This is a genomic window from Legionella pneumophila subsp. pneumophila str. Philadelphia 1, assembly GCF_000008485.1.
Lineage (GTDB): Bacteria > Pseudomonadota > Gammaproteobacteria > Legionellales > Legionellaceae > Legionella > Legionella pneumophila.
Window position 1 is genome coordinate 2,282,474 of sequence record NC_002942.5, and the last position, 57,671, is coordinate 2,340,144.

A 57,671-nucleotide genomic window follows, 5' to 3' on the forward strand; every position below is an offset into this window, starting at 1 on the left:
TTACCCTATGCTGGAAAAAACATTCTAAAGAGATGAGTTCAAGCTTTCAGCATTATTAATGTTTAAGTTGGGGTGATGTTGAGTGCTGAATAAAACTTGGCATCAGCTCTAATTTAAATCAAAGGTAATATAAATAAAATACAATTTAAAATCATCAGTTCGATAAAAAATTTAATACTATATACCCTGAACACATATTGCTCCTCGTGGTAATAAGATACTACAATAGTAATTAGATACATTCTTCAATAGAAAACTCTATGCGCCCCATATTCATTATCTTAATTGTTGCTTTAGTTGCTTTACAACATAAGCTATGGCTAGGTGATGGAAATATCATCCAATGGATTAAACTCGAAAAAAAATTGGAGGCTCATAAAAGTCAAAACGATAAATTAGCTGCCAGAAATAAAGCGTTGGAAGCAGATATCAAAGAGTTAAAAAGTGGTGATCAGGCTCTTGAAGAACAAGCTCGATATGAACTCGGCATGATTAAGCAAAATGAAGTATATTATCAATTTGTCGATTAGGCTTGAAAGGAGCTAGACCGGAATCAACTCTGTATGGGATGAGGGAATTTTATCCCAAAGGCTTAATACAAACCCTCCACCACCTGAACCGGTTGGCTTAACTGCAATTGCACCATCAGCAAACAAATGATTCATATGTTGTTGCAAGCCCTCACTAACCAAACCCCATTGTAAAAAACAATCTGCGGCTTTATTTATCGCTTTTGCCAAACGGTTTAAAGCATTACTCCCCCCTTCTTCCAAAACAGCTTTTGCTTCCTGAACAGCCTCTACCATTTGCTTATCTACTTGGTGAGCAAGTTCTGGATTTTTATTCCATAAATATTCAACTTGCTGTATACAATGAGAAGTAATGCCGATTTGATTGCAGGAGGATAAATACCAATAGGGATAAATGGTTTGCTTTACTGGGGTACAAAGCCCGGATTTAAAATATACACCAGTATCTGACGCTACACCAGCTACATCCAAGCCACTACTTTTACCATGAAACAGATGTTCTAATTGTTTGGCAAATTCATTGCATTGATTATCTTGTATCATTTGCTGCGCACAGTACCACCGACTCATGGCAACACAAAGCGCTGCCGAAGCACCCATGCCAACCCCAACAGGAATATTGGTTTCCAAATAAAAGTGACCTCCTAATTCATTCAGTGAACGTCCCAACAAGTGCATGCCGCGCTCTAATACGCTCCAAAATAATAAATGCATATCAGAACCATTAATGCCTTGAAATTCTGCGCTCAAGGACGGTGAGGAAGGGTTATATTTCAAAGTTAATTGCCTTTCCTTGATAGGAAATACTAAAGCTTCATGTCCCCTTACTACCGCGTGTTCACCTGCTAAAATCCACTTGCCAAAAGTGGTGGTTTCAAAATCATAAAACATCATAGTTTCCTACCAAATGATCCGATTTAAATTGTCGTGCGAGATCTGTTTGATCTGATCTATAAAGCAAATGAACATTGGGACCAGCATCCATAGTAACTACGGGGCCATCACCTTTCTCGTTCCAAAATTTTTCAATAACGCTCAATATATGCAAAGTATTATCTGTAATGTAAGAAAATGGTTTTTCACAGGTTTTAAATAATTGATGCATGTCAAGAAATTCATGCCAGCAAATTTGGTATATACTCGTCCAATCTTTGTTTTCAAAAGCGTTCAGTAACAACTTCAAATTTGCCTCTGCCCTTTCGCTTCGCGTTTCATAAAAAGGACTTGTTTTAACCAGCTTATGCGCTACCCTTGATGGTATTTCTTTTTCCTGACTGCTAATTACTATGACTTGGTGTAATAGATCTTTATAAGGCAAATCGATTGCAGAGACTTTATCGCCCGTCCATAACGCCCATGGTGCATAAAAAGAACGGCATGATGAGCCTGAACCTAATCGACTCAATTGTGCTTGCTCATCAATAGAAGGCAAAGGTTTTTGAGTGAGTTCACTTAATGCAATTGATGCACACTTTGTCAAGGCAGCAAAGCTGGAGGCAGAACTCGCTAAACCACTGCTATGAGGGAAATTATTACTGGATTGAATTAAAAACCCACCGACATATCCAAAATACTCTTTCAATCGTACTAAATGATCAATAAACCGTTTTTGCGCTTCAACTGACAGGTTAAATTCTGGTGCTCCAGGAATAGTAAGTGGCTCCCAAATGTCTTTTTTAGTCGGCAACTTCTCTAATTTCACGGAACTTAATAAATTACTCAAGGTGTAAGATAGAGAAGAATTATCAGGTAAATTGGAATTTTCATCCTTTTTACCCATATATTTGATCAAAGCAATATTAGCTGGTGCCTGAGCAAACCAATGCATAGTTAGTCTCCTTGAGGTCAATGACCAGGTGCATCATTCCATAAAATTTTATGTAATTGTAGTTGAAAACGAACTGGTAATTTATCCTGAATTATCCAATTTGCAAGATTAGTAGGATTTAGCTGATTCCAACTCGGAGAAAATAAGAGTTGTACCCGTTCAGCCAACTGATATTCACTCAGCATACTACATGCCCATTCATAATCAGTTCGGCTGCATAGCACAAACTTAATCTGATCAGTGGGCTTCAGAAAACTCAAATTGGACAGCAAGTTTTTATCTGCTTCCCTGGAATCAGGAGTTTTTAAGTCCATAACGATCATAACTCGTTGATCTACAGAGGCTATATCTCTGGCGCCACTGGTTTCCAAAGAGACAGAGTACCCTGCATCACAAAGTTTGCTTAATAAAAGAATACAGCCAGGTTGAGCAAGTGGTTCTCCACCAGTAACACAAACATGCTGACATTGATATGAAGCTACTTTATTCAAAATATCATCTATTTCAACAACTTCACCACCTGAAAAAGCATAAGCCGTATCACAATACTGACATCGCAATGGGCAGCCTGTCAGGCGAACAAATACAGTAGGCAAACCTACAGTTACTGATTCTCCTTGCAATGAATGAAAAATCTCCGTAATTCTTAATTGTTCATTAAATCGTTTCATAAAGCATTAATTGCTTCCAATTTAGAGCTGGCCAGTTGCGCTGTTGGTGTATCAGGATATGTTTTAACAACTTGTTGAAAACGCTTTTTAGCTTCTTGCTTGTCACCTTTCTCGGCATAAGCATAACCAGATTTTAACAAACTGGCTGCAGCCTTGCTGGATGAAGGATATTGCTGTAAAACAATCTCGAAATGTTCTATTGCTTTAGAATAGTCTTTTTTAACAAGATATAATTCACCTAGCCAGTACTCTGCATTCGCGGTGTAACCACCTCTGGGATATTTTTGCACAAAAGTCTGCATAGACTTAATCGCTTCATCATAGCGTTTATTTTTAACTAACTCGTATGCAGCCAGGTAGCTTATCTGTTCATCAGCAGGATTAGCCCTGGAAACAGCGACAACAGGCTGAGGTTTACCATTAGATGATCCTGCTTTGATTTGAGGAGAAGCCACTTTTAAAGTCTCTGGCGAATTAGATCCCAATGAAATATCTGTTGCTGGTTTATCATTTTGAACAGTTTTTGCTGAAGTTGAAGAATTGGATAATCGAGAATCCAGATCCTTGTAGAAAGCGACTTGCTGCTGCTGTAATAATTTCAAATCGTGTGCCTGTACTTCAAGCTGGCCACGTAACTCTTGTATTTCCTTTTGAAGCTGCTGAATTTTATCAATTAACTTTGCATTGTCACTGATAGTACTTCGGTCTTCTTTGACAAGTGCGGGTTCATCATAGGATTGAGAGGTATCGGTTGAGTAGTTATCATTTTGAGACCCATCCAACTCAGCATTCTCAATTTGAGGATTATCGTACTTGGGATTGACAAGAGGAGCTTCATACTCCTCTTGTCTGTCAATCATTGCAAAATTTTCACTATCATCTATTACTGGCGCTTCTGCCCATGAGGCGAAAGGAAGCATCAGTACAAAACATAGGGTGATAATGGATTTTTTGCAATTAATCATCTTGTTGCCTCATAAATAAACTCTACGCGTCGATTCTGCGCATGCGACGCTTCATCATGACCATAATTAGCCGGGCGCTCTTTGCCGTAGCTAACTACTCGAATTTGTTGTCTGCTAACACCTGCCATACGCAGAATTTCAGCTACAGTATCAGCACGGCGTTCACCAAGAGCAACGTTATATTCACGGCTACCACGCTCATCAGTATGTCCAGCTATCATCACTCGAGCACCTGGGTGAGTCTTTAAATATTCTGCCTGCGCGTTAACAGAAGGTAAATATTTTGATGCCAAAGTGCTGTCATCATACGCAAACAAATACAATTGATTATGCGGTGCCTGCGTTGTATAGGACTCACCAGGCTCTTGTCCAGCAAAGTGAGTCATTTGCCCCAAACCTTGGGCAGTAGCATCACCATCACCTACCGCAGCCCCACCATCCGCACTGCCTGGGGTTTTAGAACAGGCTGCAACCAATACAGCGCTTGCTACAAGCAGTCCCAGTTTATAAAACGATCCGGCTTTCATTCCACAATCTCCTTAAACTCTTCTTATTATTTTTTAGAAACTACACATGATAATCATGGAGAGCCATTGTACAATTCTTTTTATTTTTTGGCTATTCCTAATCACGTTTAATATGCGATACAACAAAGTCTGTTGCCGTTGCAGTAAATCGAAACGTAGCCTGATTCGCCGCAATAACTCCGCCATAAGGAGTATCTTGTGAACAAGGTATTTGTAAACTAACAATTCGCGAGCCTATAATTTGATTATCACTAATATGGGTTAGTACTATTTTTGCTGAAAATTCAAGAACACTAGGTTTCTTGATAAAATTTTGCTCTAATTTCAATAGTTGAGTATCCAATCGATAATCTGCTTCTTCACTATACGGACTTGATGTAACGGCATAAAAATACCCTGAACTCTGCAAGCTTTGTACTAATAAAGGAAAGAGCATATCCGCGGGAGGTGAGGTCCAGGCGTTTTTTACAAATGGTTCCAATTTAAACGGTTTCTTCATGTAAAGCATTTCTTCGGTCTGATATCCTGCTACCGCTTCAGGGACTGTAACTTGTATTGTTATGGGCCTGGGCTTCCTGGTCAATTGTTTGGTACTGTATGCTGTTAATTGATATTCGTTGGTCACTGGGACTTTAACAGGTGAACAACTCATCAGTGTTAATATTCCAAGTATAAAACAAACACTACTGAGAACTCTCATATTTTATTCCCCTGGCCCAAGTTTAGGTGCTTTCGTACCTCGAATAATCACAGAAGGGTTTTGCCTCATTTCATTGCTGACTTTTTCAAGGTTCGCTGAAATGGCATTCAAGCGTCGCAATAAAATGACTGCTGGAGGTATAGCCTGTTGGGAAATTTGATCGATAGTATTCTTGCCCGCTATCATCGTTTTTGAAACATCCTTACCCGCAGCACTCATATTGTCAGCTAAAGATTTGAATTTTGAAATACCTGTTTTTAAATCTTTTATCAACTGAGGAAATTGTTTGCTTGCATTCGCCATATTGGCTACAAACACGTCAAGATTATTTAAAGAACTATCAATTGTTTGACCTTTATCAGCGATTATTTCTGTAATACGCTCTAAATTAGCCAATGATTTTCTTACATTATCAGCGTTTTCTTCATTAAAGATAAGTTGAGCCTTTTCACTCACCGCACCTACATTCTCAGCAACCTCCTTTAAAACAGCATCCAACTGATTCAGAAGAGATGGTTTGGAAGGAATTACAGGATAGGGCTCCCCCGGCATTTTTCGTAAAGGAGTCAGCTCGGAAGATCCAGCAGATAACCCAACATAAGTAACTCCTGTAATACCCTGTGTAATTAAGGTTGCGGAAGTACTGGTTGTTATTGGCGTACTCTTTTCGATATTTAACAATAATTCCACTTGCCTGGGATCATTTTTATTTAATTTAATTTCCTTGACATAACCAACCTGCACACCATTGAATTTAACAGGCGATTCGACACTGAGACCAGAAACAGACTCCTTGAGATAAACAGTATAAGAAGTATACTCTTTCTGGTTAAACCCGACCGAGAGCCATAAACCCGCAGACAATAGGCCAGCTGTCAGAATAAGTACGATGAGGCCTACTATGGTGTAGTTGGTTTTAGATTCCAAGTAAGTTGTCCCCTCTGTTATAGTGTTTCTTAGAATTTGCTAAAGTATTCAGCGATTAGCGGGTTTTTATTTTTCATCAATTCATTAATGGGTTCAACACTAAGAATTTTCCCATCACCTACAAATGCAACACGATCTGTTGTCCTTTTTAAAGACTCTATATCATGACTAACCATGACTATGGTTAAATTTAACGCATCTCTTAAAAAAACAACCAAATCATCAAAAAGCCTGGCTCCCCTGGGATCCAATCCTGTTGTAGGTTCGTCCAGAAATAATAGCTCTGGATCCATTGCAATTGCCCTTGCCGCGGCAGCTCTTCTTTGCATTCCCCCACTTAACTCGGAAGGATATTTCACAGCTGCTTCTTTAGATAAGCCTACCAAAGTTATTTTTAAAAGTGCCAGTTCTTTCATAAAATCCTGATCTAAAGTAGTGAATTCCCTCATTGGGAACATCACATTCTCCAGAACGGTCATAGCTGAAAATAAAGCACTGTGCTGAAATAACATGCCCCATCGACGCCTAAGCCTGAAAGCTTGCTCCGTATCAAGATTATAAATTTCTTCACCGAATACTTTAATACTACCCGCAGAAGGTTTCAATAACATCAGCAAACTGCGTAATATGGTGGTTTTGCCACTTCCAGAGCCCCCTATAATAGCCAGGATTTCTCCCCTTTCTACGGTGAGATTAACATCGGTGTGCACCCATTGACCGCCAAGACAATTTTTCATTCCCTTGATTTCAATGACTGGTTCACTCATTTATAAACCCATCCAGCTATACGCTATGGAGAAAGCAGCGTCAGCAATAATAATTAAGAATAAAGCTTGCACAACACTTTTGGTTGTTTGGCTTCCTATACTATCAGCACTTGATTCTACTCTAAACCCCTGAAAACACCCCACTAAAGCAATTAATATTGAGAAGGCAGGAGCTTTATACAAACCCAGCATCATTTGGTTAAGTCCTACGGAATCTCTTAAGCGGCTTAAAAAATCTTCAAAACCGATGTTTAACATATTTTTGGACATGATCATTGCCCCCCAAATGCTAAAGACATCTGCCCAAAAAATTAATAAAGGAAACACTATTAATAAACCCAAGACTTTGGGTAAAACTAATAATTCAGTGGGAGAAAGCCCCATGGTCAAGATGGCATCTACCTCTTCATTAATCTTCATGCTGCCAATTTGAGCTGTGAATGATGAGCTGGTGCGCCCCGCTACAATGATTGCTGTAATTAAAGGTCCAAATTCCCGAAAAATTGCCATGCCAGATAAATAGGCAATAAAAATATTGGCACCATAAGTTTCTAATTGCAAACCCATTTGATAAGCTAAAACGACCCCTATCAAAAAAGACAATAAGCCAATGATGGGTAACGCTTTTAGCCCGGCAGAATCTATAACAGAAACAATGCTGGGCAAATGAAATCGCCGCCAATATGCAAACGCTTCGAAAAGCCTTGTGCTTAAATCTCCTATCAAAATAATCAAACCATCAACCTGATGCAATTTATTTTCTGACTCTTTACCAATCTGATAAAGAACACCTTCTTTGGAAACAGCAGGTAATTGATAGGAAAGAATATCTTGTTTGGACTCTATGAGCTCCAGCATTTGCTGTTGGCTATCAGAAAAATTGACTAATTCAATCTGGTTATTTCTTTTTTTAAGCTCATCTATGCATTTCTTTAATGCCAGAGCTCCAGCACTATCAAAAGCACTGATTTTTTCACCGTTTATGGTTATTTGTTGTGAATCAGGTAATGGGCTTGTACTAAATTTTTTAGGTAATCCATCAAGGGTTAAAACAGACCAGGAACCACAACACTGGTATGTTGCATTCTTTTGTTCGAAAACAATCTGTGCGCTAGTCTGTTCCATATTTATTTCTTTTTATTGAATTTTCCTAGAATAATACAAAATACCACAAGACCGCAAAAACTTACGATTCATGGTATCATAATAATATAGATAGTGCTCTTTTATATCCAGGTTATCTTCATGAATGAAAAGTTAATTGAAACCCAATCTAACCTCATCAAACAGGCGGAAACAGAACTCATTCAATCTAACCAGCTGCTGGAGTCTTTACAACAAGAAAAAGGACTACAGGAAGAATCCGACTTGGATGAATTGGACTCACTCAAATCCCTTATTCTGGTTTTGCAATACAGACTGGATACACAAAATGCCTTAAGCCAGTTAGGTCATTTACAACAATACCTGCTTCAGTTATTGGGGGTAGAAGCCAAACATTCTTTTGAATTCAATATTGAGCGATTGGCCTTTGCTCTGGGAACAGATGAATTAAAACAAATTCTGGCTATGCTTAATCATTTGGTAGATTCGTTGTTACGTGTTATTGCCCAAAAGCAACTTAAAGAGTCTCAGGACAAAAAGAAATCACTTCAACAAACCAAGCAATTCAAACCGATAGATACCCTGGTTAATGTTTTGAATAAACAAAAATTATTTATGGCAAAACTTGATGAATTAAAGCTGGCTCTTGAAAACATTGGCGGAGCTCCACAACCAGGCATAGTTTATGACCATATTGCTGCGTTACAAGGGCCCATATCCCGTTTCTACCAGGCACTACAACATGGTTTAGGCTTAAGTAACTCTCTTTATCAACAGTTACAGAAAAAAAATCAATTGAGTTATCAATTACCTGATACCTTGCTTAAACCAGAACACGTTATTCGTAATATGAACTTTCATCCCGAATCGCAGCGACTATTCAAAACAACCTTGGAACGCAATAAGATCGAGAACCTTGAAGAACGAGCTGCGGCCAAAAGGCTCGGGCATTTTTTTAATCATTAACCCTAATAAACCACTTACTGCCTCAATAAAATTTAAACTCATGCCCAGTAATGATTGTGTACAAAATTTAATCAAATAATCCCGTGTAGTCTATACTTAAATAAAATACGCTTTAAGGAGTAAAAAATGGGACGTTTTATCTTTAAAGGGACCTCTTTAATAAAACTGATGCTAGCTTTTACCCTTCTGATTGGAGCTTTGATTTTAGTAACGCCTGCAAATGCCAAAGCAGTTAACAGAGATATCAATCCGATAATTAATAAATCCAATCCGACTCAAATGGCTTACTGGGTACGCTATAGATATTGGGGCCCATATTACTATCGCGGATACTACTATAGACCGTATTACTATCGCTGGGGTTATCCATATTACAGACCTTACTACAGGCCCTACTACAGACCTTATTACTATTATCGCTGGTAGGCGATAAGACGCTGCTGGCCTATGTATAGAATATAGCTATGGTGATATAGCCTAAGAAGGCTTTGCCAAGAAGAGGATATTATACTTATAACACAGCAGCACGCTTTGATCCCTTCATGGTAGAAACAGGTTCTGGTTTAAAATGGGATATACAGCTTTTTAGGTGAGTTTTGAGATTTGAGTAGAGTGAGTTCAGCTATTTTCTCATTCAGACAATTGATATAAAGATCAAGTCTGTAACTAATGTGGCCTTGTTTTAATTTAATATGATTACCAATAACAGAAGCAGCTCTACAATCAACTAAAGCACCAGAAAAATTAGATAGATTAACTGAACTAATGATCTTCTCATCAAGTTTAGTAAAGCCCCATTGCCCATTATACAAACATCCATAAACAAAATAATAATCCAACTTATTTTGCTGGCAATTCTTGACTCTTACCAAGGTAGGTTTTTTTTGCGATAGTTCTTTTTTTATTTTATCAAGTTTTGATCGTGCTTCATTCTCATTTTCTGCTGGAACATCGATTGATTTCAAAGCAATATAGCCGGGTGGGCAAACATCCGGACTTTTTAGTCCGGTATCGTCGAATAGAGATGCCAGGACAATATTCCAATCATAATCCTGATCATTAGGCTTTAGTTTACCCACTGAATCGAGATCAATTATGTAGGCTCTAAAGGTACCATCTTGCTTTCTTTCTATCAAAAAATTGTCATATTTTAAATCGCAGTGCTTCAATCCAAGCTCAGTAAAGCGCTTAAACTCACAAAATACTGCATGGTTTAGTTGACACCAGGTTAACTGATCTTCTTCCCTACTAGTAAAAGAAAATAGCGTTTTACCGGGTAAATAAGGGAGAACCAATCGAATTCCTTTATCTGTAAACAAATAGGCTTTATTATCTGGATAAACCAAATTCCATATATCCAGTTCATGCTGATAGCGTGCTCTGTTCCATTCATTATTAAGCTTTTTATCTCTAAGATCTGAAGAGGAACGGACTTTATCTGGTCTAGGTTGTTTAACAACATATTTAGGAGGCTGGTTTTGATGGCCAAAAAATCTAGTCCACGCAGTCCATCCATGTGCTGGTGAACCATTTGGAGTAAATTCATTTCCATCAACATCTTCAATACAGGATTCATCGCCATCCGCGTTTGCAGAGAAATGGTATTCAAGTTTGGATTTCATGATAATTACCTTAATTTGTTACCAAGAAGCTAGCTAAACGAAAAAAATAGTTAACTCATGGTTAAATTAATGATACCAAATAAATCACTGTGTTGAATAGAAATGCAATGGTCTATTTCATGATTTTATGCTAAAATTGACGCTATTTTTCAAAAGTAAATTCAGGCATGCAAAACGAATACAGCCAATTTGAACAGCGTAAGCGCGATCACATAGAACTGGCCTTAATGCCAGCCAATCAAAGCAGCGAATTAAATCCCTTTGATCATTTTTCTTTGGTGCATGAAGCCTTACCTGACCTTGATTTTAAAGACATTTCCATACAAAGCATCCGGTTTAAAAAACCGGTTGAAAAACCATTTATTATCAGTTCAATGACAGCAGGCCATTCCAATGCTCTAGAAATTAACTATCGATTAATGGAAGCGTGCTCAAAAACAAAATGGGCAATGGGCGTTGGCTCACAACGCAGAGAATTAACCGATAAACAAGCCGCATTTGAGTGGACGCCACTCCGTCGTGATTTCCCCATGGTCAGCCTGTTCAGTAATCTGGGAATCGCTCAGTTAATTGACACTCCAATTTCTGCAATCCAGCGCTTAATTGATACATTGCAAGCTGAAGCATTGATTATTCATTGCAATCCATTACAAGAGTGTATTCAACCTGAAGGGACAACTAATTTTCAAGGGTGCTGGACAGCATTGGAAGCGTTAGTCAAAAAGATTGCTTCTCCAGTTATAATAAAAGAAACTGGTTGTGGTTTTTCAAAAAATACGCTGCTCCGGTTAAATAATATAGGTGTTGCCGCTGTTGAAATCAGTGGTGTGGGGGGTACGCATTGGGGGCGAATTGAAGGACATCGGGCAAACAAGGATCCGATAAGACAACGAACTGCTGATACTTTTCGAAATTGGGGCATTGATACTTTACAAAGCACTCGTAACGCCATTAGCCTTAATCCCTCTTTCGAAATTTGGGGTTCTGGCGGCGTAAGAAATGGTTTGGATGCTGCAAAACTGTTTGCGCTCGGTGCTACCACAGTCGGCTTCGCGAAACCCATGCTTGAAGCGGCTTTGGGCTCAACCGGGCAAGTACTGACCCAAATGAATACAATTGAATATGAATTGAAAACTGCTATGTTTTGTACTGGCAGCCGAGTTCTTGATGATTTAAAGGAGAAGGCATGTCCATAGCTGCTAATGCCGGTGAATTATTTCGCGGATTCTCAAAGTTATCACGTGAAGAGCGCTTTCAAAGGTTATGCGCTTTAGGTGCCTTGACTCATGAAGACATAACATTTCTTAAACAAGGTGGTATTAAAGATTTAAACTTGGCCGACAAATTGATTGAAAATGTGATTGGATATTTTCAGCTTCCATTGGGTGTGGCTACTAATTTTAATATTGATGGACGTGATTATGTAATACCTTTGGCAGTGGAAGAAACCTCTATTATTGCTGCTCTTTCCAAATCAGCGAAATGGATTAGGCAGCATGGTGAAATCAATACCTGGGTTCACGGAGAATGTATTCTTGGGCAAATTCAACTGGCAAAAATAAAGGACTTTCAAAGATTCTCTGACCTCTTTAATAAAAATCGTCAATATTTTATAGAAATAGCGAATAAAGACGTTGCCGCCAATATGGTCAAACGAGGCGGCGGTGTTACGGATTTGCAAGTACGTCATTTAAAGAGAGACGATGGACAAGATATGGCAGTAATTCATTTGACGATGAACAGCTGCGATGCTATGGGTGCCAATATCATCAATCAAGTACTTGAATATTTAAAACAACCCATAGAACAAATAACTGGTGAAGAAGTCACCATGTGTATTTTATCGAACTTAAATGATCAAAAATTAACGACCGCTCAAGTCATCATTCGTAATATTGACCCCATCCTCGGTCAAAAATTGCAAGAGGCCTCACTCTTTGCAGAAATAGATCCCTATCGCGCTGCTACCCATAATAAAGGGGTTATGAATGGAATTGATCCGGTTTTAATTGCTACAGGGAATGATTGGCGAGCTGTGGAAGCTGGAATACACGCCTATGCGGCACGTTCGGGACAATACAAAGCAATTACTCGCTGGCGGTATCAAAATGAAATACTCACAGGAGAGTTAACTGCTCCTATCATAGTAGGTACTGTTGGAGGCGTAACCTCTTTACACCCCACGGCTAAAATGTGTTTACGAATGATGGATATCACTTCTGCCAATCAACTCTCCCAAGTCATCGCAGCAGTTGGACTAGTGCAAAATCTTGGCGCACTCAAAGCTTTATGCACTGACGGGATCATTCAAGGCCATATGAAATTGCATATTGATAATTTGCTATTAGTTGCAGGGGCTAATGAAAATGAAATGCCCGTGCTCAAAGAAAAATTGCAAGAATGGCTTAACCTGAACAAACGAGTCAGCTTGAATAACGCTTATGACCTATTAGCTGAAATCCGACAAGCTCCTGTTGCAGTATGAAATGGCAAATTCCCGCTAAAACATTTTTACTAGGAGAATACGCTGCCATTGCGGGAGAACCAGCTATCCTATTAACGACAAGCCCTTGCTTTACTCTTACATTAACTGAAAATGCAAAATTAGAAGGAATTCATCCGGAGTCACCTGCAGGATTATGGTGGCAAAAAAATCAATGCCATCCCTTTGGCCTATCCTGGCAAGACCCTTATCATGGCCAAGGCGGCCTGGGCGCATCCAGCGCGCAATTTTTAGCCTGTTATTTGGCAACTTGTTCACTGCAAGAGATTACCCCTCAATTAAACCATATGCTTGAGGCCTATTACCAATCGTCCTGGTCGGGGTTGGGGTTAAGACCCAGTGGTTATGATGTGATTGCTCAGTCACAGCAAGGTTGTGTTTACATTGATAAACAAAAAAATCAGGTTAATTCGTTCTCCTGGCCATTCAAAGATTTATCCTTCTTGATCATTCACACCGGCAACAAATTGGCGACACATCATCATCTTCAAGAAGTCACCCTACCATCTCAAATAGATTACCTCGCCTCTTTGGTTATCAAAGCAAAAGAAGCTTTTGATTTGGCTCGTAGCCACCATTTAATCCAATGTATTAACTTATATGCTCAAAAATTGACGGAATTAAATCTGGTGAGTCAACATAGTCTGCCTCTTATTCAGTCTATAAAATCTTATCCGGAAACCTTGGCAATAAAAGGCTGTGGTGCTTTAGGAGCTGATACTTTGTTAATTCTTACCGATAAAAGAGACTTACAATCTCTCAAAGATAAAGTTCAAGATCAAAACTGGTTAATTTTAGCTACAGAAGATAATCTAACTGTCAGGAATAATAATTCCTTGTTTGAAAAAAGCATATAAATAACACATCTTGTTTGTTAAACAAAAAATAATCTCTAAAAAGACTTGAAATTCTGCTCTAATCCGGTATGATTTCAGCCTCTTTAGGGCCGTTAGCTCAGGTGGTAGAGCAGGAGGCTTTTAACCTCTGTGTCATAGGTTCGAATCCTATACGGCCCACCAGTTTTTAATAAACCTATACCATCAACTATTGTATTTTGCTGGTTATACCCTGAAAGGGCCGTTAGCTCAGGTGGTAGAGCAGGAGGCTTTTAACCTCTGTGTCATAGGTTCGAATCCTATACGGCCCACCATTCTGGTCTCCCTCCTGCATAAACAGACCAGAAATATATAAAATGTTCATCCACACCCCATTGCGCTCGTAGCTCAGCTGGATAGAGTACTTGGCTTCGAACCAAGGTGTCGGGGGTTCGAGTCCCTCCGAGCGCACCATTTAAACCCTTTAAAATCAGGTAGTTAACGGTTGCCTGGATCGAAACGTGCCGTAAAAACCAAGTTACAGTGACGAAAACGTGCCAGAATTTTTTGTAATTCTTTCCGCTGCCACCTTTAAATGGTCACTTGAAAGATGCGCGTAACGTAACACCATTTCATATTCTGACCATCCACCTAATTGCTGTAATTCTTGCAATGAGGTACCATTTTGCACATGCCAACTTGCCCAAGTGTGACGCAAGTCATGCCAGCGAAAATCTTTGATTCCTGCCCGAATCAACGCTTTTTGCCAAGCATGATTATTACATCGCGTAACAGGCTTACCAAAATAGGTAAATACAAATGTGGGATGTAAGCCCACTTGTTTTTCTATAATGACAATTGCCTGAGAGTTTAAAGGAACAGGGATAGCCTTCTTTGTTTTAGATTGATCAGGGTGAATGAGTGCATGTTTTCTAATTAAATCCACTTCACTCCACTGCAATTGAGTAACATTAGATTGGCGTAAACCAGTTGCCAAAGTAAAAGCTGCCATATCTTTCAAATGATTTGGTAGCTCCTGAATCAATTTATTAGCCTGTCCCCTACTCAACCAACGTATACGTTTATTTTCAACTTTTCTCATTCTGAATAATGGCATGGTGTTTATCCACTGCCATTCCTTATGAGCTTTGTTTAAAATAGCACGTATAATTTCCAACATTCGGTTGACCGTCGTTGGAGTAACATTAGTCCGCTCTTTTTCTTGCGCAATAAATTCAATTAATTCGGCGTTAATTTCATCTAACGTTTTCTGGCCAAGATAAGGGTCCAGAAAGGCCAAATGAAATTTATCCGTAACTAAACTTCGTTTATGCGCTGATTCCTCTAACCATCGCACAACAGCATCTACCCACGATTTCTGTTGGGGTAATTTGGTATGCTTGTTACTCCATAGATCTTGTAGAAAATTATCATGGAATTGTTGCGCTTGTTGTTTTACTTTAGTCCTAGTGCTTCTGCGTATACGCTTGTCACCGAAGGTGACGTCGATCCACCAAAACCCATTTTTTTTCGTGAGTGCCATTTATTATCTCCTATATCGACACCCCACGATGCATCGCAAGTAGAGTACTTGTTTCGCATATACATCGCAAGATCTTGTTCTATAAAACGCCAACCTCGCCCTATCTTTACTCCAGGTAGTTCACCTGATGCAGCCATTCGTCGGATAGTTTCCCTGTGGGCGCCTAGAAACTTTGAAGCCTCTTCAATATTAAAAGTATTCATAAGCAACCCCATTTATAACCCTGGTGCACATATTTATTAGTATTGAGTTCAAGAATTAAATGATAAAGCCTCACAAGATCCCGTTCGCAATATAGATTAGTTGGCATTAACTCATCGAAATAAATAGAACGTAATTGTCTTATTGAGCAATTTAGTAAAGCAGCAATGTCTTTTAGAGTATAGTTAGTTGACTCTAATAGATAATTAATGATGTTCTTACAGATTTGTAGCCTAAAGTTATTTTCCACAACGAATACTCCTTTTCAACTTATTCTGTAGATAGCTACAGAAAACGCCTAAACATATTTTTTTATCTAAATCGGTTTGTTTATTTGTTACTGTTCATTCAACTTATGTGTATAATAAACGCTAGGTAAACAATACACACAAATATAAACGATAACGTTTATAATAAACAATTATGTTTATTTTGCAAGGTATTTATATGGATATAAAATTAAAAATAGGGTTAAGAATTAAAGAGTCGCGAAAAAACAAAAAATTCACTGCAGTGCAGTTGGCTGAAGTCACTGGTTTTTCAGCGCAACGAATTAGTAATTGGGAACGAGGAACAAGAACGCCCAGGTTTAAAGATGCAGAAATACTCGGTAGTGCATTGGGTGTTTCTCCAACATGGTTATTATTTTTAGATATTGACCACAAACCTATGAAGGATCATCCCTTCCAAACGATCCCTATAATCAATGCCTCATCTAAAATTGAAGGTTACCTCCCAATACCTTCATCAATTCAAGACAACATAACGCATGATGATTTTGCTTTTATTGTGCACGATAAAAGTATGTCTCCTATTTATAATGCAGGTGACCTAGTTACTTTCTGTAAAGAAAAACAGAACCACTGCGATTTAGTACTGATTCATATTAACGCTACAGAAGAGAACTTATTTAGAAAAATAAGCTCAGAAGACAATACGTTTATATGCTCACCTATCAATCCGGACTGGCCACAAATTCGATTTGAATCAGCATCAATGTTTCAAATAATAGGTTGGGTAAAGAATGGGGCTAAAGTATTTTATTAATTAATGAATAAAGAATTTCCTATCTTTACAATCATTAAGATCTCATCATTTGAAAACCCCTTTTTCAGAACAAGCTTATTTAAAGATATCCCAAATATATCGGATAATGTAACAAGATTGTGTTCTGTACTGCTTAAGATTGTATCAATAACCTGAGTCGCAATACGCTCTCCATTAATAACCTGTTCACTTACAATCTTCATGATTAAAATCCTTATTACGACAACAACAACGTACTTTACTTATTTGACAAGCTTGATTTGATTAGAGCATAATATGTTTGTCATTTATATCACTAAAATCTTTGGCAAATACGCATTTTAATTCAAAATAAAAAGCAAATTAATTAACAAAAAGACTAATATGGAATTTTGTAGGAATTTTACTAGAGTTTGTTGGGATGAAATTAGAGAGGAAGTAAAACGCTCTAATCCTGAGTTTTTTTTCTTAGTTGATGAAATTGCGCCAGGAAAAGATTTCCCACTATATGTTTTTAACTTTGGATATGGTGATTTAATTGGTGATTCTGAAACCTTTTATATTCCGCACCAAGGAAAGCTTCAAACTCTTAATAATTTTTCATCTCAAGAACCAATTACTAAAGACCTCTTTTATGGATTTCACAGTTGTCCATTAGGTCTTGTATTAGATAAGTGCTTTGAATGGTACTTAAGAGGTGATTCAGAAAATGAAACGCATCCTGTTTACATAGATAAGAAAGGGGATTTTTTTAACATTGGACATGTAACCCAGATAAAACCACTTAAACGATACTTGCCTAATGGCATACTGTCTGTAAAAGCTGGGGCACAAACCACTCTTGTAATACAAAATATTGGATGCAAAAGAAGCCATAATCGTCTTATTCGATCTGGAATTGATTGCACCATCCCCAATTCATACCATGATCACAGTGAATTTTTTAAACGAATTTACCAATCTTGCCCTGCTGAAAGTAAATGGAGGGCCTCTATTGTTTACTTCTCTGAAAAATGGATAGATAACATTGTTAATAATCCTGAGTGGATCAATATTAATAAATATTTCTTTAAGTATTATCTACATTATTATGCTTACACCTACTATGGGGACTATTATCAACATATTTTTAGGGTTGCTTTTGATAAGTCAAATTTAGAACGAGATTTTTTTATTCAAGATACCGCTAAATATATCTTTGAAATTCTCATAGGTGAAAAATATGGGTTTTCGTTTACCAATACCGATGAGTTCTTGCCTGCATCATGGATAGGCTACGTTTTAAAAGACATTTATAAGCTAAAAACAGAACCGTCTATATTAATACCTAAAAAACATGTTGAAAAAAATCCAGTATATTTTTCGCTTCAACATCCTATTTTTCGACCATATCAAGGGTTGTCCAGAAAAAGAGCGACTCTAATTTCTGAGCTTGAAAATATGAAAATCGTTACAAATAAATATAAAGAACTATTTTCCTCTAATCATGAAGAATGGGCTGGTACAATTCTTGAAGAAAAAGCCAAAAAAGCTCAATTTGTTTATTACCATGGGTTTGAGAATAAAAAAAATTGGCTTTCGGACATTCATCATTTATTAAAAAATGATTCTGGAGTGCATCATTTAAGCAATGACACTTTTTGTCAAGATGCGCCTTTTTTTAAAGGATGCATCTCAATAAACAGCTTCTAATCGCTGTGCTCTTTTAGAATTAAATACTAAGAAGGCACTCATGAAACAAAGCAAAGAAGATATTGTCCAAGCACTTTGGGCATTGAAATAATACATTGCTACTCCTGATATGAGAGGGCCAATCATCATGCCTAATGCATATGCGCTGCGCCACGCCCCTATACCTAGGCCACTGTGGTTAGAGCTTCCATATTGATGACATAATGCAACGGAGTACGCCATAAACAACATTTCACCAAGAGTAAATACTAAAAGCGAACAAAACATTCCTTGTATTGTAGAAGACAGGCCCATAGCAAACGTTGACACCCCTAATAAAATACAGCCGATACAAGCAACTATATGTTTATTGAATCGCTCAATCCTTTTTGATAATTTTACTTGAAATAATGCGATTAAAATGGGATCAGTTGCGAAAAAAAATCCAATGATTAAAGAATTTCCTATTGTTTCGTTTAAGTGAATGCCTAGTACTGTTTTTTGTATCCCATAAGTTAAACCGATGCAAAATACTGAAAATAACATTGGAATAAGCGAGCTATAGACTGACTCAATTTCTTCTTTATTACTGGGTTTTGCGGCCACATCCTGATTACTGATTTCTAATTTTAGAAAAATAACTATTGAAAACAATATCAAAGTAACGCCGACCAAAGTCATTGCTAATTTAAAATGATTTTGCGCTAAAAGCATTATCAAAACCATTGCCACAATACCACCAGTATTTTCCAGTGCATTTTTATAGGATTGGGCAATCGTTAAACTGTGATTGGTATTTTTTGAAATCTGCAAGAAAGATGAGTTACTGCAAGTGATGAACAAGTTGATCCCAAATCCCATTAACAATACAAAGACAACAGATAAATGAAAAGAACTCACTTTTGCTAGAATAACAAATGCGACGCCCATGAGTAAGAAACTTGCCCCAATTATACCCTTTGCTTGTGCTTTTCCCGTAACGTATCCACCACATATACTGCCCAAAATAGCTCCAATCCCCATTGAAAAGCCTAAGAAGCCTATATTTAATTTATTAAAATTGGTGCTTACACTAAAAAAATACGCAATATGGTAAGATAGGCCGCCTCCAATAGCCTCTATAAAAGAAAGAGCCAATAATAATTTACAAGTGACTGGTAAATCACTAAAAGAGAACCCTACTTTAGAAGAGCTGACTGTTGAGCTCATTGTAATCCCTCACATTAAATAAAAATTAGATACATCCACTAAACTATGCCACTTGATTTAATAACCTTAATGCATCAGAACTCGGCATTCGTTGTATTTTATCGGGAGGAATATACAAAGTAGACAGTGTTGTTAACTCTTGCCTATCAAGTTGCTCTAAATCAAATTCAGATATCTTTGGATGAGTACCAGGATAAAGAGCGGCTTCGTAAATAACCGCTTTTTTTTCTTTTTTATAGAGTTCGATTAATTTTTTTTTAATAAAATTAAGAGCCTCAAAATTGATTTTATTTGTTGGTAAACCCAGATTTCCAACCATACCAATCTGGTAAATTACTACATGAGAAGAAGGATCTACTACTTTATCATATAGAAGATATTCCGTAGCATCAAAGGATTGGATACCTCCAGATGCGGGATCAAACCTAAGATCGGCATATAAACAATCTTGAGTTGAAATACCAGGGCACACCACTGTTTTAATGCTATCATCAAGCATAGACAAAGCGAGCAAGCCAGGAGTAGCAAACACACATGGATGACCATATATAACAACACATAATGATCGTACATCTTCTATCGCGCTATAAATATATTGTGCAATATTATTATAAGCACTTTCTCTTGATTTAGAGTTAAAGTATATTTCATCCAGTGACTCTGATGATTTCGCTAATTTACGAATATAGCGCTCTAGCAAGGGTTCATTAACTAAGTAGATTACCTTATCACAAGTAGAAATATATCCTTTTGCTTCTTCTGTAATATGAGCTATTGTTTTAATTCCAGTACCAACTAACGCTACAACTTTCACTTAAATCCTTATTTGGTCACTGGAAAAACATGGCTCATATCCGGATACGGGATCACATGGCTCATATCCGAAAAATTCTTTTTATCAGTGATTAACTCCCTGATCTTATGTGTATCTGAGTTTTTATATGATTCAACCAAGCTTTTACTTAAAACCCAATCCTCTAAAGCCACTGTATCAAGGAGTGGATTTTTCACCAATGCCTCAACTGCATCTAATAATTCCATAGTCCCTCCAAAATTTGGCAATCAAAATTTTGCACTATTTATTTTATAAAAATTTAAATCATTATCCTATCAAAAATCAATCATTATCAAGAAATCTTTTATTTCAAATAACATGTCCGTGCATAGAATATCATTACGGATTGACTCATATTATTCCACAAATGTATGTTTTTTTGAACACAAATTATTTTGCGCTTGCCTCAATGTCTACGGTTTTTTTACTTCCTAAATTATTTAATGTTATCCTCCTCAATCATATGATAATAATCAATAAGGACTCTATTTGACGAGTTTACAGATAATATCCCATTTTTTTCCATTTTTTTGGCCGAAAAATAATTTTAAAAAAAAGTTTCGGGTCATATTTTCATTATTTTTGGTTTTCACAACACTCGCCTTAAATTTAATTGTACCCATTTTTTTTAAAGATATAGTAACTGCATTATCCGGTACGATAAGGACATCGAGCATGATGATTATCTCGCTGATCTGCTGTTATGGATTACTCTGGATGCTGGCAAGATGCAGTGAAAAAATTCGCGAGATGCTTTCTTTTGTAAACATAAGTACAACAATTGCGGATTATAGTACTCATGTCTTTGCACACCTTCATGCTTTAAATTACAAATTTCATCTGGATAAGGAAACCGGAAAAATAACCAGCGCTATCAGTCGCGCACAGCTTGCAATCGCGATGCTTATCTCGAACATATTGTTTCGGATTGTGCCTGTTTTTTTAGAAATTCTCTTCGCTTTTTTAATCATTTGGCACTTCTATGGCTTAAGCTATGGCCTCTATCTAATTATTATTTTGGGAATCTATCTTGTTTTTAATGGACTCACTCAAAAAAAATCCACAGTCCTGCAAAAAAATTGTAGCATTGCTGAATTAAATGTAAGTTCCGCAATTACCGACAGCCTACTCAACACAGAAACTGTAAAATACTACAACAGTCAAACCGTAGAACATAAAAAAATAGACCAATTTTTACAAGAAAGCGTTCATGCAAATACAGCATTATTTAGTGGAAACGGTACATTTTTGGTGATACAAACACTCATTATTGCGGGGGGTCTTGCCTTTTTGTCCTATAAAGTAGGGTACCAAATTTTAATTGGACAGTTAAAAATTGGTGACTTTGTCCTGATTAATGGCTATTTATTACAGTTATTTGAACCTTTAAGCGAAGCTAGTGTGCGTTGGCGAGATACCAAAAATGATTTATCCAAAATAGAATATTCAGCCTATTTATTAGATCAAACCGATGAAGTTGAACAAGACCATCCTGATGCAAAACCTTTATTCATTACCGGCCCGCATGTTCACTTTAAAAACGTCACTTTCGGTTACCAACCAGAACACCCCATTTTAAAAAATGTAAGCTTCGAAGTTCCACCCGCAAAGATGACAGCTATTGTGGGACCCAGCGGATCGGGTAAATCAACGATTGCACGATTATTGCTGGGATTATTTGAAGTCACTCAGGGACAAATACTCATAGATGACCAGGATATTACTGCTGTGAGCAAGCATTCATTACGCCAACAAATCGGAATTGTTCCACAAGAAGTTCTACTCTTCAACAATACGTTGAGGTTTAATCTCTGCTACGGTGCTCTAAATATCTCCGAGCGTGAAATCAATAACGTAATCCAACTGGCGCACTTGGAAGAGATGGTAAAAAACCTCCCCAAAGGAATTGAAACCAACATCGGTGAAGGGGGTTTTAAATTATCAGGAGGAGAACGCCAGAGGATTGGAATAGCAAGATGTTTATTACGCAACCCGAGTATTTTGTTATTTGATGAAGCAACCGCATCGCTCGACACGCAGACTGAAAAAAATATCCAGGAAAATATTGAGGAAGTTACAAAACATACCACCAGTATAGTCATTGCACATCGTTTGAGTACGATTATTCATGCTGACAACATTCTTGTTTTACAAGACGGAGAAATCGTAGAAGCTGGAACGCATCAAGAATTAATCGAGAAAAAGGGATTATATTACTCCATGTGGAATAGCCAGCAGCAAAAGAGTGCATCATGATGAATGAAAGTTTACCCAGCATTAAAGAAACTATCTACTATCTTTGGCCTTGCGTTTGGACAAAGAACAGCCTAAGAGGAAAAATTCACGTTGTCTTGGCTCTCTTATTTATATTGATTTCCATTGCACTAAATTTGTGTGTCCCCATTTTTTTAAAAGAAGCCATTAATGCACTCTCTGGACATGCCCTATTTTTAAACAGCACCCCTTTAGTCATCATTCTGACTTATGCATCGGTTTGGGGTGCATCCAAAGCTTGTATCACCCTCAGTCAAGTAATAGCTTTTCCTGTAGAATTAGAAGGGGCGAGAAAATTTTGTTTAGAACTTTTTGATCACGTACAAGCGCTTTCCACAAAATTTCATAGAGAACGTAAATCAGGCGAAATTCTTACAATCATAGAACGTTCACACTCGTCTGCTGTTGATCTTATTGGTCGACCTATTGTGATGATATTGCCGGTTCTTATAGAAATAATTTTTGCTATGATTTTTTTGAGCTATTTTTATGATCTTTTTTTTGGATTGGTTCTATTGTTGATGCTGGTTTCTTATATCTTGCTAAGCTATTACACCGCTCAATGGATTGTAAAATGCAGAATGAAGCAAAACAATGAAGATGCATCTGCAAACGCCTATCTGGTGGAAAGCCTGTTGCATGCGGATACCGTGAAATATTTTAATACCCAACAGGATGAAATCAATACAGCTGCTCAAAAATTACAAGAAAAGGCCTGTGCAGATACTCGAGCATTAAATGCCGATGCAAAAATTCATCTTATGCAAAATGTCATTGTCGGTATGTGTGTTATTATTATGCTCTTACTTGCTGGCAGCCGAGTCATTGCAGGGAGCATGAATGTCGGAGATTTTGTACTGGTCCATGGCTATTTATTCATGTTCATGCTGCCATTATCCATGCTAGGCTATCGAATTCGTGTTACCCGAGATGATTTAGCTCGTTTTCAAACCGCGATTCAGTTGCTGAAAATTCCTATCGATATTCAAGACCAACCCAATGCCAGAACACTTAAGTACAAAGAAGGAAAAATCCAATTTGATCACGTCCATTTTACTTATAATGAACATCGAAAAATTCTTGATGACGTTAGCTTTATAGTTGAACCCGGTACCACTACTGCAATCGTTGGATCCTCAGGATCCGGCAAATCCACTCTCGCAAGATTAATCTTTCGGCTTTACGATTTGAATTCGGGGAGTATTCAGATTGATGGGCAAAATATTAGCAATATCCAACATGCATCACTCAGAGCAATACTCGGTATTGTTCCTCAGGAAACTGCTTTATTCAATGATACCTTAAGAAATAACCTGATATATGGAAATCCGCATGTCACTCATGATGAATTGGCGGATGCAATACAAGCAGTACATCTTGACAGGTTCGTGGCAAAACTGCCTGATGGGTTAGAAACCAGAGTTGGTGAGCGCGGATTAAAATTGTCTGGTGGCGAAAAACAGCGAGTGGCCATCGCTAGAATGCTGCTTAAAAAACCTAAAATTTTTATTTTTGATGAAGCAACATCTTCACTGGATATGAAAACAGAGAAAGACATTCAGACCTGTCTCAAACAGATATCGATCAACACAACAACACTTATTATTGCACATAGACTTTCTACAGTAACGCATGCAGATAATATTCTGGTACTCGCTAAAGGTGTGATTATTGAGCAAGGTACCCACAATGAACTACTAAATCAAAATGGTGCCTATGCTCAATTGTGGAAAGCTCAAAGTCAAAATAAAATTGACACAGGGTCTATTAATGGCTTTGTTCCTTAGCTCATTATCCTCCGAAAAATACCTCTATATTTTGAGGAGGATAATGCTTGGTTATGCTGTGACACCAATGGAGGCGGCATTATGAATATAAAACAAAACGACACATCAACCACTCCCCCTATTTTATATGGTACAGCATGGAAAGAAGATGACACAAAACGTTTGGTGCTCCAGGCACTCAACTCAGGATTTCGAGGGATTGATACTGCCAATCAACGTAGGCATTATTTTGAAGAAGCCGTGGGTGATGCAATTGATCAATTTTTAACAACTAGTCAAAAAACACGCAGTGATTTATTTCTACAAACAAAATTTACCTCTGTACATGGCCAAGATCATAGAAAACCTTATGATGAATTTGATTCATTGACCAACCAGGTCAAGCAATCCTTTGCAAGCTCACTAGAACATTTACAGACAGACTACATTGACGCCTATATACTTCATGGCCCTTCACTATCTCATGGAATAATCGATGCAGATTTAGAAATTTGGCAGGCCATGGAAGAGCTGGTGTGTAGTAGAAAGGTAAAGTTTCTCGGCATTTCTAACGTTAATATGGTACAAGTTGAAGAACTATATAGAAAAGTCTCTATAAAGCCGTCGTTTATACAAAATAGATGTTTCGCCATAACACAATGGGATCAAGACGTTAGGACATTTAGTCAAAAAAACAAGATTATCTATCAAGGATTTTCTTTGCTCACTGCGAATCAGCGGTATTTATTAAACCCTCACATGCAATCACTTGCTGTAAAATATGATAAAACCATCCCGCAAATTATATTTCGCTTTGCAAACCAAGTGGGGATATTGCCTTTAACCGGCACTACAAATCAACAACACATGGATAATGATTTAAACATATATGACTTTGAGCTTACACAAGAAGAAATTCAATATATAGAAAATATAGGATTATAAGTGAACCAATATGACCATTAAAATTGAAACACCAAGGATGCTTTTGCGTTTAATTAAGGATGAGGACTTAGATCAAGTTGCTCAGCTTCATGCAGACCGAGAAGTTAGAAAATTCTTTCCTGATGGAACACAAGATCGCGAGCAGACTAAGCGAAGAATAAAACAGATTATGAACCTTTATGGAGATAAAGGATTGCCTGGTTTTGTTATATTCAATAAGGTGACTCATGAATTCATTGGACGATGTGGATTTGGGCCAATTGAAACAGGGGAAATTGAAGTTGGATACCTTATTGTAAGAAAATTTTGGGGTATGGGTTATGCATCTGAAGCACTAGAGGCACTTCTTGAATGGAGTAAAATAAATATCAATTCTGATTATATTATTGCTTTTGCGCCACTCAAACATAGTGCATCACATCGAGTAATGGAGAAGTGTGGTATGGAATATTATAAAGATGAACTTGGTCATGGTGTTGAGTGTAAATTTTATCGTTCCAAAAATAAATAATTTATAAAACAGGTCAATTAGCATGACAAAAATTACAACAGATGAAGCCGCGTTAAAATTAGCTGTACTTATTGATGCTGATAATGCTCGAGCAGTTATTATTGATGGTCTTTTAACTGAGATTGCTGGTTATGGAGATGCTATCGTAAGGAGAATTTATGGCGATTTCACCTTACCATCTAGCGCACAATGGAAAAAGGTATTGCATAAATACGCTATAAAACCAGTACAGCAGTTTGCTTTTACTTCTGGAAAAAATGCAACAGATAGTGCACTTATTATTGATGCTATGGATCTACTTTATACGCATCGTTTTGGTGGTTTTTGTATCGTGTCAAGTGATAGTGATTTTACAAGTCTTGCTAACCGTATTCGTGAAGAAGGGTTGCAAGTTTTTGGATTTGGAGAAAAAAAAACACCAGAGGCATTTCGTAATGCCTGCAATAAATTTATTTTCACTGAAGTACTACGCCCTGTAGCACCACCTGATCAATTAATTAGCCAGTCAAAAAAGAGAAAGCAGCCTGTTAAACAAGCAAAAGCTAATGAACCCTCAGCACAAGAATTTCCAAAAGAATTTATTCTAGAAGCATTAAATAACTCATACGATGATACTGGTTGGGCATACATAGGAACATTTGGTGGCTATTTAACTAAGTTAAAACCAGACTTTGATTCCAGGCTTTATGGTTTCAAAAAGCTGAGTGATTTGGTTAAGGGAAAACCGGAGATTTTTGAAACGGAAGAACGAGTCAATCCTGGATCGAACACAAAAGTTTTATATTTACGTGGTAGACAAGAATAACGTGGAAATAATTAATGAATCTATTAGAAAAAATTGCAGCATTAGAAAATGAAGCTACTGAATTTGGTTTTCAGTGGGAAACGACCGATCAGATTATGACTCAAATCCAAAGTGAGTGTATTGAAGTCGATGAGCATTTAAAAGCAGGAATTAATGATAACTCATCTGCTTTGCAGGAAGAAATAGGTGACCTATTGCATGCCGTGTTTTCACTGTGTGTATTTTGTAAATTAGATCTCAAAGATACACTGCAACAAACCGTGGAAAAATTTGAGCGGCGGCTCCGCGCTGTCAAAATGATTGCTCATGAAATGAAACTCATTAATTTGGAAGGACAAACTTTTGATGAGTTGATGTCTATCTGGAAACAAGCAAAGAGCAGAGTAGGTTAACGCTGGGTGAGCATGACTTGTAAATTGGGTAGCCGAAATGTAGATTCAGCATAAAATCACAAACGCGCAATTGTCCTGCGCTTGATAAAATATTTTCATGCTCGCATAAATTTCCGTACAAAATTAATGAATAAAATCAACCTATAAAAAGAAGACAGGTCGGGTAACAGGATCGAGTTGCCCCGATCCCGTCCCCTAAGAACCTTACTATTACCCATAAGTCTATAAATTATAAGAAAAACTTTTTCTTTAATTTAACTCTCTGTTATAAATAAGGGCAGTATTTTGACTGATAATGAGAGCAAATGATAAAAGGGAATCAAAATAACTCATCTTCTGGATGGGCAGAGAGTGAGTTCGGAATAGTTAATTTTGGTGATAAACGATTAAGTAAAAGACTTCTAAAAATAGCAGATAGCTTTGCCAACTCCCCTGAATGTTCAATAAATCGAGCATGTGACGATTGGCATCAAAGTAAAGCAGCTTATAGATTTTTTCAAAATGATGCTGTATCGGAAAGAAAAATCCTTGATAGTCATATCACTAAAACTATTGAAAGAGCCAAGAACTATCCAACTATTTTAGCCATCCAGGATACGAGTTATATTTCTTATAAAAATCATAAAAAGACTGAAGGATTAGGAATTATAGCAGCTAGAGTTCGCTCTAAAACAACTAATTTTCAAACTCATGGATTGGTAATGCATACCACATTTGCAGTAACTACAGAAGGCCTGCCTATAGGATTACTGGATCAAAAAATTAGTTCTAGACCGCTTTTAGATGAGACAGTAAAGGAGTTGAAAAAAAGAAGTCATAATATCGCTCTTCCTATAGAGGAAAAAGAAAGTATGCGTTGGATCGAGTCTCTCGAACACTCTAATAATTATCCGGATTTAAAAAATGCTAAGGTGGTTACTGTTTGTGATAGAGAGGCAGATATTTATGATTTATTTGAAGTAGCATCGACAAATCAATGTCCTTTTGTAGTGAGGGCACGTCAAGATAGAACAGTAAATAAGACATCAATTTACTCTAAAAAAAGTGGTGAAAAATTATGGGATTTGGTGAGTGGTTCGCCTTGTCGGGGGGAAATTCAAGTCACTATTCCTGCTCGAGATAATAAGCCTAAAAGAACAGCAACATTAGAAGTAAGGTTTGATCATTTTGTGATGAACCCTCCTAAAAATAACGTGAAACGTAAAACCAGAACACTCCCTGATTTAAAACTAAATGCAGTGTATGTCATAGAACAATCTCCTCCTCTGGGCGAAGAGCCTATGAATTGGATGTTGTTGACCAACATAGACATTAATAATTTTGAAGAGGCAGTAGAAAAAATACAATGGTATTGCTTAAGATGGAGGATAGAAATTTTTCACAAAATCTTAAAATCTGGTTTTAAAGTTGAAGAATGCAGGCTCGGTGCAGCCGATAGATTAGTTCGCTTTCTTACAATAATGAGTGTCATTGCATGGCGAATTTTTTTTATCACACTAGTTGCTAGAGAAAGCCCCGATCTTCCTTGTTCGTTCTTATTGGCTAATGAGGAATGGAACGTCTTGTATACCAAAATACATCATACAAAACACTATCCTGAAACACCACCCACAATAAAAGAAGCCGTGAAATGGATAGCTCAGCTAGGCGGCTTTTTAGCCCGTAAAAACGATGGGGAACCTGGTCCTATAACATTGTGGAGAGGATGGAAAAGATTAGTCGACCTTGCGGAAGGTTGGAATCTTGCTCTTTCTTAGTTATGGGTAATAGTAAGCCTAAGAACGCAGCATGCGACTTTCACCGCACTACGCTCAAGCCTTTCTGAAGCTATTCACCCAGCAGGTATTCGCTACCAATAACATTCAATTGTTTGTCCTTTATTCGTTGAACAAAGGAGCAGTCTTTAGCCCATTTTTTTCTATCTTCAAAGTATTTAACATACTCGGGTAGATAGGGGTTGGCGCTCGACCTAATTTTGACGTGTCGTTGTATTTTTATATCCATCATTTTGTTAATACAAACATACTTCTTCGTACCGTCCTTGGCCTTAACCACGTCACTAAAAATCCAGCGCCTTGTAAGGCTACGATTTCGAAAATAACGATCCATTGCTTTATAGCGATTATGACCACTAAACTTCCTCATCGTCCAACGGAATGTTTCTTGATATATGTAATTATCCAGTTCGGAAAATGTTGCTTTTGAGACGACTTTTCGATGATAGTTAGCCCATCCTTTTATGATAGGATTCAGCGCTGAGATAAGCTCCGAGCCTTTCCAACCATATCCTTTCTTGACGGTCTCTTTGATTTTCATTTGTACGGATTTAATGCTGTCTTTTGAGGGCGTAGTTAAGAACTTACCCTTATATTTCCTGACATTAAATCCGAGAAAATCAAAGCCTTCCTCGATATGCACAATTTTGGTTTTTTCCTGTGACAATGAAAGACCTCGTTGTGCAAGAAAGTTTGAAATTATCGGCATCACTTTTTCTTTGAGGATATCAGGACTGTTTGCAGTTACGATGAAATCATCGGCAAAACGAATATAATTTATTTTATTGCCTTGCCCACAGCCGGAGTGAATTTCCCTCTCAAGTCCGTCTAGAACCATATTTGCGAGCAGTGGTGAGGCTGGACCACCTTGCGGAGTACCTCGTGCTGTTTCAAATAATTGATTCTTTTCCATGTAGCCTGCCTGCAACCACTGTGTTAGCACTCGTTGATCTATTATGATATTACTTTTGAGCCATCCATGATCAATTTCATCAAAACAGGCCTTAATGTCGCCTTCTAAAATCCATTGAGCGCAATTTTTCCGTGCCAAGGTTGCATAGCACTGGTATATCGCGTCATGAGTACTTCGCTTTGGTCTAAATCCATAGGAATTTAGATCAGCTGTAGTCTCTCCAACGGGTTCTAATGCTAACAAATAGAGTGCTTGCATTGCCCGATCTTTCAAAGTGGGTATGCTTAGTGGACGCTCTTTTCCATTCTTCTTCGGGATGTAAATCCTTCGAAGCGGAGTTGCCTTATACCCTCTTGCTTTTAGGTTGCGCACCGCCTCGCATTTTTCTTCTGATGTTGTCCAAACAACACCATCAATACCAGGCGTCTTGCTTCCTTTTGCTGTCGTTACTCGTCTCACTGCAAGAAGTTTTGCGCTGATGGAATTAACCAGCAGCCATTGCAATGACTTCACTTTTCCGTGCTGTTTATTACTCACTGCCTTTGCGATACGCACTTGAAGTCTGTATACATTTTTCTCAATACTAGGCCAGTCGAGCTGATCCCACTTTGTATTTAAGATGAATGCGTCAGGCGCACCAGATAATAAATTATCCGTCATTTGCTTTCCTCACTTCTACAAATTCTGCAAATTCTTTCGCAATGAAAGACCAATCGGACGTGGGCTTCTTTTCAGACCGGGTGACATTGAAACCCGTATCCAACTCATTACAAATTGGCCTTCGCTTTTTCCGATATCCCAAGCCTACACTTCCATAGGCAGCCTTTGCAGGCTACTGTCTTCTTACGAAGAGAAATATAGGGTTTCCAAGTTCCGCTGTTCAAGTAATGCCGGGTTAGGTGTCTGCTCTCGGCCGGAAAGTTTCGTAATCGTGTGGGGTTCGTGTGATTTCCCCAGCTACCTTTCGTACCTTTTGGTTCAAGCGATTCAGCCAATTGCGCTTGTTGCGAGTTACGACCTTTATCACAGATTCACTTATGTTCACCATACCAGCTACCTAGTAGCTATCCCGATTTTGGCTATCAGGTAGATTTACTTCCTTTCGGATGTTAACATCTCACTATCAGCCCTTCAGCTGTAGTTTCACTACATTGTCAGGGAGGCTTTATTAACTCCCGTAGGTTCATCTGACGATACAAATGGTTTTCGAAATTCCTTCCGATTAACAACTCAAAACAGCGACTTATCTTGTCGCACCACACCTTTCGCAACTGGTTGCTGTGTGTGTAACTCATTGTATTTATTCAATATAAAATCATATTTGCAAGAATCGGCTACGAAACACTAAATATTTGCTAAATAGCAATCAAAAACCAGTATGCAAATGTGCATCACTTTTAAATATTTTGTCAGATTTATCTGATGCAGATCTGCATACTGACACTCGTAACCAGTTGAAATATATAGCCTAATATGATCTAATTGTAATTAGGGGTGGCGTGCATGGATGCATCAGCCAGACATCCAACACAATCGAAAAAGAGGTTATATTATGGCTAGAATCACCGTGACCTTACCTGACAATCTTCATAAACAAATAATTAAAATAGCCGGTAAGGAGAATGATTCACTCTCTTATACGACAACACGGCTTGTTGAAATTGGACTGATGGTGATGAACAGTAAGTCTGATAATAAAGATGAGCAGAAGACTACAAACATTGAAGAGTATTGCCAAAAACTCATTATTCAAATTAATGGCATCATCAAAGAAATTGCCGTTGATAAATTTAATTTTGATGATGATAAAATCGTTCAAATAACCAAAGATACCTTAAACAAATTTAATAAATTAAAAGGTATTCAACAGGAATCACTATAGCTTTATCTTGCCCTTAGACTTTTAACATACTCCTCATAATCCGTTGGTCCTAGGTTCAAGTCCTAGTGGGCCCACCAATAAAATCAAGTAGTTACGAGTAGTAAAAACTGAAACGGTCTGAGGGGCACTGATGGGGCACTCAGAAATAACAAATAGCAACTCATCCCAATAACATGGGGCATTTAAAATAAATTCCTTTACCTGCTATTTTTATCAATTTCCTCACTTAACAAGTGTATAGCCTCATTAATTTCATAAGTAATTGCCAAAGAATCCTCTTTAATATCAAAATCAATTTTACCACCACCATGGCCAGCATATTTACTTCTTTTAGCTTGCAAGCACCTTAGTGCTTTCATTATCTTATCTGCATTTGGAGAACCCCAGTTTTTCAAAAGTATCTCCAAACACTCAAGGCTCCTCTTATTCTCTTCAGCATTTACTAATCTACGAATGACCTTTTCCTGTAATCCATCAATAACTAAAATAGTCAAATTCAACAAATAATCTAAATACTCTTTTTTGATATCAGTAATAACTGGGTGAATCTGCTTTAATAGCATATCAATATCACCCCCTTTAGGAGCCCATAATACAAATTTTTCCTTATCTAAAGAATAAGGAGGAAAATTGGCTAATTTTTGTTTTATCGCTCTAAGAGAACTTTCTTCTTCATCGAATTCAGCTAAAAAATCCGTGTTATAAGCGACTTTTGAAATCCCCGCTTTTGGCTCTTCATTATACTGCTTCCAATGAAGCTGTTCTTTATGGGGTAATTGCCCTAAACAATAAATATAAGCGTGCACCTGTCCTTCATCATTTATTGAGTAAGACTTCAAACTCCAACTTCCATAGCAATGAATTCCCCGATCTCTGACCTCATATTTCTCATGATTATTTTTATATTTAGACAATACTTCTGGATTAAAAAATGCTGGGCTTGTCTGAAAAGGTTTACCAGTATCTTTATAGTAATTATCAAGCATTTCTGGAGCACAAGACCATTCGACTATTTTACTATTTTTAAAATCAGTAATAATAAAATTCTCGTATTTCTTAGGATCGCCTTTTTCAATCTGCTCAATTGAATAGACTGTTTGGATTACCTCTGCACCTTTAAACCGTGGTATATCTTCATATTCATAAATTCTTCGTTTGATTCTTGAAGTTTGTAAACTACTAATACTCCATTGCAGAGGACTCTCTAATTCTTTTAACTCAAAAAAACGTACTAAAAAATGATTTGCATAACCCAAGTAATAATCTAATGCTTTTCTTTCAAAAAGTATTAAATTAAAATTCTGCTCAACTATTATTAATGCCCTTGGTTCTACATCACCATCCTCGTTTATTAAATTGAAAGTACCCTTTTCATTATCCAAATACAAACCATTAGCATGAACAAAATGTTGTAATAATTCATATTGGGTAATTAATTTCCCATCTTTATAGTTTGCACGACTGAAGAAAAGTGGCCACATTAAGCTATTATCTAAACCAAACTCGTGTGAAACTTCCATTGAACTACTATAACCATCATCTTCGCTATGCTTGAAGCAAGAAATCGAAGACTCTTTTAAAGGAAAATCTAAGGACAAAATCTCATCTGAATCATATAAATCAAAATTTTCTTGCTCAACGGTAAATGAGTTTAGGAAAATATGATCTGTATATAAATAAACCATTACCCAATCTGCTGAAGTAATATTCAATAATTGATCAGCATCATTTTTGGAGATGGCCGCTCTTATTTGCTTCATAATTGGCTGATATTGCATGGAAACTCTCTTATTCAATATTCTCATCTCTATTTAAAAACTGTATTAACCCATTTAACAAAATCGGTCATATCCATTAAGTCTATTTGCCGTTTTGAAGCATTTGACTGGCTTAAATTAAATTTATCACACTCCTCACGTAGCCAATTTACTGCTCCAGTCTTTGAACCACCCCCGTCAAGTAAAATAATAATATGGGGCTCAAACATTTTTTCAGAACAATTCAAAAACAAATAAGGTAGTTTTTCATCAGCACTCCCAGAAACTTGTTGCCATTTACATTCAATTCTTGTATTTAAGTTATATGCCTTAGATATTAAGACAAACTCGGTGGTACTGGCATGTTTATAAATTCCTTCATATGGCACATTTTTTAATAATAGCTCTTCGCCAAAATTCGAAGGGTTTAATTTCCAATCCTTATAACGAGTTACAGTAAAGCCCTTTTTTGTTAGAGCGAACTCTACTAATCCCTCAAGAACCTTTCCGCTACTATTTGCATATGAACCACCCTGCTTCATGGCAACACCCCTAATTAAATAGGGCAAGCATTTCACGTGCTCGTCCCCTTGTGCTCCCGTTACAACTGATATTCCGTTGCACCTCAAAACTGATAATGCTTGATCCTTGATATAAATTCTGAGTAAAAGCCGTATCATGATTAGATAAAATTACAGGAATCCCCTTCGCAGCCAGTTCTTTAGCTAACTCAACTAATCGTCTCTGGTCTTCTTGTCCAAAAGCTGTGGAATGATATTTTGTAAAATTGGCTGATGCAGATAATGGAACATATGGGGGGTCGCAATAAACTACATCTCCTTTAATAGCTTCTCCCATAATTACGCTATAATCAGCACATTTAAATTCTGCTTTTTCCGCTTTTTGAATAAAAACCAACATTTCATTTTCTGGAAAATAAGGTTTTTTATAATCCCCAAAAGCCGTGTTAAACATGCCAGAACTGTTGTACCTCATGAGGCCATTAAAAGCATGACGATTGAGATAAATAAATAGTGCAGCCTTCAAGTGGCTATCTGTAGTTGAATTAAATTCTGTACGCAATGATAGGAAGGTTGATTTTTTATTAAATTCAGCAGTAAAAAATTGCTTACAAAAATGGATAAAATCATGCTTTTCAAACTTCAAATGTTCAAACAAGTTAATTAGATCAGCATTAATATCAGCGAGTATAAACTTGTTATAGTTCGTATTTAAAAAAACTGCTCCTGAACCTACAAACGGTTCAATCAAACGAGCCCCTTTAGGTAGGCTCGCACGAATTTTATTTATTATCTGGAACTTACCGCCGGCCCATTTTAAAAATGGTCTAATGCGGATTATTGATTCCTTTTCACTATTTTTTATCATTATTTATCCTTTTTATCTAATTTTAGCCTAGTTTAGAAAATTAGGACTCATTTATGCTCTATAATTAAACAGTGGCGCTCCGCCTTATGTTATTTCACTTTGAGAAAATTGCTATTGGAACAGGGCAATAAAGCTCAAAACCTAGGATTTACTAGGGAAGTAACTGAAGGAGTACTTGATGCTACATAGCAAAAAAACCGTTTTTGTAAGGCAACATTGGAGAAAGCTATACAGCGATCCCATTTATGTTCGGTCTTACTGGCGGTCACCTCCTAGTAGGTAAACTCTACTAAAGGCATTTGCGCCACCCATTTCGATTCGCTAAAAGTAAAATAATGAGGCAAAAAATCAAACAAATAAGTTTGTTTTTGCTTACAGACAAAAATGCAGTACCCCATAATTGCCCCTGAATATATAATACAAACTCAAATATTGAGTTTTATCATATATATATGAACTCAATTCTTCTGATTAATATTCAAAAGGTTCGCGGTTCGATTCCGCGCAGCGGCACCAGGTATACCAATGGTTATAGGTTGTTTTCAAAATCACCATCCGGATTATGGGACACATATGGGACAGTTGTAGATAACTATTTACCTTTAGTAACTAGCTTAATAGCTTTCCATTGTATTGCTTCATTTGTATTGAAAATAAATAGTTCTCTTTCTCTGCTTGGGTCATTTGTATACGATAATTGTTTTATTCTTTTTTCAAAATCTTTATCTAATTCTTTATAGTACCCAACATAAACCCTTTCAATCACAGATTCTTGAATGCTTTCAATGATGTGTTTGTCCGTTTCATCGTTTATTGAAAAGCCGATTAAAAATAGATCACCCTTTAAAGTAGATAAAGCATTTAGACAACATCGAAGGTATGAGTGTCTATAAATTTTTTTAGCCTTATCTTTATAATTACCCTCTAAAACAATTAATGGTTGCTGGTCATCCTTCAACCATTTATCTATCTGTTCTAAAATGCGCCCGTCTTTGCTATCGTTATTAATCTTAATAAAATTTTCTATAGCATTAATAATGAATAAGCTTCCATGTAAGTAAAAAACATCTTGCGGACCCCTTGAAAGATTATTATTCCATTTTGGAAAATCATTGGTATTCATATCACGCGTAAATCCATCGTCATGTGGTAATGATGAAAAGTCAAAATCATGTAAATTGAACAGGTCTAAATGTTGATTAGTCCTATTCATAATTATCCAATACAGTAAAAGATCATAGTTTGTAGTAAATATTTTGTTAAAGTTTGATAATATTTTTAAACATGCTATGAAAGTACCAGGAGAAATGTCGCTTTGGAATTTGGGATGAACAGAGTTTATTGTATTGTAGAAAGCGGCAATTAGATTATCCTTATCCTTATTGAGAGTTCTGTTGAGTAATTCCGCTTTAGGATAATGTTTTATGGTTTCTATAGTTATATTTAAATGGTCCAACACTTTCTCAAAATCGCAGGTATTGATGTCATCAAATAGATTTTTGATGCTCTTACTTATGGATATCTCCCCTTCATCTGCTAACTTTTGTGCTTGTTTGTATAGATATTTATAATCAAAATTTTCACATAAACTAATACTGAAGCCATTACCCAACAATATGGATCTATTTTTGTTGGTTGAATTCTCTAATGCTTCTTCAAACGAAATTGGATTTAGTTTGGCCATCCTTTGCCCTCTATAAATAAGACCCGATGTGTTTAATTATAGTTCAAACGGGTATTTTTTGAGTCTGAGGCACTGAATTACCGAAGTGGTTATGTCCCTTGATTGTCCCAATATCCTTTGGGGGTTCTCTAAGATTATGTGTTTAAAACAGAAAAATAATATGAACACCTGATTTAGTATCAATGGCAGATATTTTCAGTGTGAGCATACGCTATGCTATGGTTGGTGTATCTAACGATCCATTTCTATTTCACTCCTTGTTTTTGTGGGCAGTGTTTTTTCAGGAGTGAAGGAGCCAGATTTTTCTAATGCTTGTTGACTTTTGTTGTAAGCTGCGACTAATTGATTTAAGTCTCTTTTATTGTCAATGGTTGCAGCATTGTCTCTAATGGAAATGATTTGGCTGCCGCTTAACTTCATGGACTTTATTTGTACAAAATCGGCAATTGTTTTTGGTAGTTCAATTGGCTTATCAACGATTGAGGAAATGGCTCCTATATCCTTTCTCATTAGTTGCTTTTGGATTTCTGCAATCCCTTTGCTTAAATGAATATCGTTCCAGTCTGTTTTTGCTTTTCCCTGCAACCCATCGGGAAATACTGCTCTGGCACTTAAGTTATCTTGTTTAAAGGCATTAATTGTTTTTTCGATGGCTTGTTGTGATTTAGCGAACTCTCCATCATTATCTCCTGCAATAACAACTTCTTTTGAATGGAATTTTTTGATGATTGGGCTTAAGTTCTTCATGTTTGAAACGCCAAAGGAGCATAAAACTGTGGCTTTGCTGTCCGCGAGAGCGATGGAAGCACCTGTTTCAAAACCTTCGGCGATATAAAGGCGGGATCCTTGCATTCCTTTTTGAATAACGCCACAACTGCCGTCTATGATTCCTTTGGATAGCTTTGGGTTGTCCATGAATTTATTTTTACTGGCTGTTTGCTTGTCCAGATAAATTCGTTGAACGCCTGTTAGTTCATTTTTTTCATTTCTTGCAGCAATGATTAATGCTGGGATTTTATTAACTTTATCTTCCAATAATCCTTGTTCATTGCAGTTTTTCCATTGAGATCCAGTGGGCCAGAAACGTATATCCATTTTATCAATGGATTCTATGCCCCGATGTTGTTTTAAATATTTTTCGGCCAATGTTCCCTTTGCAAGAATAGAACCATCCCAGATACTTTTTGCAGAAATTACTTTGTTCTTCTTTTCAAGGTCATTTAATTTTTGTAATTCATTTTTACTGGAAATGGGGGCTTTTATGAATATGGAAAGGTTTTCTAATTGATTTATGCCTACCATGGACGCAGCTTGAGAGAGTGCTTCTTTAAAGGACAGCTTATCTCTAGCAATAATCGCTTGAATCGGCGCGCCTCCTATTCCGTCACTGAAATCATGCCATAAGCCTTTGTCCTTGCCTTTCAAGCTTACAATTAAGCCACCAGAATAACGTAACTCTCTGGAGTTTTGTGTTTTTGGCTCACCCCAGATTGTTTTATAGGTAGTTTCTGGGTCGGCCATCAGAGCTTCATTAATAATTCTGGCATCCAAAAATTGTGCAGATTGTTGGATTTTTTGTAAGACCGGATTGGTTGATTGCAATGATTTTTGGGTGATCGTTTCTGGCTTAAAATCGTAGTTATTTTCTAATTCCTTATTAATTGTATTTACAGATGACACATTCAATGGATATTCTTGCAAAGCTAATTGATAACCGCTGCCCTTTTCAATTTGCTTCATATGACTGGAAAGAGATAACCAGTTCTTTTTCCAGGCTGATATTTCTTTTGCAGAATTAGAGTTTGTGACGCTAGGGAACTGCATTGATAGTGTGTGTACGACTTCATTTAGCTCCTTAATTTCACGCAATTTTATTTGGTGGTTGCTAGCCTGGGCTAACAGCTTTTCTTTGTTGCCTTTTTCATAGGATAAAATTGAATCAAGGTACTTTGAGCCTTTTAATTGATGAGCCAATGCATCACGTTTTGATGACTGACTGATTGCTGCTGATATCAGCTTGTTATTTTGTACATTGCCATCAGCTTTATTAAGGTGCGCCTGCTGCCAAAGCCTGTAAGTTTGCATACTGGCTTTTTTGTAAGTCAGGAAACATTGATAGTCTTTTTTCTCAGGTGAAGAAATATTAGATAATCGTTCCTTTCTGTCGGTAACTCGTAGATATTTACTAAGGGTTTTAGATTCAATATTTGCTTCTTTAATAAAGGGATAATGGCCAGTGATATCATTTTTAATCTCATTAATTACTGCAAGACGTGTTTTGAAATTAGACTTACTTGCCGTAAATTGCTTGATGTTTTCCCGATACTGCTGTTTTTCTGTTTGTACTGCTAACTTTGCCAAATCCAGCTTGAAATAAGAGGCTATTTCAGGCATGGCTTTGTTTTGCATCAATTCGTGAGCTAACTCATTGCGGCGGGTGAGTAACTCAATAGATTTTGGATTACTACTCTTCCCTTCACTGTTTCCCGCTTCTTTTAAACTTGCTGACCAATTTTCTCTAAGCTCAAGCTGTAATGCTTTATAGGCTTTGATGTTATCGAACGCCAATCTTCCCTCAGCACTTAATCCATTTCGAAACAATTTATCGCTATGCAAACGCGCATCTTTATGTATGGATTGCCATAATGATTCAGGCTTTTGATTCAATTCTTTTGCATGGGTTAAAACAAAAGAATGTGATAACTTGGATTCTCTTTTAATTTGGACTGCAAGCCTTTCTTTCTCTTCGCCTTGTGCGTTTAAATAAAGCGAAATATTGGTACGTATTAAGTCCCTTGTTGCCTGCTTGCCAAGTGATTCCAGGCGCATCTGTGCTTTTTTAAATTCCTTGCCATATTCATGCTGTGGCAATCCAATTCGGTTTAGTTCTCCGATGGAAAAATGCTGCAAATAAGGTTTATAACGCTCCAGATCCCTACTAATTACAAAAGCTACTGCATTGCGTTTAGCGGACTGTTGTTGCAGAGCTTGTTTATTCTGATTTGAAATTCCATTATCCAACGATTGGGCATTGATATGCTGACTTCGTTTAAGGATTTGTTGGTTTAAAAACACGTACTGCCTGACAGTAGAAAAATCCTGCCTTTCTGATTTGGGTAGTGAATGTAATAACTTCGAGGTTTGGAAACGCAGGGCTTCACGCCGATAGGTACTAACACCAAAACCCAAGCGTTCTTTGGCAAGGCGATACAATTTGGGATCATTCACAATGGCAAATGCTAATTTTGCCGCTTTTCGATCTTCCCCTTGTTGTTTGCATTGAACATAGGTTTCTACTGTCTGTTCCAAGCCCTTCCAGTCCTGTTCTTTCGATAATTTTTTTTCAATGGCATTTTGTAAGACTATGCTGTTTTTGTGCTCTTTAAAACGTGCTTCATGAGCTTTCAGAGTATCTGAATCAACCATATCCATTGAGGAGTACTTGTCACTGTTATTGGTGGTAATGGCTTTAACCAGATGATCTTTATCGTCCGTGACTACTATCATTTCCCAAATACCACGGGTTGTTTCCACGTAATAGTTTTGGATGGTTGATGCAAATCGGTTTTGGCTTTCAATAAGGCCAAGACCTCTTTTTTTATCTTTTCCCTGGGTAGCATAGGTCGTGAGTACATAGCCATGATCAAGATGTCGTAGTTCTTTTGCTCCGTGAGGTAAGTGTAGGGTTTGATTGTCTTCCGTTATGATTGTTATTCCCTCATTGTTGATTTGTCTGATGGTTGCCAATTCAGAGTTGCGAATACCATTGTGTTCAGAATTACGTTTCCATTGAATTTGATCACCGGCCATTAGACTCAATTGTTCTCGCCGATATACTTCAACAGGCCGTTCCAAATCTTTGTTTTCAGTTCTAAATTCAGGTAGTGAGGACAATTTAAATTTTATGGCTTGACCATTTTCATGCTTAAGAATCAGTGTATTATTATGCTTGTTTTTGTTAGTGACCTGCCCAACAGTTAAATAATCTCCTGCTTTGATGTTATACCGCTGAATAGTATGATTAAAACGAATGATATCGTTTTGACTATAATAAGCTGCATTTCTGAGCTTAATTCCAGTTAAATTGCGTTCTTTTAATATGGGTTGCAGATGCTCTTGTCCGGTTAGTGTCCCTTCTTGAATTAAAGCGTTTCGTAAAATCTGAGTTATATCCTGGCGATTTCTGTGCGTTGGGGCAAAGCATAGTGTGTTTTGGCGTTCTTCTGGTGTTAATGACAACCATTTACTTGAAATATAATCAACCCGTTTTAAATAAGTATCAAGCGTTTCCACATGAGTTAACTTATCAACGGCATCATAGATTTCACCTCTACCAGCATGAATTGCTGATTCCCTTAATTCTGAGTCTTTCTGGCGAAGATTATCCGTCATGGCAACGGTTTTAATCCCATAATCTTGAATGACAGAGAATAATTTCCCGCTGGATGGGGAAGGAAGCTGGGCTTTATCGCCAATGATCTTTAACTGGGTATTAAACTGTTCTGCCAGTTTGATGATTTTATGTCCTTGTGGATTAGATAACATAGAGGCTTCGTCCACCACAAATATGGTTTTACTTAAGTCCTGTTTCTGATTTTGCAATCTCCCTAACTCTCTTGCAAAGGTAGAAGCATTTAACCCTCCTTTATGGCGCAGTTCATTGGCGGCTGCCGAGCCTGCGGTAATACCACGAATTTCATAGCCCTGAAGAGATGCTAATTCACGAGTCAAACGTAGCATCGTGGTTTTACCAGTTCCTGCATACCCTTGAATGGCAATAAATCGGTCTGTTGAGGTTAGGAAGGTTGTCATAGCTTTTTTCTGTGAAGGGGATAAAGCAAATGCCATCTCCTGTTCTTTTGCTTTTATAAACTCACTGACTTTTTGTTTCGAACAAATAGCAGAAACAGCACCTTTACCATTTTCAATACGCTGGATGGCCTCGCTCTCAAGTGTTAGTTGCCAGGGCGTTGTCAATAAAGGCTTTTGTGTGAAGGGGTGTCTTGCCGTATACAGGTTTTGATTTGCAATGTTTTCATCAATGGCTTTATTAATTAAGGTTTCATCGATTATCTTATTGCTGGCGATTACATATTTTAGCGCTTCTTTTTTAAGTTCCCTTTCCTCAAACACCGCATGCTGTTGACTGATTGATTCAATGGCCACATACACAGACTCTCTGGCATGAGTCATTTCGATGTTATCCTTACCATAAAAGCGCTCAACAATGTTTTCCTTTAAAGTTTGAAAGAGATTTTTCTGAGGCTTATACGATGAAGCCACTAGTTGATGTGGATCAAAGCCCATTTCCTGGCATTCTTTGATGATGTCTTCTTTCCATTTCTCATAATCAATGATTTCTTTATCCAATTTTGTTTTTTGAGCCGCAATCGAGGATGCTTTAGCACCACTCCAGCCTTTTTCGTCAAGTAATGCTTCGATGGATTCCCTTCTTTTTGAAAAATGAGTTAATACCTGCTCAGGTGCACCCTGGATTTCCCACAAACCATCACCATCAGATGCCAGCTGATAGCCAAGTTCTTTGGTTAAATTCGCTAATTTGTTACGAAATTTAAGCCCGCCATAGATATGGTGCTTCATGATTTGTTCAACCACGCCTTTTTGACCATCCATGTCACTGGCAAGCGAGCGCCACTTCCCATCTGGGCAGTGGGTCATATTTTGAACTACAAGGTGCGTATGTGAATTAGGATCATTGGCACGAGAGCTTGGTTGACGAAATGCTGCAATGACTAAATTTCTGGTATCAATATATTCAATTTTGCCGTCAACAAGTTGCCTGGCTTGTGCAAACTCCTTTTCCATTTCTTCAACGAACCATTCTACGGCCTTATCAAACACCTCTCCAAGCCTTGGATCAGCACCACTTTCAAGTAAAATTGAAAAAGACTTTGGGGCAGTAAGGGTCATATCAAAACCGGGGCGATGATGAATACCATCCTTATCGATTCGACCGAGTTGAGTACCATCAGGTAATATGCCTTTCAGAAGGGCAATCATCTGTTCTTTTTCTACTGCTTGCCCGTGGATCCCAAGAATTTTCGCTCCATCTCCTAACCAACGAACACTTTTAGAATCGTTTTCATAATAATTGACGACATCTAGATAGTAGGCTGCGGCTCCATCGGCACTGTCTAATGGCTGAAGACTTAACATGCTTACCCCCCAATTTGTTCTTATAAAAACTCAACAAGCTCTTTTTCTTCCTCAAGCTTTTTTTCTCTTGCAATTGGTTTTGTGATATCTTTTTTTGTTGAAGTTGCAGCCTCTAAAGCATCATCATGGGATGCGGCAAGGATGGGATCGCTGTAGGTGTCCACCAATTGCTCTACTTTTTGACGAAGTGGATCAGGATCAATGTCTCGTGCAATAAATTCTTCATGAATGAGAGGATAATCAACGTAATTAAGCTTTATTTTTGCCGCAGGAAATTCCCCTTTGACGCGCAAATATCCTTGTAGATCATTGATTACCTGAATTTGGGTTGGTAAAACCAATTGTTTTTCTTTAGTTTGACGAGAAACTGAAATCCCATCACGCATGGTGTTTGCCCCATAACTGATGGACTCATTCACCTCTTCAATTTCGTATGTACCAATATTGCGGGAGGCGTGCTCCGCATCAGTATGTTCGGGTAAGCGTAGGAACAATCGAGTCGAACACAGATTTGAAAGGGACGCGGCACCATCGTTACCATAAATGGTACGCAACTGGGATGCACCGTGATGACCTAATAAGAAGCAACCACCAAATTTGCGACTTTCTGATTTAACTGCGGCTAAAAAAGGTAAGGCATGCAAGGTAGCCAGCTCATCCAAAATAAACCAAACACGGCGGTTATCATCAGGCGCTAAACTTAAGAGTTCTTTGGTAGCAGTATTAATCCAGGCCGAAATTAGTGGTCTGATGGTTGGGTGTTTGCGCCCATCAGAACTGACAAACAAACAGGAATTATTCTGCTCATTCAAAATCCAGTCGCGAATCGAAAAGATGTCCCCATCATCTTTCAAATACAGTAAGGATTTTAAATAAGTAGCCATTACGGTTTTCACATTTAAAGCAGTCTTTTGTACTTTATCGGATACCAGAGATTCTGATTCAGTATGACGCAGTAAATGATGAATTCGACCTAAGTCTGCTGTGAGCAAATATTGCAATAACATCAGATTGGAGCGTTTAGGATCATTTTTTAGCTCATTGGCAGTCGAGACGAAAATCATACGCGCGGCTTTAATCCAAAAGGGATCCATGGTGTTATTGATGGGCATCGGCATGATGGCCTCAGCAAGTGCTTCAAGATCTGCTTTGTCTTCGCATTCTGCCCAGACATTCCAGGAATGGCCTCTCGTATCTAAGGGATTTAAAATTACATCTTGATGTTCACGATAAAAACGGGATAAATAAGTTCCTCCTTTATCATAAATAATCGCGCGCTCACCCCTAGCTTGTATTGTCGTCAATAGATCACGAATAGCAACAGTTTTACCAGATCCGGTGGTTCCGACTATTTGTATATGCTGGGTTTCAGAACCAAAGGGCAGAGATACACCACCAATCCGATAAGGAGAAATCCTGCTTGTCTTTTTGATGCACTTTTGTAACGTGTTTTCATCAACTAACTCACTGCCGCGAATGATCTTAGCTTTACTTTGATTTTCCCCTCTTTTTTGCAACCACTTAACCATGACAATTAACATCATGACAGAGGCAAATAGTGCCTCTATCATGCTCTTAAGTAGAGCTTGTTTTAATTGATTAACAATGCCGATGACCATGGGAGCTTTTACAATTTGCGCTGAATACACTGGATAAGATTCACCCGTTGGCATGCGAACCACTTGCTTGGCTTTGCTCTGTATTAAAGTCATTGCCTGGGCTTTAACCCATTGCTGGCCAATATAACGTTGATACGCACTGGTATTAAAATAAAAAGCGATGACTGAGAAAATAAAAAAAACTATCAGCATAGCAAGGCTTACTTTCTTACCTACCTGTGTGAACATGCGGACATTGTGCAAAAAGATTTGACCGCCGCGAATAAATAATTTTGTAGGATTTACCGCCATCATTGACTCCGAATCGATATAAAAAAAGTGAAAATCAGGCTACAATGAATAAAAAGGAGAAAATCCAATGGAGAAGAACTATAAAGGGCAAGTGATGATAAGCTCACTTGATGAATTGTCCCCTGAACAAAGAAAAAAACTGCGTTTGGCATCAATGGGAATCGGTTCTCTTGTTCTTTTAATTGTGGTGTTACTATTTCTTTGTTTTGGTGATTTCCCAAGTAACAAAGACTCCTTATTTTTTTACTGCACCGATTGGCTCTTATTCCTTGTGTCACCTTTAGCGGCTTTTGGGCTTGGTGCCTCTTTTGGCTTTGATTTGATGCTCTCAGATCTAGGCTTTGCATTTTCTTTTGGATCCTACGGTGGTTCATCACTAAACCAGCCGTTTTCCTCACATGAGTCGCCCAATTACCATCGTTCAAACCACTACGGCTCTTCTGTGAGCATAAACCCAAGCTCAGGTCGGCCGATGTCAGGAAGCAGTGGTATGGATACCTCTGGAAACCCTTATGGAACCCGATCCTGGTAAGCATCATTTTACGTCCTTGTTTGCCTGGGCAACGATGACATCCTGCATGACTTGCGACCCGTCTTGCACTATGCCCTCAACATTCTTGGACATCTCTGACTTGGCGCGTGCAAAATCCTTATCAACTGCACTAACCGAATCTTTATTGACGCTTCCTGCATTGATGTTCTTTGCTCGGTCATTGAACGTATTGGTATAATCCCCAAGGGCATGATCAACCCCCGCACTACCTGCAATACGACTTTTAAATCCTTCATTTTTTTGGTGCACTTGACTTTCGTTAATAGGATGATTTTTTTGAAATTGGCTGATTGATTGCGCGGTTTTTTCACCAACAAATTGTCTTGCATAAGACTGAGCTAATTCAGGATCGTGACGAATTAGCCATTCTGCCTGTTGCAACCCAATAGTGCCCTGACTATTAGGTGCACGATGATGTGATAACCAATCAATAAATCCTGTTTGAGCATCAAGATTAATAGATGCTGTTTGTTCGCTGGAAGTAGTTGCTTGTCGGTGATAACTCTCTGATTCGGAAAAACTCGCCACAGCTTCATCTCGATACTGCATAGATTTATCAAAGCCTGCTGAAAAGTTATTAGCCAAGCGTCCACTAAAATCATCAGAAGTGCGGAAATGATCGTCCTTGGTGGCTTGTCTTGCCTCATTCACCACATCTGTAAAATGGTGTTCCTCACTAAAGCGCCGCGCTTCATTCATCAAGCGTGCGTCTTGATGGGATTCTGATTTGTCCCGTTCATGACGCACATTTCCCCCAATCTCAATATTACCCTTTGCCCCAGGTACTGCAGAACCGGTTCCAAAACCAAACGATCCTCCTAAATTAATACTGGCAGCACTTAAAACTTTAGTCGCGTCATCCCGAGAAATATTATGATCGTGAGCAAAGGTATCAATGAGATTGGATATTTTTGATGCCGCCGCATTAAAGCCTGCTGAAGTGGATATTTGGTGTCCCTGCCCACTTTGTTCCCCATGTGATTGCGTTTCACCAAGCTCTGCCAGGCTTCTGAGTGATGCCGCATAGTGCTCTGATGAAGCAATTGATTTATTGAACCCAGCACTTTTAGCACTGTCGGATAATTCAGAAAATGCAGATCGCGTGCTTTCTCCTAATTGAATATTAAGCGGGGTATGCGAGGTCGCAGTTGCCATCGTCAGTGTTTCACTGCCATCACGCGATATTCGCGCAATTGAACCACTATCAAGGCTTGTTTCAATACCACCCAATGATATTCTGGCGTTTTGATCGTTATGAAAAGAACTGCTATTAAACCCATTATGATTAGCAAAACTGGTATTTCCGTAGCTGTAATTTCCCATTTGTGCTTCTTCTGCCGCAGAGGAGGCGGCATTTTGAACAATACCTGTTGGTTGTTGCGTGAGTGATACAAAACTACCCACGTGTCGACTGATTAACATATAACTCAATGTGGTTGTCGCCAAGACTAAGTAGCCTCCCAAGGCAGCCATATTTTCATAGACTTGATTCATGCCTGTTTGGTAGGCCAAAGTAGTCGCCCCTGTTGACACAAAGGACAATGAAAACTGCGCCAAAATAGTCATGATGTAGTTAATAACAGTAAACATCGGTGCCCATAGGGCAAGCCAGACATACAGTGTTGCGTAAAATTGAAAAAAAGAAATGCCGGAGGGAAAGGGGAAAAAAAACAAGACAAAAATAAAACACCCTATAACAATGCAAAATAAAAGACTTTGCAACATGGGCAACCAATAGGCGGACATTAGTCCAATGTTGCTGAGTGCCGCGGGTATTTTATCCTGTGCTCGACTGGCTGAAAAACTGTCTATGGCCGCTTTTGAATTCACACGTGCGCCCATAGAAAACACGCCATCGCGAATGGCGTTGGCCATCATATTTTGCCGAATAAGTGCTGCGGCATCACCTGACATGGCGGTTAAATGATTATAAGCTTGAGGTAAGTATTTTTCGAAATTAGCTAGGGCATCTGAATGATTGCCAAAAGCAAAACCTGCATACTTAGATTTGGCATCTTCAATCACGCCACTCCAGGCACTGTCTAATAAACTAGCGGCTTCCATACACGATTTAAATGAACCATCGTAAATAAACCCACGAGCAACAGAGGCATTGGATTTAACCAATTCCCAAATATCTCTTGCTTGATTAATGTCTTTTAAGCCATATCGTCCATACATCACATCATAGAACACGCATTGCTGCATGAACTTTTGCATGTTTGCATTAAACAACGGATCGGTTATTTTTATATTACTTGCTGATAAAAAGAGCTTCGCACCCATGATCATGCCTGTTTGGCTGTAATCCATATCGTTAGGTGAATGAAAGAAGAATTCAAAAAGCCGGGTTATTTTATCACTTAGCTGACTGCTTAATCCTCCTACAACACCCAAAACTAAGGGCACGTTATCAACCGTTAAATCTGGTCGCAGAGGATCAGTTCTATCGTGGATTTGCAAATTGCAGGTAGGTGTTAGAATAAATGAAATAACAAAAGCATATTTTAAAATAAAGAAGAACATACTGCGCACATCACGTTTTACAATAAATTGGCCAACAGTCCAAACCCCACCAATAATCAGTGCTGTTCTAAAAATCCCAAGTATTCCATCATAGTGAAACATAGCTGCGGTGGCGTTATAAAACGCCTTAAGTAACTCACCACCGGTAATCGTATAAATTTGCATCGTAACAGCCATTTCACTCACCTCATTTGATTAGCCCAACTCAAAGACTGAGTGAGCTCTGATGAAAATTCGCCTACAAGCATTTGCTCGATGGTTTGAGTTTCTTGAATCATCTGCATCGCCATGCTCATTCGCTGATGCGCGCTACCTTCCATTTGAACCAAGTCGCGACGAGCCTGGGTGAGATCAGTTTGAAACTCTTTCATTATTGCTTCTGGATATTGCAGAGCTCCTGCTGCTTGTTTAACGAGTTGCAGGTTTTCATTCAAATATTGAAATAAAATATCGATGGCAATGGCTTCTGAGTAACGTGTAGTGTCAATCACTGCACTGTCCTTCATAAAGGCCATTTGAACGCTGACCATTTTCATCACCGGATATTGTGTGGACTCAATTAATCCTTTAGCGGCCTCACTTTGCTCCACATTGTCTTTAATCTTGCTTGCCATATCCAAAATCAGATCACGAACTTTTGATTCAAGACCATGACTGATATCAATGTTTTTACTGGTTAAGGTGGGTTGTAAGCATTTGACCTTTTCATCACATTGATAGATTTTTACCTCGCCACCGCGTAAAAGAGCGCTGATTAAATTGTTATTACTTACTAAGGAAGACAGGCGTTGGACATGCACCCCTTCTGCATCGCGAGTCAGAATTAAGGTGCCTGATAAGGTCATCATGAGTTGAGCTAATTCGATATCATCTGCAAATAAGCCGTTTTTCTTTAACGCATTCCACGCCACATTGGTATTATCAACTACCTGCTCATTGCTGCTGTTTTCATTAATCACTCTGTCGTAATCATAATTACTGGAGCCTTTACCACAGCCTTGTCGTGCCTCGGCCCAGTCTGAAAAGAGATTTTTGGATTGACCGATGGATTGGCAGGCATGTTGTTGTGCAATACGGGTGCGTGGGGCTAAACCCAGTACGGCACTTTCCGCGGTTGCGCACGAGCTGATATTGGTTTGGTTCACCCAGGTAGCCACGTTTTGTAATTTGGTTGCCACATTACCTAAAAGAGGAGTTGCTTGCTCTAGGGCCAATTGGAAGGCAAGACCTTGTGAGTTGTTCAATATATTCTTGGTAAAATCGACAAATTCTTTACCTTTGATGTGAGAAAACCCACCTAACGTGGCATCTATGCCGCCACAGCCTGCGGACACTTTAGGCCAGCTCAAACGCATGATTTGCAGATTACGTACGCTGCTTCTAGCGTATAAATTACCGCCAGTATAAAAACCAGCACGCTGCGCTTGGTAAGCATGCGGCTCTGTTACATTCGCGCCCATATTAAGAGCTTTAAAATAACCAGTTAAATCCTCACCTATTGATTTGCTGTACACTTGTCCGATGCCAAGTGCACCGATTAACCCACAAGACAGAAGAATTTTTTTCATAAAGGCACCTCTTTGTCATGTATCTGGCTAATTTTTAGTAACCGATTGGTTAGTTCGCCTTCATCAATAGTGCCTTCAGTAACAAGACTCGCCACTTGGCTCTTTGGGTTAATCAAAAAAAGAGAAGGATAAACACTGACTTGAAATACCTTCGTTTGTCCTTCATTCATCACCGCATCAGGAAAGGATGGTAAAAAGCCTCCATCAACAGAAATAGCAACTACGCTAAAGCCATAGTGTTGACTCAAGCGTTTGAGCGTGGGTGCAAAGCGTTGACAATGAGGACAACTCGAACTGAAAAAAAAGAAAAATCCTTGATGTTTGGCAAGGGCATGAAGCGGTGCATTATCAATATCGGCGTATAGGCTTGATGAAAATAACGTTCCTAATATTAGAAAAATAGCTAATTTATTGCGCATTGTAATCTCCCGATTGAAAAGCGTTGCTTGCCATTAAAATGTTTTCCTTCAATTCCGACTGGCTGACTAAGCCATAAGCAACTGGCATGGTTTTTTTAGATACTGGATTAAGAGCAAAAACCGCAGGAATGTGTTTAACACCCATCTGAGTTGCCTGACCGGAATCAACTCGTGAGTTAGGTAACATCGGGGAGATGCGATTGGTCATGGCAATTGGAATAACAGTCATGTGATAACTGTTCGCAAAATCACTCACTACTTGGGCCATGCGCTCGCTAAATGGTTCACCACCTTCATAGAAATACAACAAACCAGATGTTTGACTAATTTGAGTAATCGCCTTTTCCTTTTGCATGCTGTTTTGCTGGTTGTAGATATCACGTGCTGCACTACTGCTCGGATTAATAAGACTTTCATCCTGATCGGGGTTTATTAGCAGATCGAGCATCCATTTCTCAGAAAACAGATTAGCCTGTGCCACAATCAATCGTTGTAATCGTCTTGCACGAGCAATATTTTCAGGAGTTGGATTTAAAATAGCTTGTGCGCGAGCCTGTTGCACTCTATTACCAATCAATTTCCATGTTTTATCAGGATCGGCAGGTTTACTTACATGTGAAGGTGCCACTGACTCGGTTTGTGGTTTATTCTTGACTTCCTCTTTGGGATCCTTATGCCAATACCAACCTTCCTCATGCTCATTAAGATAAGGCTGCTCGGCGTACAAAAAAGGACTCACGCTAACCAACAAAACAAAAAACCATCTAGCCATTGATGTCTCCTTGATTGTAAAATTGATTAAGGCGCTGGCTTATTCCATTGGCAGTCTGTTGGTAATCCGGTTGTTTTTGTTTATTTTTTACCTCCTCATAAAATTCTGAAAAATCAATGGCTTCGAAGTGAATTAATTGCAATTGCTCAGGCGTAATACCCGAGCAATTTGAATATTTATTTTGGCCAAAACCAATATGTAACTGATCACGTCTTCCTTGTACTTGAACCATACGGGCTAATTTAGATTGGAAGACACAGTAAGTCTGGTGATGATCGACACAGACCGAGCCAATAGGGAGTTTTTTGCGTTTAAAACAATATTCACCCGTAGGTACTACCAGTTTGTTTTCTCGAGCTTTTCCCAGTTTTTTCTCAGCATCACTACACTGTGCCAGCTCAAGATCCAGACCCCACCCCTTATCACTGCAACAATTTTTAAAATGGAGCATTGTTGTTGAACATTCAAGCAATTGACCTTTGAAAATAAAATTGGCATTGCCATCAAAGTCTTTTGAGGCATCCGAGGCGGCGGATAAGGTGGACATTGCTTTTTTAAAATCGTCTTCATTGGCTGGGGTTAGTTCATGTTTCGCGCAATTACCATCCAAACAAAAAGCATCCTCGCCACACAACAGTTGGTTGTCAGTACATTGGTTTATCGGGCATTGATACGTTTGCTGATGGGTTGTGCAAAGTCCTGCTTCTTCTTTCACACAAGTTGAAGCAGTCTGCTCACATCCTTGATTAACTAGGTTATCGCACGTATTTTGCTCCTGACTACCACCACAGGTGTAGGATGCTCTCTCTTTCCAGCAAGGGCGGGTCAATGGAACATCGCCAATAATCCGTGTTTGATTGGGCTCAGTGCATGTTAGAGGCTCAGTAATATGACACAACCCCTCTTTTTCTTTGTTTTGCAAATGTTGGCATTGGTCGTCCCAATACTCTTTGCTTTCATAAATTTCTACCGTCATCGAAACGGAGTGAACATAGGGCACTGTGCAGCGACCGAATCGACAATTGCCAACAGACAATGATAGGGTGGGATTGGCGCATGTAGCTGTTTGCTCAACAACCACTAATTTCTTTTCATCAAGGAAACTGACCTTCACCATGGCGCAATTGGCAGGCAATAGAATCGCTGGTGCTGGTGCTAAATCCTTATAAATCGTATAGCAAGGAGTTTTGCCTTGTTGGCAGGTATCCGCTTGTGCCAGATTAACTGAGACTTTAAAAGGGGTATTCCTCATACCTCCTTTTCGCAGGTATAGACTGTAACTTTCTGTTTTGTAGGGGGAAACATCTAACCTTAAGTGTCTTGCACAATGCAATACACCTAATACCTTGCTAGACAGGCATGTTTTTTCCTGCCATGAGTAATGGCATTCTTTGGGTTTTAAAGAGCAGGTGGTTTTATCGGTATTTTGACCATGCATAATCGCATCTCCATTTTCCGCGATTTGATTTAACTTTTGCATTGATTCCGAGGCAGGATTTACTTGATACAAGGGGCGATGATTAAAACTTTCGCCTACTGCCTTTCCTGCATCATTCTGAGCCACGGCAGTTTGCGAATCGGCTTCAAGACCTGTGCTTGCCTGCGTGACGCCACTATAATAATGTTCTTGCGGCAGATTGGCTTGATAGCCAGGAAACTGGCTCAGATCCAGTGCTTTTAATAAATCAATGGATTGATTGGTATGGCTTGTTCCGGTCTGAACGCCTTCTTGATACGCCTGATTCAAATCAAGTGCAAAAACCTGTGAACAAAGGATTAAAAAAACTAAAACGAAGCCTTTCATTAGATTAATTCCCCTCTTAACCGAAGAATCATTTGATCCAACACGGGGTCTTCTGACTGCTCATCTCCCCTCATTTTTTCCAAAGCATAGTCCAGCGATACATCACCATAAAGACTGTCGTAACTCACCGGTTTGCAATCCATATTGGCAGGACAAGCAGGGGTGTCTTTCACATAAACCACTGCAGGAACCATAGCGATATCAAAGGTTTTAAAAAGAATAGGATCAAGCTGCATCCCAATTCCTGTTTTTTTACTGAGCGTTTGAATAGCCGTCATCGTTTCTTTAAACGAATTATGAATTAGTCCCCGAATCACAGGTGTTGCTCCACTTTTTTTACATTGTAAAAGCCAGGCTTTTAGACTTTTTTCTGGCATTGAAAACGATAAGAACACGAGTACCTGACTGACTTTTTTTAAGTGGGTTACAATGGGCTCCTGTGTTTTTATGACTTGATGCATCTCGCCGGTAAATTCTGCAATTTGACCCGATTTTTCTGAAGTCTCAAGAGACTTACTGATTTGCTTTATTTCATTTGTAAAAGCATTGGCGCGATTTTTTGTATTCGCCTCAATAGACGCAATATAGGCTTCATCTTCTGCAAGTGCAGGAAATGACAACAAAAATAATGCAACCAAGAAAGAAGTGTTCATTCGTATTGTTTTCATCACATCTCCTAATCGTTAAAAGGCGCAACAATTGCGTTTGCGCCAGATCAGATACCCAAAATCCTCGCCCTTAAACGGATATTCGTGCCCTGCCTCCCATAGGGTCGTAGCACGCCCAAGGGGATAACAGGCATTAGTAGTCGGTAAAGGATTGACCATTTGATAGCGGTAACGTGATTTGGGCAAAATAGGGGAATAATGAGTATGACAAATGGATTTTGCGCTGCTTGTCGAATCGTCAAGTCCTACTGTGTCTTCCAATAGTCCCTGGCGGTGCAGTTTAAAATTCATACGCTCAGACAGTAAGACTGATGCCTGAACCCCGCCAACATGTTCTTGCACATGCCCCGTTAAAGGGTACATGCTTCCCTGAGCTCCTGCGCACCAAAAGAGTTTGTCAATGGCACTGCCCAATAAAGCGGTACTTGAATCAGCAGCGCAAGCCGCTTGTGCGGGTAAACTACCAAACAATACCGCCTCAGGATTAATGACGAAACCCAGCTCATCGTCATTCCACATCACATCCAATTCACTCGGATAAGCAATGTCAAAGTCTCCTTTTTCAACACAAATCCCATCAGTTAACACATTCAACCAATACATCAATGGGAACTTGTACCAGTGCACGTGGTAAAATGATTGATTGGATAAATTACTATCTGTTTCCACCGCACCTTTGCGGTAATACTTGCCAAAATTTAAAGAAATTCCCCCTAAATTAACTAAGCAAAATGGGGTTCTGGTTACATCCACTAAGTTAACAGGCTCCCAATAACCCATTGTTAATCCCAATCTCGGTATAGGATTTCCTGGGCATTCACAAACAGGCAGTTTGGGATTTTTAGTGTCTGGCAAATGATTGGAGGAAACGAGATTAGCTTGCCCTAAACTGAACGGGAACAAACACGACCAACAGACATCAGTAATGGGATTTACAAAACGACCATGACAAGATCCTGCTTGGGTCAACCCAGAAGCTAAAAAAGCAATAAGAATAAAAAAGGCTTTCATACAGTCACCTCATTAATTTGCAACCGCTTCCCTGCTTGAAAAACCCGCGCCGGCAAATACTTTATTTGAAATTTGGCAACCAAAAATCCATTTAAATCAAAATAAATAGCTTGCTTTAATTGATTCGCAACTTCCTTTACAGAGCCTGAGGTGAGGATTAATTTTACTTTTTGGTGCTGCGTTAATTCCTGGGTAACCCATGCAACCTGTGCCTCATCATCCCCGTCAAAAAACAGGAGAGTGCTACTCAAGCCCACTCTATCCAGGGGGTTAATTACAGTGCCTTGTTTAACAATCACTTGGCCGTGACTGTCCTTCACATCGTAAGGCACAGCAAGTGATGGATTAAAAAACCACGTTCTATTGTCTTCTGCTCTCGGCAAACGAATAGGTGTTGGGCGTGCCACATGTTCTTTTACCCGTTTTTTAAACTCAGATTGTACGGTCTTCCATTCCCCATTAACCTGCATCCCCTTCATTTTTTGCTGGATGTACTCTAAAAAATCTATTTCAGCAATTTCAAAGGTTTTGCCAAAGACACCATAGTCTTTAGCCTCTGCAAAAGGGAGATAGAGCATGCAAATAATCAACAGAAGCTTTTTCACGATTTATGCTCCAATTTGATCATCGTCATGAGGGTGGCTGTATAATCAGTGCTGCCTTTAATGACCGCTTCTCTTGGTAATAACACCAACGATTTGGAATGGGACAAGTCTTGTAACGCTGATTCCAAACGATGCGAAAATGCTTTAATTTCTGCTTCTTTCTCAAGGTTGGAATGATTTTTTTGCGCTTCCTCTTTGATAAATTGGGAGGTGATTGACAAGATATCAATGGTTGCAATATCTGGCCGCCTCAAAGCACTAAAAAAAATCCCATTAACTAAGATACTGGTGATGAGTGCGGTCAAAAGAGATACTTGAGTTGTCTTAAACATAGCCATACACCTCCAGGGCAACTTTGGAAATGGCATCAGCCAATGGCAAACCTGTTGCCATTAATCGTTTCAAGGCCTCGACTTCAGGACCACGTGTAGTGTTTAAGACGCGTGAAAATGGATCGACAATCAAACGATGCACTGTTGAATTCTCTTCACACATCATTAAAAACTCAGAGTATTCATTAGTTATTTTAAGGCTTCGGATTAAACGCTCGCCATAAGCATCCAACTGATTACTCGTTTTTAAAGTGTCAATCGTACTTTTGGAGGCACCTAAAAAGATTTTATAATAGGCGTTGTCGTAACACATTTTGGCAGTTGGATTGTTTTCATAATCATCTAAGCCATGAGTCACTGTAATAAAATTACCACCGTATTTAGGCGCACGCCTATAGCCCTCGTTAACAAAGTTAGCACTGCCACCCGTACCATTGTCTGAAAGTAATTCGTAGGATTCATCAATCAAGCAGCTTTTGGGAATGTGCTTTGGCGTGTAATACATCGCATTGGTGATTTGATACATTAAGATTTTCAATACAATGCGCTGCAAATCCTTATTTCCATCAAGACCACCCAACTCTAAAATGACTAAATTTCTTTTAAAATCGAGCGAACAAGGCGGTTCAAAATAACTGCCATAACGACCGTTTTTAGTATAGCTATACAACAGGCGCCCAATATTTTGAGAAATAGGATCGTTACTACTTTCTAAGTGATGAGCAATAAGAGTAATAGTTGTAGCATTGTGATGTTGTCGCCACATCGCCTCAATGGCTTTCTCAATATGACTTCGTTCTTCATCACTGACGTTACCTGATGGTCTTGCCATCATACCTACAAGTTGTATTAGCTGATTGTGAACGTCTTTAAATGCAGTATCATTTTTGGCTTGTGCATCAATTGTAGAAAAGAGGTTTAGGCTAATTTCAGTGTCATGATTAAAATCAATAAGCTGTCCGTTCAACATCTCACAAGATTTAGCGTATGAACCGCCCACATCAATGATATAAACAAAGCCCCCCTGGGATAACAGACTTTGAATGTAGTCATTCATTAAAAAGGATTTTCCTTTTCCAGGAGGAGCTACAATAGCGACATTATAGTTTCTGACTACGTTGTCAAAAAAATAAATAGCGGTAAATTGCCCTCGTCTTTGTGGATAGACCTGAGCAAATCGTCCTGCCCCTTTCCATTCCCCCTGGATAGGTAATAAGTTAACCGTATTAAAACTGGTTAAAGGTCTTACCCGTCCAAATGATTTGTAATCATCAAACATACCTTCAGCAGGTGCAAAGGGCATGGAGGCTAGAAGTGTTTGTAACTGCAAACCTGTTGGCGTGCGTAAATCAAATTGGTTACCACGAAATACATCCTTGGCACGTCGTACATCGCGACGGACATTGGCAGGTGTTGTAAACAATAAAACGTTATAATAGGAATCAACCAAAGAATCATCGCCACTGAGCCGCTCTCTTAACTCCTCAATTTCTGCGTATTTTTTGTTAAAATTTTTGACCCATTTGGCAATAAAAGGTTGTTTGGCATTTTGCCCTTCATCAGCATACTTGGCATCTAATGCCGCCATCACCTTGTCTTTATCTTTAATTCGTATTGCAAAACTAAAAAGAAAGGGACAACTTATTTGCAAAGAGGTATTAAACATTTTTCCAAATAAATCACCCAGTTGCCATTGCACAGGGGATTTAGGATATTGCCTAACGGACAAGCATTTAATCACCCTCGTATCTTCTTCTCGCTCAATCTCTATTTGATTGGATTTAACCCGCATACTCGCTTCAATGTCAGTCAGTTGAAAACGAATTTCAGTATTGGTATCGTAATTGGTTTTTTCTTCATACAAGCTGTCGGTTGGAAAGAGCCACTCCCGCTTTAAGCTAATCACTTCTTCAATAGACAGTTCTTTACAAATAATATTGACTGACTTTAGATTGTTGCTGATGTCTTCGCGCAAACTACCAAGCAACAAGCGATCGTCTTCTATGGATTTGCGCGGAATTGAAATACATAAAAATAAACGAAAATCACGCAAGACAAAATTGCTTTCTTTAGTTAATGAGCTGTACACCCCTTTGCGGTAAAATTCAGCTCGTCGGTGTGCCAGGGCTTTTAAAACCTCACTGCCTTGATTGCGTTGATGTTCCATTTCATCAATCATGTGGCCAATTTTAGGCGATGCCCAAAACAAAGCATGAAAACAACTTTCCGGTGGCAAAATATCCGTTAATATACTGGTGAGAATAGTCACTGTTTCTTCACTGGCACCAATCAGTGTCGAGCATTCAAACATCATATGAGATGCCTGTTTGTAAGGATAAATATCAGCTTCTGAATCGTAAACCTCGTCAGGTAAATAAGGTGCTAAGCAATAAGTATCCAACAGCGCTTCGATTTGCTTTTTATGATGCGCATCAGTCATGCCAAGCTCTTCTCGCAATGTTTCCAATAGCGAGCCTGTTGCATGACTTAAAATAGTGCTTGTTTTTTTAACTGCAAGACGCGCTTTTTTTATAGTTGACAACATAATGGCTCCCCTTATTTTAAAGCCAATTGTGACTGCTGCATCCACTGTCCTTCCTTAACAACGCTGTACACTCGATTGGCTTGATGATAATTGCCATCAGTGTCTTCATAAGGTGCTATCCAAAGAGGCATCACCCCTTCTCCATAACGCACAGGCTGACCAGGTCGCCCATCCATCACCAAAGGATTTCGGCTGGGGGTTACAGCCAGGGATTTGCCCTTACCATTCACCATGTCATAAACCTGATCCATACGTTTGCACGTTCCTCCATTGGGAGC

General features: G+C 38.5%; 52 protein-coding genes and 3 tRNA genes (2 of these 55 running past the window's edge). 21 read left to right on the forward strand and 34 right to left on the reverse strand.

Features of this window, described 5'->3' with window-relative positions:
- Together eno and ftsB are read left to right on the forward strand one after the other, a co-directional pair.
- A protein-coding gene (gene eno, locus LPG_RS10225) for a phosphopyruvate hydratase (protein WP_010947753.1) crosses the window boundary here: on the forward strand, window positions 1–36 show its end. 1,233 nt of this gene lie to the left of the window's left edge; the window shows 36 of its 1,269 coding nt (coding positions 1,234–1,269); its start codon lies off the left edge, out of view; it ends in the stop codon at window positions 34–36.
- Window positions 37–260: 224 nt separating this feature from the next.
- Window positions 261–530, forward strand: coding sequence for a cell division protein FtsB (gene ftsB / locus LPG_RS10230; protein WP_010947754.1), 270 nt, complete (start codon window positions 261–263; stop codon window positions 528–530).
- A 12-nt stretch (window positions 531–542) separates the two neighbouring features.
- Here ftsB and LPG_RS10235 read toward each other — a convergent pair whose 3' ends face one another.
- The 9 genes from LPG_RS10235 to LPG_RS10275 form a co-directional block, all read right to left on the reverse strand.
- Window positions 543–1,421, reverse strand: coding sequence for a mevalonate kinase family protein (locus tag LPG_RS10235; RefSeq protein ID WP_015444329.1), 879 nt, complete (start codon window positions 1,419–1,421; stop codon window positions 543–545).
- On the reverse strand, window positions 1,411–2,358 hold the full coding sequence (locus LPG_RS10240) for a diphosphomevalonate/mevalonate 3,5-bisphosphate decarboxylase family protein (protein ID WP_014844311.1): 948 nt from the start codon (window positions 2,356–2,358) through the stop codon (window positions 1,411–1,413). The genes LPG_RS10235 and LPG_RS10240 overlap by 11 nt, the downstream gene beginning before the upstream one ends.
- Window positions 2,359–2,375: 17 nt before the next feature.
- Window positions 2,376–3,029 (reverse strand): 7-carboxy-7-deazaguanine synthase QueE, encoded by a 654-nt coding sequence (gene queE / locus LPG_RS10245; protein WP_010947757.1) that lies wholly within the window; start codon window positions 3,027–3,029, stop codon window positions 2,376–2,378.
- Window positions 3,026–3,994: a tol-pal system protein YbgF gene (gene ybgF / locus LPG_RS10250; protein WP_010947758.1), complete on the reverse strand. Its 969-nt coding sequence runs from the start codon at window positions 3,992–3,994 to the stop codon at window positions 3,026–3,028. The genes queE and ybgF overlap by 4 nt, the downstream gene beginning before the upstream one ends.
- The gene (gene pal, locus LPG_RS10255; RefSeq protein ID WP_010947759.1) at window positions 3,991–4,521 is read right to left on the reverse strand and encodes a peptidoglycan-associated lipoprotein Pal; all 531 of its coding nucleotides are present in this window, start codon (window positions 4,519–4,521) and stop codon (window positions 3,991–3,993) included. Before pal ends, ybgF begins: the two co-directional genes overlap by 4 nt.
- 97 nt (window positions 4,522–4,618) lie before the next feature.
- Window positions 4,619–5,221, reverse strand: a complete 603-nt coding sequence (locus tag LPG_RS10260; RefSeq protein ID WP_010947760.1) for an ABC-type transport auxiliary lipoprotein family protein — start codon at window positions 5,219–5,221, stop codon at window positions 4,619–4,621.
- Window positions 5,222–5,224: 3 nt separating this feature from the next.
- Entirely contained in the window at window positions 5,225–6,148 is a 924-nt protein-coding gene (locus LPG_RS10265) for an MlaD family protein (RefSeq protein ID WP_010947761.1), read from the reverse strand.
- Between the two features lie 29 nt (window positions 6,149–6,177).
- Window positions 6,178–6,915 carry an ABC transporter ATP-binding protein gene (locus LPG_RS10270; RefSeq protein WP_010947762.1) on the reverse strand — a complete coding sequence of 246 codons (738 nt, stop codon included), beginning with the start codon at window positions 6,913–6,915 and terminating at the stop codon, window positions 6,178–6,180.
- On the reverse strand, window positions 6,916–8,040 hold the full coding sequence (locus LPG_RS10275; protein WP_010947763.1) for an MlaE family ABC transporter permease: 1,125 nt from the start codon (window positions 8,038–8,040) through the stop codon (window positions 6,916–6,918).
- A gap of 120 nt (window positions 8,041–8,160) precedes the next feature.
- Between LPG_RS10275 and LPG_RS10280 the strand changes: the two genes are divergently transcribed.
- Window positions 8,161–8,985: a hypothetical protein gene (locus LPG_RS10280; RefSeq protein WP_015444328.1), complete on the forward strand. Its 825-nt coding sequence runs from the start codon at window positions 8,161–8,163 to the stop codon at window positions 8,983–8,985.
- 126 nt (window positions 8,986–9,111) lie between these two features.
- A complete protein-coding gene (locus LPG_RS10285; protein WP_010947765.1) occupies window positions 9,112–9,411 on the forward strand; it encodes a hypothetical protein in 300 nt (99 codons plus the stop codon).
- 137 nt (window positions 9,412–9,548) lie between these two features.
- Here the strand turns inward: LPG_RS10285 and LPG_RS10290 are convergent, their stop codons facing one another.
- Window positions 9,549–10,607: a lpg2050 family Dot/Icm T4SS effector gene (locus tag LPG_RS10290; protein WP_010947766.1), complete on the reverse strand. Its 1,059-nt coding sequence runs from the start codon at window positions 10,605–10,607 to the stop codon at window positions 9,549–9,551.
- Between the two features lie 167 nt (window positions 10,608–10,774).
- On the opposite strand from LPG_RS10290, the gene fni reads away from it, so the two are divergent.
- From fni to LPG_RS10320, 6 genes are all read left to right on the forward strand, one after another.
- Window positions 10,775–11,803 (forward strand): type 2 isopentenyl-diphosphate Delta-isomerase, encoded by a 1,029-nt coding sequence (gene fni / locus LPG_RS10295; protein WP_010947767.1) that lies wholly within the window; start codon window positions 10,775–10,777, stop codon window positions 11,801–11,803.
- Window positions 11,794–13,092 carry a hydroxymethylglutaryl-CoA reductase, degradative gene (locus tag LPG_RS10300; RefSeq protein WP_010947768.1) on the forward strand — a complete coding sequence of 433 codons (1,299 nt, stop codon included), beginning with the start codon at window positions 11,794–11,796 and terminating at the stop codon, window positions 13,090–13,092. Before fni ends, LPG_RS10300 begins: the two co-directional genes overlap by 10 nt.
- Window positions 13,089–13,967: a mevalonate kinase family protein gene (locus tag LPG_RS10305; protein ID WP_010947769.1), complete on the forward strand. Its 879-nt coding sequence runs from the start codon at window positions 13,089–13,091 to the stop codon at window positions 13,965–13,967. Before LPG_RS10300 ends, LPG_RS10305 begins: the two co-directional genes overlap by 4 nt.
- A gap of 86 nt (window positions 13,968–14,053) precedes the next feature.
- Window positions 14,054–14,129: transfer RNA gene (locus LPG_RS10310), tRNA-Lys, on the forward strand.
- A gap of 55 nt (window positions 14,130–14,184) precedes the next feature.
- A tRNA-Lys gene (locus LPG_RS10315) sits at window positions 14,185–14,260 on the forward strand.
- A 62-nt stretch (window positions 14,261–14,322) separates the two neighbouring features.
- A tRNA-Arg gene (locus tag LPG_RS10320) sits at window positions 14,323–14,399 on the forward strand.
- A 64-nt stretch (window positions 14,400–14,463) separates the two neighbouring features.
- On the opposite strand, the gene LPG_RS10325 is transcribed toward LPG_RS10320, so the two are convergent.
- On the reverse strand, window positions 14,464–15,468 hold the full coding sequence (locus LPG_RS10325) for a tyrosine-type recombinase/integrase (protein WP_010947770.1): 1,005 nt from the start codon (window positions 15,466–15,468) through the stop codon (window positions 14,464–14,466).
- Complete coding sequence (locus tag LPG_RS10330; RefSeq protein ID WP_025862379.1) at window positions 15,381–15,671, reverse strand: helix-turn-helix domain-containing protein; 291 nt, start codon at window positions 15,669–15,671, stop codon at window positions 15,381–15,383. The genes LPG_RS10325 and LPG_RS10330 overlap by 88 nt, the downstream gene beginning before the upstream one ends.
- A gap of 445 nt (window positions 15,672–16,116) precedes the next feature.
- On the opposite strand from LPG_RS10330, the gene LPG_RS10335 reads away from it, so the two are divergent.
- A complete protein-coding gene (locus LPG_RS10335) occupies window positions 16,117–16,716 on the forward strand; it encodes a helix-turn-helix domain-containing protein (RefSeq protein WP_015444252.1) in 600 nt (199 codons plus the stop codon).
- Here the strand turns inward: LPG_RS10335 and LPG_RS10340 are convergent.
- On the reverse strand, window positions 16,713–16,919 hold the full coding sequence (locus LPG_RS10340; protein ID WP_021436844.1) for a hypothetical protein: 207 nt from the start codon (window positions 16,917–16,919) through the stop codon (window positions 16,713–16,715). The genes LPG_RS10335 and LPG_RS10340 overlap by 4 nt on opposite strands.
- A 160-nt stretch (window positions 16,920–17,079) precedes the next feature.
- Between LPG_RS10340 and LPG_RS10345 the strand changes: the two genes are divergently transcribed.
- Complete coding sequence (locus tag LPG_RS10345; protein WP_010947773.1) at window positions 17,080–18,387, forward strand: hypothetical protein; 1,308 nt, start codon at window positions 17,080–17,082, stop codon at window positions 18,385–18,387.
- On the opposite strand, the gene LPG_RS10350 is transcribed toward LPG_RS10345, so the two are convergent.
- Genes LPG_RS10350 through LPG_RS10360 form a run of 3 tightly spaced genes read right to left on the reverse strand, consistent with a single transcriptional unit; the run spans window position 18,370 to window position 20,616 of the window.
- Complete coding sequence (locus tag LPG_RS10350; protein WP_010947774.1) at window positions 18,370–19,575, reverse strand: MFS transporter; 1,206 nt, start codon at window positions 19,573–19,575, stop codon at window positions 18,370–18,372. The two genes, LPG_RS10345 and LPG_RS10350, sit on opposite strands and share 18 nt — an antisense overlap.
- 43 nt (window positions 19,576–19,618) lie before the next feature.
- Complete coding sequence (locus LPG_RS10355) at window positions 19,619–20,389, reverse strand: SAM-dependent methyltransferase (protein ID WP_010947775.1); 771 nt, start codon at window positions 20,387–20,389, stop codon at window positions 19,619–19,621.
- An 8-nt stretch (window positions 20,390–20,397) separates the two neighbouring features.
- The gene (locus tag LPG_RS10360; RefSeq protein ID WP_015444251.1) at window positions 20,398–20,616 is read right to left on the reverse strand and encodes a hypothetical protein; all 219 of its coding nucleotides are present in this window, start codon (window positions 20,614–20,616) and stop codon (window positions 20,398–20,400) included.
- A 283-nt stretch (window positions 20,617–20,899) separates the two neighbouring features.
- Between LPG_RS10360 and LPG_RS10365 the strand changes: the two genes are divergently transcribed.
- The 7 genes from LPG_RS10365 (at window position 20,900) to LPG_RS10395 (ending at window position 28,860) form a co-directional block, all read left to right on the forward strand.
- Window positions 20,900–22,666, forward strand: coding sequence for an ABCB family ABC transporter ATP-binding protein/permease (locus LPG_RS10365; protein ID WP_010947776.1), 1,767 nt, complete (start codon window positions 20,900–20,902; stop codon window positions 22,664–22,666).
- Window positions 22,663–24,471, forward strand: coding sequence for an ABCB family ABC transporter ATP-binding protein/permease (locus tag LPG_RS10370; protein WP_010947777.1), 1,809 nt, complete (start codon window positions 22,663–22,665; stop codon window positions 24,469–24,471). Before LPG_RS10365 ends, LPG_RS10370 begins: the two co-directional genes overlap by 4 nt.
- 81 nt (window positions 24,472–24,552) lie before the next feature.
- Window positions 24,553–25,395 (forward strand): aldo/keto reductase family protein, encoded by an 843-nt coding sequence (locus LPG_RS10375; protein ID WP_010947778.1) that lies wholly within the window; start codon window positions 24,553–24,555, stop codon window positions 25,393–25,395.
- 10 nt (window positions 25,396–25,405) lie between these two features.
- Window positions 25,406–25,906 carry a GNAT family N-acetyltransferase gene (locus tag LPG_RS10380; RefSeq protein WP_010947779.1) on the forward strand — a complete coding sequence of 167 codons (501 nt, stop codon included), beginning with the start codon at window positions 25,406–25,408 and terminating at the stop codon, window positions 25,904–25,906.
- Between the two features lie 22 nt (window positions 25,907–25,928).
- On the forward strand, window positions 25,929–26,711 hold the full coding sequence (locus LPG_RS10385) for an NYN domain-containing protein (RefSeq protein WP_010947780.1): 783 nt from the start codon (window positions 25,929–25,931) through the stop codon (window positions 26,709–26,711).
- A gap of 14 nt (window positions 26,712–26,725) precedes the next feature.
- Window positions 26,726–27,103, forward strand: a complete 378-nt coding sequence (locus LPG_RS10390) for a MazG nucleotide pyrophosphohydrolase domain-containing protein (RefSeq protein WP_010947781.1) — start codon at window positions 26,726–26,728, stop codon at window positions 27,101–27,103.
- Window positions 27,104–27,408: 305 nt separating this feature from the next.
- Window positions 27,409–28,860, forward strand: coding sequence for an IS4-like element ISLpn5 family transposase (locus LPG_RS10395; RefSeq protein WP_010947782.1), 1,452 nt, complete (start codon window positions 27,409–27,411; stop codon window positions 28,858–28,860).
- A gap of 70 nt (window positions 28,861–28,930) precedes the next feature.
- Here LPG_RS10395 and ltrA read toward each other — a convergent pair whose 3' ends face one another.
- Window positions 28,931–30,451, reverse strand: coding sequence for a group II intron reverse transcriptase/maturase (gene ltrA / locus LPG_RS10400; protein WP_010947783.1), 1,521 nt, complete (start codon window positions 30,449–30,451; stop codon window positions 28,931–28,933).
- 892 nt (window positions 30,452–31,343) lie between these two features.
- Between ltrA and LPG_RS10405 the strand changes: the two genes are divergently transcribed.
- Window positions 31,344–31,673: a hypothetical protein gene (locus LPG_RS10405; RefSeq protein WP_223499473.1), complete on the forward strand. Its 330-nt coding sequence runs from the start codon at window positions 31,344–31,346 to the stop codon at window positions 31,671–31,673.
- 197 nt (window positions 31,674–31,870) lie between these two features.
- Here the strand turns inward: LPG_RS10405 and LPG_RS10410 are convergent, their stop codons facing one another.
- The 6 genes from LPG_RS10410 to traD form a co-directional block, all read right to left on the reverse strand.
- Window positions 31,871–33,451: a hypothetical protein gene (locus LPG_RS10410; protein ID WP_015444249.1), complete on the reverse strand. Its 1,581-nt coding sequence runs from the start codon at window positions 33,449–33,451 to the stop codon at window positions 31,871–31,873.
- Between the two features lie 29 nt (window positions 33,452–33,480).
- Window positions 33,481–33,972 carry a PD-(D/E)XK nuclease superfamily protein gene (locus tag LPG_RS10415; protein ID WP_015444248.1) on the reverse strand — a complete coding sequence of 164 codons (492 nt, stop codon included), beginning with the start codon at window positions 33,970–33,972 and terminating at the stop codon, window positions 33,481–33,483.
- A gap of 10 nt (window positions 33,973–33,982) precedes the next feature.
- Window positions 33,983–34,819: a Dam family site-specific DNA-(adenine-N6)-methyltransferase gene (locus tag LPG_RS10420; RefSeq protein WP_010947788.1), complete on the reverse strand. Its 837-nt coding sequence runs from the start codon at window positions 34,817–34,819 to the stop codon at window positions 33,983–33,985.
- 592 nt (window positions 34,820–35,411) lie between these two features.
- Window positions 35,412–36,503: a DUF4917 family protein gene (locus tag LPG_RS10425; RefSeq protein ID WP_010947789.1), complete on the reverse strand. Its 1,092-nt coding sequence runs from the start codon at window positions 36,501–36,503 to the stop codon at window positions 35,412–35,414.
- Window positions 36,504–36,734: 231 nt separating this feature from the next.
- Window positions 36,735–42,680, reverse strand: a complete 5,946-nt coding sequence (gene traI, locus LPG_RS10430; RefSeq protein WP_010947790.1) for a conjugative transfer relaxase/helicase TraI — start codon at window positions 42,678–42,680, stop codon at window positions 36,735–36,737.
- Between the two features lie 20 nt (window positions 42,681–42,700).
- Window positions 42,701–44,590, reverse strand: coding sequence for a type IV conjugative transfer system coupling protein TraD (gene traD / locus LPG_RS10435; RefSeq protein WP_015444246.1), 1,890 nt, complete (start codon window positions 44,588–44,590; stop codon window positions 42,701–42,703).
- Window positions 44,591–44,657: 67 nt separating this feature from the next.
- Here traD and LPG_RS10440 point away from each other — a divergent pair, with 67 nt between their 5' ends.
- On the forward strand, window positions 44,658–45,122 hold the full coding sequence (locus LPG_RS10440) for a hypothetical protein (RefSeq protein ID WP_021437030.1): 465 nt from the start codon (window positions 44,658–44,660) through the stop codon (window positions 45,120–45,122).
- Window positions 45,123–45,125: 3 nt separating this feature from the next.
- Here LPG_RS10440 and LPG_RS10445 read toward each other — a convergent pair whose 3' ends face one another.
- The 11 genes in view from LPG_RS10445 to traV are tightly spaced (at most 15 nt apart) and all read right to left on the reverse strand, a layout consistent with a single transcriptional unit that may run on beyond the window.
- Window positions 45,126–47,846, reverse strand: a complete 2,721-nt coding sequence (locus tag LPG_RS10445) for a conjugal transfer protein TraG N-terminal domain-containing protein (protein ID WP_015444244.1) — start codon at window positions 47,844–47,846, stop codon at window positions 45,126–45,128.
- A gap of 5 nt (window positions 47,847–47,851) precedes the next feature.
- Window positions 47,852–49,237 carry a conjugal transfer protein TraH gene (locus LPG_RS10450; RefSeq protein WP_010947793.1) on the reverse strand — a complete coding sequence of 462 codons (1,386 nt, stop codon included), beginning with the start codon at window positions 49,235–49,237 and terminating at the stop codon, window positions 47,852–47,854.
- Window positions 49,234–49,656 carry a type-F conjugative transfer system pilin assembly thiol-disulfide isomerase TrbB gene (gene trbB, locus LPG_RS10455; protein ID WP_010947794.1) on the reverse strand — a complete coding sequence of 141 codons (423 nt, stop codon included), beginning with the start codon at window positions 49,654–49,656 and terminating at the stop codon, window positions 49,234–49,236. Before trbB ends, LPG_RS10450 begins: the two co-directional genes overlap by 4 nt.
- On the reverse strand, window positions 49,646–50,428 hold the full coding sequence (traF, locus tag LPG_RS10460; RefSeq protein WP_010947795.1) for a type-F conjugative transfer system pilin assembly protein TraF: 783 nt from the start codon (window positions 50,426–50,428) through the stop codon (window positions 49,646–49,648). Before traF ends, trbB begins: the two co-directional genes overlap by 11 nt.
- On the reverse strand, window positions 50,421–52,232 hold the full coding sequence (traN, locus tag LPG_RS10465) for a type-F conjugative transfer system mating-pair stabilization protein TraN (protein WP_010947796.1): 1,812 nt from the start codon (window positions 52,230–52,232) through the stop codon (window positions 50,421–50,423). Before traN ends, traF begins: the two co-directional genes overlap by 8 nt.
- The gene (gene trbC, locus LPG_RS10470) at window positions 52,232–52,900 is read right to left on the reverse strand and encodes a type-F conjugative transfer system pilin assembly protein TrbC (RefSeq protein ID WP_015444243.1); all 669 of its coding nucleotides are present in this window, start codon (window positions 52,898–52,900) and stop codon (window positions 52,232–52,234) included. Before trbC ends, traN begins: the two co-directional genes overlap by 1 nt.
- 15 nt (window positions 52,901–52,915) lie before the next feature.
- Complete coding sequence (traU, locus tag LPG_RS10475) at window positions 52,916–53,911, reverse strand: conjugal transfer pilus assembly protein TraU (RefSeq protein ID WP_010947798.1); 996 nt, start codon at window positions 53,909–53,911, stop codon at window positions 52,916–52,918.
- Window positions 53,908–54,516 (reverse strand): type-F conjugative transfer system protein TraW, encoded by a 609-nt coding sequence (gene traW / locus LPG_RS10480; protein WP_010947799.1) that lies wholly within the window; start codon window positions 54,514–54,516, stop codon window positions 53,908–53,910. The genes traU and traW overlap by 4 nt, the downstream gene beginning before the upstream one ends.
- The gene (locus tag LPG_RS10485) at window positions 54,513–54,854 is read right to left on the reverse strand and encodes a TrbI F-type domain-containing protein (protein ID WP_027223818.1); all 342 of its coding nucleotides are present in this window, start codon (window positions 54,852–54,854) and stop codon (window positions 54,513–54,515) included. Before LPG_RS10485 ends, traW begins: the two co-directional genes overlap by 4 nt.
- On the reverse strand, window positions 54,841–57,393 hold the full coding sequence (gene traC, locus LPG_RS10490) for a type IV secretion system protein TraC (RefSeq protein ID WP_015444241.1): 2,553 nt from the start codon (window positions 57,391–57,393) through the stop codon (window positions 54,841–54,843). Before traC ends, LPG_RS10485 begins: the two co-directional genes overlap by 14 nt.
- A gap of 11 nt (window positions 57,394–57,404) precedes the next feature.
- Window positions 57,405–57,671, reverse strand: the 3' portion of a protein-coding gene (traV, locus tag LPG_RS10495; RefSeq protein WP_010947801.1) for a type IV conjugative transfer system lipoprotein TraV. 84 nt of this gene lie beyond the right edge of the window; only the last 267 of its 351 coding nucleotides appear in the window; its start codon lies beyond the right edge, outside the window; the stop codon is at window positions 57,405–57,407.

What these genes read in the sequence shown, in the direction of transcription:
- trbC (WP_015444243.1), bottom strand. Translation starts at nt 52,900, where the DNA reads ATGAAAACAATACGAATGAACACTTCTTTCTTGGTTGCATTATTTTTG.
- LPG_RS10360 (WP_015444251.1), bottom strand. Translation starts at nt 20,616, where the DNA reads ATGGAATTATTAGATGCAGTTGAGGCATTGGTGAAAAATCCACTCCTT.
- LPG_RS10345 (WP_010947773.1), top strand. Translation starts at nt 17,080, where the DNA reads ATGGAATTTTGTAGGAATTTTACTAGAGTTTGTTGGGATGAAATTAGA.
- LPG_RS10290 (WP_010947766.1), bottom strand. Translation starts at nt 10,607, where the DNA reads ATGAAATCCAAACTTGAATACCATTTCTCTGCAAACGCGGATGGCGAT.
- ltrA (WP_010947783.1), bottom strand. Translation starts at nt 30,451, where the DNA reads ATGACGGATAATTTATTATCTGGTGCGCCTGACGCATTCATCTTAAAT.
- LPG_RS10350 (WP_010947774.1), bottom strand. Translation starts at nt 19,575, where the DNA reads ATGAGCTCAACAGTCAGCTCTTCTAAAGTAGGGTTCTCTTTTAGTGAT.
- LPG_RS10285 (WP_010947765.1), top strand. Translation starts at nt 9,112, where the DNA reads ATGGGACGTTTTATCTTTAAAGGGACCTCTTTAATAAAACTGATGCTA.
- LPG_RS10305 (WP_010947769.1), top strand. Translation starts at nt 13,089, where the DNA reads ATGAAATGGCAAATTCCCGCTAAAACATTTTTACTAGGAGAATACGCT.
- fni (WP_010947767.1), top strand. Translation starts at nt 10,775, where the DNA reads ATGCAAAACGAATACAGCCAATTTGAACAGCGTAAGCGCGATCACATA.
- LPG_RS10325 (WP_010947770.1), bottom strand. Translation starts at nt 15,468, where the DNA reads ATGGCACTCACGAAAAAAAATGGGTTTTGGTGGATCGACGTCACCTTC.
- LPG_RS10340 (WP_021436844.1), bottom strand. Translation starts at nt 16,919, where the DNA reads ATGAAGATTGTAAGTGAACAGGTTATTAATGGAGAGCGTATTGCGACT.
- pal (WP_010947759.1), bottom strand. Translation starts at nt 4,521, where the DNA reads ATGAAAGCCGGATCGTTTTATAAACTGGGACTGCTTGTAGCAAGCGCT.
- LPG_RS10370 (WP_010947777.1), top strand. Translation starts at nt 22,663, where the DNA reads ATGATGAATGAAAGTTTACCCAGCATTAAAGAAACTATCTACTATCTT.
- LPG_RS10420 (WP_010947788.1), bottom strand. Translation starts at nt 34,819, where the DNA reads ATGATAAAAAATAGTGAAAAGGAATCAATAATCCGCATTAGACCATTT.
- LPG_RS10240 (WP_014844311.1), bottom strand. Translation starts at nt 2,358, where the DNA reads ATGCATTGGTTTGCTCAGGCACCAGCTAATATTGCTTTGATCAAATAT.
- LPG_RS10235 (WP_015444329.1), bottom strand. Translation starts at nt 1,421, where the DNA reads ATGTTTTATGATTTTGAAACCACCACTTTTGGCAAGTGGATTTTAGCA.
- LPG_RS10445 (WP_015444244.1), bottom strand. Translation starts at nt 47,846, where the DNA reads ATGGCTGTTACGATGCAAATTTATACGATTACCGGTGGTGAGTTACTT.
- traN (WP_010947796.1), bottom strand. Translation starts at nt 52,232, where the DNA reads ATGAAAGGCTTCGTTTTAGTTTTTTTAATCCTTTGTTCACAGGTTTTT.
- LPG_RS10330 (WP_025862379.1), bottom strand. Translation starts at nt 15,671, where the DNA reads ATGAATACTTTTAATATTGAAGAGGCTTCAAAGTTTCTAGGCGCCCAC.
- LPG_RS10375 (WP_010947778.1), top strand. Translation starts at nt 24,553, where the DNA reads ATGAATATAAAACAAAACGACACATCAACCACTCCCCCTATTTTATAT.
- LPG_RS10280 (WP_015444328.1), top strand. Translation starts at nt 8,161, where the DNA reads ATGAATGAAAAGTTAATTGAAACCCAATCTAACCTCATCAAACAGGCG.
- LPG_RS10270 (WP_010947762.1), bottom strand. Translation starts at nt 6,915, where the DNA reads ATGAGTGAACCAGTCATTGAAATCAAGGGAATGAAAAATTGTCTTGGC.
- LPG_RS10300 (WP_010947768.1), top strand. Translation starts at nt 11,794, where the DNA reads ATGTCCATAGCTGCTAATGCCGGTGAATTATTTCGCGGATTCTCAAAG.
- traI (WP_010947790.1), bottom strand. Translation starts at nt 42,680, where the DNA reads ATGTTAAGTCTTCAGCCATTAGACAGTGCCGATGGAGCCGCAGCCTAC.
- traF (WP_010947795.1), bottom strand. Translation starts at nt 50,428, where the DNA reads ATGGCTAGATGGTTTTTTGTTTTGTTGGTTAGCGTGAGTCCTTTTTTG.
- LPG_RS10380 (WP_010947779.1), top strand. Translation starts at nt 25,406, where the DNA reads ATGACCATTAAAATTGAAACACCAAGGATGCTTTTGCGTTTAATTAAG.
- LPG_RS10260 (WP_010947760.1), bottom strand. Translation starts at nt 5,221, where the DNA reads ATGAGAGTTCTCAGTAGTGTTTGTTTTATACTTGGAATATTAACACTG.
- LPG_RS10385 (WP_010947780.1), top strand. Translation starts at nt 25,929, where the DNA reads ATGACAAAAATTACAACAGATGAAGCCGCGTTAAAATTAGCTGTACTT.
- LPG_RS10410 (WP_015444249.1), bottom strand. Translation starts at nt 33,451, where the DNA reads ATGCAATATCAGCCAATTATGAAGCAAATAAGAGCGGCCATCTCCAAA.
- LPG_RS10335 (WP_015444252.1), top strand. Translation starts at nt 16,117, where the DNA reads ATGGATATAAAATTAAAAATAGGGTTAAGAATTAAAGAGTCGCGAAAA.
- LPG_RS10485 (WP_027223818.1), bottom strand. Translation starts at nt 54,854, where the DNA reads ATGGCTATGTTTAAGACAACTCAAGTATCTCTTTTGACCGCACTCATC.
- LPG_RS10275 (WP_010947763.1), bottom strand. Translation starts at nt 8,040, where the DNA reads ATGGAACAGACTAGCGCACAGATTGTTTTCGAACAAAAGAATGCAACA.
- LPG_RS10395 (WP_010947782.1), top strand. Translation starts at nt 27,409, where the DNA reads ATGATAAAAGGGAATCAAAATAACTCATCTTCTGGATGGGCAGAGAGT.
- queE (WP_010947757.1), bottom strand. Translation starts at nt 3,029, where the DNA reads ATGAAACGATTTAATGAACAATTAAGAATTACGGAGATTTTTCATTCA.
- LPG_RS10405 (WP_223499473.1), top strand. Translation starts at nt 31,344, where the DNA reads ATGGCTAGAATCACCGTGACCTTACCTGACAATCTTCATAAACAAATA.
- LPG_RS10415 (WP_015444248.1), bottom strand. Translation starts at nt 33,972, where the DNA reads ATGAAGCAGGGTGGTTCATATGCAAATAGTAGCGGAAAGGTTCTTGAG.
- ftsB (WP_010947754.1), top strand. Translation starts at nt 261, where the DNA reads ATGCGCCCCATATTCATTATCTTAATTGTTGCTTTAGTTGCTTTACAA.
- traU (WP_010947798.1), bottom strand. Translation starts at nt 53,911, where the DNA reads ATGAAAGCCTTTTTTATTCTTATTGCTTTTTTAGCTTCTGGGTTGACC.
- traD (WP_015444246.1), bottom strand. Translation starts at nt 44,590, where the DNA reads ATGGCGGTAAATCCTACAAAATTATTTATTCGCGGCGGTCAAATCTTT.
- ybgF (WP_010947758.1), bottom strand. Translation starts at nt 3,994, where the DNA reads ATGATTAATTGCAAAAAATCCATTATCACCCTATGTTTTGTACTGATG.
- LPG_RS10390 (WP_010947781.1), top strand. Translation starts at nt 26,726, where the DNA reads ATGAATCTATTAGAAAAAATTGCAGCATTAGAAAATGAAGCTACTGAA.
- LPG_RS10450 (WP_010947793.1), bottom strand. Translation starts at nt 49,237, where the DNA reads ATGAAAAAAATTCTTCTGTCTTGTGGGTTAATCGGTGCACTTGGCATC.
- LPG_RS10440 (WP_021437030.1), top strand. Translation starts at nt 44,658, where the DNA reads ATGGAGAAGAACTATAAAGGGCAAGTGATGATAAGCTCACTTGATGAA.
- LPG_RS10425 (WP_010947789.1), bottom strand. Translation starts at nt 36,503, where the DNA reads ATGGCCAAACTAAATCCAATTTCGTTTGAAGAAGCATTAGAGAATTCA.
- trbB (WP_010947794.1), bottom strand. Translation starts at nt 49,656, where the DNA reads ATGCGCAATAAATTAGCTATTTTTCTAATATTAGGAACGTTATTTTCA.
- traC (WP_015444241.1), bottom strand. Translation starts at nt 57,393, where the DNA reads ATGTTGTCAACTATAAAAAAAGCGCGTCTTGCAGTTAAAAAAACAAGC.